Below are 57,671 nucleotides of genomic sequence, written 5' to 3' on the forward strand. Positions count from 1 at the left end.
CCCACAGTTCGTCGTCCGGCGACATCGGGCAGCCCTGAGTGGTGAGAATATGCCGGTCGTCATCGTCCAACCGGGTGTAATTCACCAGGCCTTCCGCCATGCCGAAGACCTGCTGCAACTGGCAGCCGATTTCCGCCGGAATACGCGCGGCCAGGGTCTCACTCAGCTTGGCGCCTCCCACCTGCAACAGCTTAAGGCTGGCCAAGGGTTGACCACCGCCCCACTCTTCAATCGCCTGTAGCCACAGCGTCACCGCCGGCGGCACCAGCGCCGTCACGTTAATCTGGTGCTGCTCGATCAAACGGAAGCATTGCCCAGCATCCGGATCGCTGGCGAACACCACCAGACCGGCGCCATAAAACACGCCGAGTACGCCCGGAGAACTCATCGGGTAGTTATGCGCCACCGGCAGCGCGCACAGGTAGCGGGTATGTGCATCGAAATGGCAAATTTCCACGCTGCGGCGGATGCTGTAGTAGTAATCATTGTGGGTGCGCGGGATCAGCTTTGGCGTGCCGGTGCTGCCACCGGAAAGCTGGAAGAACGCCACCTGGTCAGCCGGAGTCGGTGTCGCGATAAAATCGCCGGTATCCTCTTCCAACCAGGCGGCCAGCGACTGCTCGCCTTCCGCCTGGCTGCGCAGCCCCACTACGCGCAATGAAGGATTTTCGGCGCGAAACGTCGTGAGGAATTCGTCGTTGCCGAACAGGCCATGCTGGCGATCGGCAATCAGCAGCGCAGGTTTGATTTGTGCGGCATAAGCCTTGAGTTCGTTGCGTTGATGGCTGAACAACGCGTTCACCGGCACCACGCCAATTTTCAGCAGCGCAAAGAAGGTCACATAGAACTCGACCACGTTGCCCAACTGCACCAGAGCGGTCTCGCCACTGTGCAAGCCCCGGCGTTGCAGCGCGGCGGCCAGCCGGTCAGAAAGTTGATTGAGCCGGCGATAGCTCAGGCTGCGTTGCGGGTCGATCAGCGCCACGGCGTCATTTTTGGCCTGGCGGGCAATAATGTCGGTCAACGGCCGATCGGTCCAATAACCGCGTTCGCGATAGCGACGGGCCAACGCCTCAGGCCAGGAAGTAAAATCAATGCTCATGGGTATGCCTATCCTTGGTTCAGGCCAAACGCCCGCGAAATGGTACTGAGTTTGGTGCCGGTTTCACGCCATTCGGATTCCGGCGAAGAGTCTTGCACGATGCCTGCACCGGCAAACAACCGCACCTGATTGCCCTGCACGATGCCGCAACGAATGGTCACGACCCACTCGCCGTTGCCTTCGGCATCACACCAACCGACAATGCCGCCGAACAGGCCGCGCTCAAAGGGTTCAAGCTGTTTGATCACCTGATGCGCAAGCTGGGTTGGCGTGCCGCACAAAGCCGGAGTCGGGTGCAACAGGCAGGCCAGCGAAAGCGCATTTTCCGCCCGGCTGGCGGCTTCGCCATCAATAGGCGTAGACAGGTGCCACAGCGTGGTGGTGCTCAATAATTCAGGGGATGACGGGATGTTCAAGTGGCGGCAGCGGTCGGCCAATACCTGGCGCATGCCTTCGGTGACGAACTTGTGCTCATAAAGGTCTTTGTCCGACACCAATAGCTGTTGGCTGATTTCACGGTCCCGCTGCGGATCGGCATCGCGGCGGGCAGAGCCGGCCAGCGGATTGGAATGGAACTGCGCGCCGGATTTACGCAACAGCAATTCCGGGCTGGCGCCCACCAGCGCCCCCTGCTCAAGTGGTACGTGGAAGTGGAAACCGTTAGGATTCTGGGCGATGATGCGCGCCATCAGCGCCTGGCGATCAACAGGTTCGCGGGTTTCAATCTCCAGCAGGCGCGACAGCACCACTTTATCCAACCGGTCGCCACGGGTAGCCTGCACCGCATCGGCAACCATCTGCATGAAGGGCTGCTGGGCCGGCACTTCGGTTTGCCGGGTAATTTCCGGCAAGGTGTCCTGCGGCTGCGTTACGTCGGCCAAAAAGGCATCGCGCTCAAACCACTGAGTTTGCTGGGGAATAAACAACGCGGAAGGTTGATGAGTATCAAAAGGAATGGCGCCACAGAGTACCGGGTTCTTCACGCCGGCCAGTTTCGCTTCGGCGAAAGCGTGCCGTACTTCTCGCTGAAACTCCCCATTCACCTGGTCCCCGCCCGCAGCGGGCAGCGTGATTTTGGCGAAGCAGCCTTGCGTACTCAGGCTACGGAAAGGAGAGGTAAAGAAGAAGCCCGAGGTGGGCGAAACGCCTGCAGTATTCAGTTCGCTCTCCTTGCTTTGCGGTTTCTTTTGGCCGGCACCCTTTACAGTCACGCTCATCGGTACTCCATTTCTCTTCGTGAATGATAACAAACATAATAATGATTATCATTTATGTTTTACCGCGTTAAAGTACCCTTGGAAATTTGCCATGTCAATAATTGTAAACAGCTCCTCTCCTCTTCATCGTGGTAGAAAATCAGCAGCATAAATTATATAAATGATAAGTATTACTATTTAAAACCTAAGGACTTTCTTTATGAAGAAGAACCTGATCTTCGGCCTGGCACTGTTCGGGCTAGCGGCAATCAGCGCCGCTCACGCCGCCGATGCCGGCTGGCCGCGTAACATTGAAACCTCACGCGGCGTGATCACCCTCAATCAGCCTCCTGCCCGCATCGTTTCTACCAGCGTTACCGTCACCGGTACCCTGCTGGCCATCGACGCACCGGTCGTCGCCAGCGGGGCAACCACGCCCGGCAGCCGTCTGGCGGACAAACAGGGATTCTTCCGTCAATGGGGTGACATCGCCGCGCAGCGCGGCGTTAAACGCCTGTACATCGGCGAACCCAATGCGGAAGCCATCGCCGGTGTTGCGCCCGACCTGATTATCATCTCGGCCACCGGCGCCGATTCCGCCCTGCGCCTGTACGATCAGCTCTCTGCCATCGCCCCGGTGCTGGTGGTCAATTACGACGACAAAAGCTGGCAAGAACTGGCCGCAGAACTGGGCCAGGCCACCGGGCATGAAGCCCAGGCGCATAAGGTCATTAGCGATTTTGATTCGCGTGAAAAAGCGCTGAAACAGCGCATGACGCTGCCTGAACAGCCGGTCTCCGCGCTGGTGTTTGGTTCGGACGGCAAAACCGCCAATCTGTGGACCGCCGACTCCTCTCAGGGGCAGATGCTTAAACAGCTCGGTTTCACCCTGGCGGTACCACCCGCCAAATTGAACAACAGCCGCAGCATGGGCGTGCGTAAAGACATTATTCAGTTGAGCGGCGAGAACCTGGCGGAAGGCCTGAACGGCCAGACGCTGATGCTGTTCGCCAACAGCGACGCCGACGCGCAACGCCTGCTGGCCAATCCTTTTCTCGCTCACCTGCCGGCGGTGCAACACAAACGGGTTTACGCGCTGGGCAACGATACCTTCCGGCTGGATTATTACAGCGCCGGCAACTTGCTGACGCTGTTGGAAAAACAGTTTATTTCTCGGTAGTCTCGCTGGCGGGCTGGAGCTTTTCGCCCTGCCCGCCGCTGCCCACCTGGCGCAAACCGCGCATGGCGAAAGCCAATACCACACCCAGCACCGCTACCCCAAAACCAAAACGGGTCGACGTCATCGCCGGCAGCATAAACGCCCCCATTGCCCCCAGCAGTAACGCCCCCAGCGCATCGCCCACGACGTTTTGCGCCGTCCACAGGCCATTGATGCGCCCCAGGAATGCGTCCGGCGTCAGGTTCTGAATCAGCCCGTACTGCAACAATGAGTTCACCGCGCTCAGGTAACCAAAAATCACCAGGAAAAACAGTGCAAAACCGTACCACGGCATCAGACCGAACAGACCGATGGCGACGAACGCACCTATCGCCGTCATCAACATCATCCAGCCCGGCCGCGCTACGTGAGCGACCCGGCCGCTGGTGAAAGCGCCAATCGCCGCGCCGAGCGGGACTGCAGAATACATAAAGCCCAATTGCGCAGCGCTGACGTGCCACATGCCGGACATCGCCGGATATAACACCCGCACCGCACTGGCCATGGTCAGCAGCGCACCGATCAGCGCCACCATGCCGATTACCCGGTTGCGGAACAGGAAGCCGAAACCACCGACCAATGCGCGCAGCGGGTGTTCGCGCGGTTGTGGCGGCGGTGCCAACTGCGGCAGACGCAGCAAGGGGATCAACGTCAGTAAAGTGCCCAACGCCGCCAGGCCGTAGTTCCACATCACGCCGGAGTGAGCGATCACCAGGCCTCCTATCGCCGGCGACAGGATCGAGCCAAAACGCACCGTCAGCATACTGATGGCGCCGGCCTGGACGATGTTTTCACGCCCCACCAACGCCGGCGTGGCGGCCAGCAGCGCCGTCACCCCGACCGCACCGAAGAAACCGTCCCACACGGCCAGCAAATAAATCGCCGTTAACGAAGGGGTCGGCAAGGCGGCGTTCAGGCACAGCCCGATAAAGCCAATACCGCAGGTGGAGCGAGCAAACAGGATCAAACGGCGGCGCTCGTAGCGGTCGGCCAACACGCCCCCCATCAGCAAACCGGCAAACATACCGCTGCCCGCCAGCGTCACGGACAGCCCGACCAACAGGGTCGAACCGGTCAACGCCTGGATCTGAACCGGGATCGCAATGGCCATCAATCCCAGCGCCAGAATGGAAATAAAACGCGCGCAAAATACGGCACGAAACGCGCCATTGGTCTTAAGCAGGCCAAAATCCAGCAAAATAGAGGGCTTACTCATCAGCTTTCTCACCACAACGTAGGAAAAGGGACAGCGTCTATAGCCAAAATAATTGGAGTTGAATCAAGGCGGCAACCAAGCGCATCCCCATGAACGTACAGGAAGTACGTGATTGGGGGTAAGTGCGGGCAGCCAACACAGATACAGCTTCAAGAATGAAGGGTATGTGCTGCAATAGCGAAGGGAGTCATGGTAACATAGATGAAAGCAATCAATAATGATAATAAATATCATTTATATTCAATTAAATAACGGATTGTTATGTTACGGACTACACGCAATGGCACACCGTCCATTCCAGCCCCCAGGGATCGTCTTATTAGCGGCACTCCCCACTCATTTCGTCGCAAACTATCGGGTTTGCTGCTTGCCGTTTGCGCGCTGTTGGCCGTGATGCTGCTCAGCCTGTCGCTCGGCGCTAAATCCATCCCATTCGATACGGTTGTCCAGACGCTGAACGGTCAATGCCGTGGAGCGGATTGCACCATCATTACCGAAGCCAGATTGCCGCGCACGCTGGTGGGCGTATTGGCCGGCATTGCGCTGGGTCTGTCCGGCGTATTGATGCAAACCCTCACCCGCAACCCACTGGCCGATCCGGGCATTCTCGGCGTGAACGCCGGAGCGGGATTTGCCGTGGTACTGGGCATCACCTTCTTTGGGGCCGCCGAGGTTAGCCAATACCTGTGGTTCGCCTTTGCCGGGGCGATGTTCGCTGCACTGCTGGTCGCGTTGATCGGCGCTCTTGGCGGCAGCAGCCTGAACCCGGTCCGCCTGACGTTGGCCGGTGTCGCGCTGGCGGCGGTGCTGGAGGGAATGACCTCAGGGATTTCTCTGCTGAATCCGCTGGTGTTCGATCAACTGCGGTTTTGGCAGGCCGGTTCGCTGGATATTCAAAATATGCAGGTGGTGCGTACCGTCACCCTGCCGATCCTGCTGGGCACGCTAATCACACTGTGGATGAGCAAATCGCTTAACAGCCTGAGCATGGGCAGCGAATTGGCCACTGCGCTGGGCACCGGCATCGTCCGCACCCAATTGCTGGGCCTGCTGGCGATCACCCTGCTGTGCGGGGGCGCCACCGCCGCCGTCGGCCCGATTGCTTTCATCGGCCTGATGATGCCGCATATTGCCCGCCGGCTGGCGGGATCCGAGCTGCATTGGATGCTGCCGTGGACGCTGGTATTGACCCCCATCCTGCTGCTGAGCGCCGATCTGATTGGCCGCTTCCTGGTGGCCGGCGAACTGCGCGTTTCCATCGTGACCGCGCTGATTGGCGCACCGCTGCTGATCATGCTGGTGCGCCAACGCCATATGTTCAGGAGGCAGCGCTAATGTCGATGCTGGCTGCCCGTCTGATGACCGATCAAAAATTGCGTGCCCTGTCGCGACCGGCGCTGACCGCGTCGATACTGGCGCTTGCCTGCGGGGTACTGGCGATTTACGCCCTAGGTTCCGGTTCCCTTTCGCTTAACGCCACGCAGGTGATCGACGCTCTCCTCGGCAAAGGCCCGGCAAACCTGACGGTAATAGTCACCCAGTGGCGTCTGCCACGCGTCACTATGGCGTTGCTGTTGGGCGCCGCGCTCGGGATCAGCGGCGCTATTTTCCAGTCTCTGCTGCGCAACCCGCTCGGCAGCCCGGACGTGATTGGCTTCAATACCGGCGCCTACAGCGGCGTATTGGTAGCCATAGTGTTGTTTAACGGCGGCGTTATCGGCATCACCTCCGGGGCACTGGCCGGCGGCCTGCTGACCGCCGCGCTGGTTTATCTGCTGGCATGGCGCAACGGTGTCGAGGCTTTCCGTTTGATTATCGTCGGCATCGCCGTGCGCGCCCTGCTGGTCGCCGGTAATACCTGGCTTATCATCAGCGCCTCTCTGGAATCCGCCATGACCGCCGGGCTGTGGAGCGCAGGGTCTCTTAACGGCATAAGCTGGGCGAAAAGCCTGCCGGTGCTGGTAGTGATCGCGCTGTGTTGCCTGCTGTTGCTGACGTTGTCACGCCGCATGCGGCTGCTGGAAATGGGTGACGACACCGCCTGCGCCCTTGGCGTGCCGGTGGAACGTTCGCGCGTACTGCTGCTGCTGATCGGCGTAACGCTGACCGCTGCCGCCACCGCTGTGGCCGGGCCGATCTCCTTTATTGCGCTGGTGGCGCCGCAGATTGCCCGCCGCCTGTGCGCCAACCGCAGCGTCCTGTTGCTGACCGCCCTGACCGGCGCGTTGTTGCTGCTGATCGCCGATGTCGCCGCCCAGCGCCTGTTTATGCCTTATCAACTGCCGGTAGGCGTGTTGACCGTCAGCCTCGGCGGCATTTATCTGATTTGGCTGTTAATCCGTGAGTCACGAAAAAAATGAATGCTAAACCCCTGCTGCCCGCGCCGCTGCGCGCTGAACATCTGACGCTAAGCTATGACAAGAAAATCGTAGCGAGCGATCTTTGCGTCTCTATCCCACAGGGCGAACTGACGGTGATTATCGGGCCGAACGCCTGCGGTAAATCTACCCTGCTGCGCACCCTCAGCCGCCTGATGCAACCGCAAGCCGGAACGGTTTGGCTGAACGGCAAGCACATCAGCGAATACGCAACCAAAGAGGTGGCGCGCCAGTTAGGCCTGCTGCCGCAAAGTTCGACCGCCCCCGGCGACATCACCGTCTTTGATCTGGTGGCCCGTGGCCGCTACCCGCATCAGCGTCTGTTCAGCCGTTGGCGCGAAGAAGACCAGCAAGCGGTGGAGCAGGCAATGCGTTCCACCGGCGTGTTTGAACTGGCTGAACAGCCGGTGGATACGCTTTCCGGCGGACAGCGTCAGCGGGTCTGGATTGCGATGGTGCTGGCGCAGCAAACGCCGCTGCTGTTGCTGGATGAACCGACCACTTGGTTGGACATTAGCCATCAGATCGACCTGCTGGAGTTGATGCGTCAGTTAAACCGTGAAAACGGCCACACGCTGGTGGTAGTGCTGCACGATCTCAACCACGCCTGCCGTTACGCCACCCATCTGATCGCCATGCGCGATGGCAAAGTCGTGGCCGAAGGTGCACCTAAGGATATCGTGACGCCGGAGTTGATCGAAGAAGTGTACGGCCTGCGCTGCATGATCATTGACGATCCTGTCTCGCACACGCCGTTGGTGGTACCACTGGGGAAATCTCGGGGAAGTGATTTCTAGCAGATTTGAACGCGGCTCGCAGCGGTCCTAAAAGGACAAGGCTCATGAATGAGCCTTCAGACTGCTGACAAAGCCCGCTATTAGGGAGAGCGTGCCGAAGGGGTTGTAGCAGCTTTAGCTGCCGGAGCGCCCCTCGGTGCGCCAGGCCCGGGTATCTCGGACTCAAAGGCAACTTTGTCATAAACCTCAAGGCCCATTCATGGGCCTTGTCGTGCAAGTAACAATGCTGCGGCTTGAAAGACGACGGGTATTACAGCGCTCTTAGAATGCGGTTCAGCAAAGGCCCCAGCACCTTAAACGAGGCCGGTGAGACGATATCTACGTGCGCGCAATCCAGTTCATGAACCTGCAAGGCATCCACATATTCCGCCCAGGTTTGCTGCACATCCATCCCTTCCTGCAACGTCTGACGCGCGACAAACAGCGTCGCCTGCCCGCTGAAATTCGCCGTATGGGTCGCGGAAAGCAGACGCACCGAATCGGCATAGTTGGCTTCGATATTATCGAACATCGCCACCCGGGTTTCACCCAATGCCGGATCCAGCGTATCTTCCGATACCGCCAGGAACTGCTGGCGTTCGCGCTGCACTTCTTTCAGCACGTTGTCATCCAGCATCACGTCCCAGTTTTGCGTTTCCGGCGGATAGGTATCCAGCAGGCCAAGGAAGGCCACTTCTTCGCCCCGCGCCTGCAACCTGGCGGCGATCCCCTGCGCCAACGTACCGCCCAGCGAATAACCGATAAAGTGGTAAGGACCCTGTGGCTGAACCTGCAATACCGTCGCCAGATGCGCCTCGCAAACCTGAGCCATATTCTCGCTTAGCGCCAGCGGGCCATCCGGACGTGGCGACTGAATGCCCACCAGTGACCAATGCTGATCGATATAGCGCGGCAACACGCTGAACTGCCAGGAGAATCCGGAAGCCGGATGCAGGCAGAACAGCGTCGGGCCATCGGTGGTGCGCAGCGGCAATACGCTGTCGAAACCGGTTTGGTCGGCTTCTTCCTGCGTGCGCTCTTGCGTTAGCAGTTGCGCCAACTGTTCCACCCGGGAAGCGACCATCACCTGCCCTACCGAAACCGCCTTGCCCAACTCGCGCCGCAGCTCCGCCGCCAGCCGCATGGCCAGCAGCGAGTGGCCGCCGAGGGCGAAGAAATCATCGTCGGCAAATACGGTTTCACGTCGCAGCAAGCGCGCAAATACCGCAGCGATCGCCGTCTCCAGCCCGGGTTCAGGTTCACGACCCGCAGCCCTGACGCCGTTTTGCGGCTGCGGCAACGCTTTGCGAGCCAGCTTGCCGTTAGCGCTTAGCGGTAAAGAGTCCATCTCAACCAACGCCACCGGTACCATGTGTGGCGGCAGGCGATCGGCCAAGGCGGCACGCAGGCCGTCGAGATCCAGGCGCACGCCAGGCTGGGCCACCAGGTAGCCCACCAGTTGGCGGGCATCCCCACCGCCGGTGTCTGCCGGCGTATTGTCCAGCACCAGCGCATGGGTCACCGCCTGCTTAATGCCCGGCAGCGACAGCAATGCATGGTCGATTTCGCTCAGCTCAATGCGCTGACCACGAATTTTTAGCTGATCGTCGCTGCGGCCGAGGTATTCCACTTCGCCACCCGGCAGCCAGCGTGCAACGTCGCCGGTACGATACATCCGTCCGCCGTTGCCTTCGGGATCGGCCACAAAGCGGCTGGCGGTCAGCTCCGGTCGGCCAAGGTAGCCCTGCGCCAGCTGCACGCCGGTAAGATACAAATCGCCGGCCACGCCCGGCGGCACCAGCCGCAGACGCGTATCCAGGATGCGCAGCCCGGTATTCCACACCGGCAGGCCGATCGGCACATTGGCGCCCGTGATTGCCGCCAGCGACTCGCCCCAGGCCGGATGCCAGCTGACATCCACCGCCGCTTCGGTCGGACCGTACAGGTTATGCAAGGGTACGCCAGTGCGGCTTTGCCACAGGCGACACAGCTCAGCCGGCAGCGCTTCGCCGCTGCAAAAGACCTGCCGCAACGGCGCACAGCAGGCCACCGCCGGCGGGTTGTCCAGCGCGCCGACAAAGGCCGCCAGCATCGAAGGCACGAAATGCAGCGTGGTAACCCGATGCTGGTCAATCAACTCCAACAGCTGTTGCGGATCGCGGTGCGCTTCCGGCGGTGCCATCACCAACTGCGCACCCACCATCAACGGCCAGAAAAACTCCCACACCGAGACGTCAAAGCTGCATGGCGTTTTCTGTAGCACCACATCGTTCGCCGCCAGTGGATACTGATGCTGCATCCACAGTAAACGGTTGACGATCGCCTGATGCCCCACCAGCACGCCTTTCGGCCGCCCGGTAGAACCGGAAGTAAAGATGATGTAAGCCGGGTGATGCGGCGTTGGCCCACTGAGCGCTACCTCAGCCGCGCAGTCGGCGGCCAAAGGCGCATCAAACAGCAGGATTTCCCCCTTGCCGGTAAAACGCGCCTGCTGGGTAGGTTCGGTGATGATCAGCCGCGGTGCGGCATCTTCCAGCATCATACCGAGGCGTTCGTCAGGGTAGCCGGTGTCCAGCGGCAAGTAGGCGGCCCCCGCCTCGACAATCGCCATCAGCGCCAGCGACAAAAATACCGAGCGCGGCAGCGCAACGGCAACGATATCGCCGGGCTTTACACCCTGTGCCGTCAGTTGGCGCGCCAGCGCGGTGACCTGTTCACGGGTTTCGCGATAACTGAACCGGTATTGCGCATCCCGCAACGCCGGGGCGTCCGGGGTTTTCTGCGCCTGTTCGGCCAGCAGGCCGCTGAGGGTTTGCGCCGCCACCGGATGAGCGGTGTCGTTAACCCTGGCCAGCAGTTGGCGGTCCTGTTCGGTCAGCAACTCGGCTTCGCCAATCGGCATCTGCGGCCGGGCGGCAAACTGACGCAACAACAGCGGCAGGCGCTGTAAATGCGCCGCCAGCTCATCGCGCTGATAACGTTCGGCGTTGGCCAGCAGATCCACCTTCAGCGTACCGGTCTCGTCGAGATACAGCGCGATCTCCAGATCCCGTACCGGCCCTGAGGCCAACTCGTGAGTAATGCCTTCGATACCGCCGAAATCCAGCTGGAAGTCGAACATTTTAAAGTTGAAAACGGTGCCGTACAGCGGCTGGGCATCGCCAATCCGTCCCAAATCACGCTGGATTTGCTCCGCCTCGTAACGCTGATGACGGCGGACGGTTTTCAACTCACGGCCGATACCGCCGGCTACCTCGCACAGCGTGGACTGGGGATCGAGGTGTATTTCGATCGGCAATACGTTGATCACCGGCCCGTTGGCACATAACGCAGCAGAACCGGTGCGGCGCATAAAGATGAAACCGGCGCTGAAGCTGCCGTGGCCGCTCAGGCGAGACACCCACAACGCCACCAGCGCCAGCGCCATATCCGCCACGCTGAACTGCTGCGGGCTGGCGTTCACCAGTTGGGTAAAATCTTGACGATCGCACAGCTGCGATAACCGGTGGATGCGGATGGTTGGCGTCTGCCCGGCCAGCGGCTGCGGGCAAAGCGTTGCCGGCGCAGGCAACTGCTGCGCCTTGTTCAGCCAAAAAGCGGCATCTCGCTGGCAGGTTGCCGACTGCTGGTAGCGCTGATATTCCGCTACCACCTCGCTGAAGGAGGTAAATGGCGTCGGATCGGGCTGTTCATCGTTCAGCATGCGGCTGTAAATGTGGGCGATTCTGCGGGCAATGGCGGTAAAACTGAAGCCATCGACCAGAATATGGTGGTAGCGCTGATACCAGAACCAACGCCGGTCCGACAGGCGGATCAACATATGGCGGTACAGCGCCTTGCCGCTGCCGATGCGCAAATCACCGGACATATCCAACTGCATCACCGCCTGCGCCGCCGCCAGGGCATCGGGAGAGCCGCGCAGATCGAGATATTCCGTCGGCAGGATCGCCAGGTCGGCGTCATGCCACTGTACCGGCACCCCGTCCCGCTCTTCAAAGCGGAGCTGAAGAGTATCGACTTCGGACAACCCCTGCGCAATCGCCTGCAATAGCCGCTCTTCGTTCAGTGGGCCGCTGAGTTCGATATAGTGGGAAACCGCATAGGCATTGGCGTACGGCGATATTTGATCGGCCACCCAGATGCCAGGTTGCGCGGCGACCAGCGGTAATTCAGTGGCAGGCTGCTCTTCGGTCGGTAATAAAATAGGGTCTGACAAGGGAGTGACTCCTGTTAACGGTAATGGCGCCATCACGCCTTACGCAGCGATGCGGGCCGCATATCCTGCCAATGCTGTTCCAGCCAGCTCATACACAGCGAGCGTACCGCCGGGCCGAAAACCGGCGTCCACCCCGCCGGTACTGCGCTGAAATCAGGCCACAGGCTGTATTGCTGCTCATCGTTTTGCAGAATCAGGCAGATTTGGTGTTCATCATCGAACGGGTTCAGAGTTTCCATCACGGACTCCTTGGACTTTGAAAGTTAGCTTGGCGAATGGCGCCGCAGGCTGATCCGCCCACAACGCCTGCAGCCCGTCGATCAACCCGCCGCGCCAGCACAGAGAGTCGTGCCCGCCTTCCACCACCCGGTATTGCACCTGATGGCCGGCATCACGCAGCACATCCGCCATCCGATCATTCACCCTGCGCGCCACCTGTTCGTGGGTGCCGGCCTCCATGAACACCTTCAATCCGCCCTTGCGGCCAACGCTTCGTTCGGCCTGACGCAGCAGCCAACCGGCATCGGCCGGCACGGCAGGTTGCTGGTACATGTCGCGACGCGGCCACCAGAAAGAGCCGGACTGAGCAATCACGCCGCCAAAACGCTGCGGCCAGTGGAGACCGGCATACAGCGAAGACAGGCCGCCGAAGCTCTGGCCACACACCAGCGTGCTTGCAGGGTTGCCGCTGTGGGGTGCCCATTCAGCCAATTGCGGCAGCAGTTCCTCCTGCACCGCCAACCAAAAATCCTCATTGCAGGCTAACTCATGCGCACGCTGTTTTTGATCGATGGCATCGATCAACAGATACACCGCCTCCGGCAGTTTGCCTTCACGAGTCAGTTGCATCAGCGGATCCCAGACCGGCATGTTGCTCGACCAGAACTGGCCGTCCAGCAGCAGGGCCAACGGCCGTTGCGCCGGGTTGCTGTCGCCGGTGGTGTAAACCCAAACGCTACGGGTATTGCCCAACCGCGCGCTGTGCCAGCTGTGGCGTTGCAGCCTGGCGGGCGGAGCCGGGGTACAACGCCCGCAGGCCGACGCATAACGATCGAAATCCTGCCAGGCCGGTTGCGGCAGCGCCGCCGGCATATGCAGGCCGGACAAGACGTTGCCGTTGGCGCCGAACCAGGAGCGATGAGGATTAAGCAGATCGTGGGTGGCGCTGGCAAACACCTGATGCCACCAGTGACGGACCGAATGCATATTGGCGTGCGCATCGTTATCGCTGAGCGTCAGCGGCCGATCGTCCATGCAGGGCATAAAGCAGTAACTGCCACGCCAGTCGGCGTTCAGCTCGGTTTGCCAATACCAGACGTCGGTCCCTTCCAGCCGTTGCAAGCTCTGCGGTGGCGAGGGCTGATGATGATCGGTGAGGCAGTTGATGTGGATCCAGACGCGTTGATAGGCTGAAGTGAGCTCACATCCCTGAGGATCACGCCATAAAAATGTGACCTTCCCTCGCCCATCTCCTTGCAGCTCCACCAGCGGCGTACCGCGTTTGGCGATATTCAGCCACCATCCATGACGCCCGGCGTGCTTGCTCGATAATAATCTGCTGCTTTCTGACTCGGATTTTGTTTTCAAAACGCCTATTCACTTTTAGCTGGCAGCTTCAAGAACGCCGGCACATTCGCGGCGCGAGGCGCTGCCTAAAAACGGTAAACCGAATACTATTGATAATTATTTGCGTTTGCAATAGTGTGTTAAGGCTCGTAAACAGAGCAGGTATTCTTCAACAGGGACGGATATCGCTTTTTAGCGCCGAATCCAATGCCGTTGCGTCTCGGTCTGTTGGATTTTTATTTTCGCGATCACAAAAACTACAACCGCCCTTCTCTCTGCCGGAGGCCTGTCTTCGGCCCCGGGAAAGGCAGCAAGGTAGGAACACTCAAATGAACCGCAAACTTTCACGTTATTCTTTAGCCACACTCATCGGGTTAGGGTTAGGCGCGTCCGCCTTTGCGCACGCCGCACAGCAAACTGATACCACCGCAGAAACCGATACCGCCGCCAAAAGCAAAAAAGAAGCCGCCGAGGACACCATTGTCGTCACCGCTGCCCGACAAAACCTGCAGGCTCCGGGGGTATCCACCATCACCGCCGACGAAATCAAAAAACGCCCTCCGGCGCGCGATATCAGCGAACTGATCCGTACCATGCCCGGCGTTAACCTGACCGGCAACTCCACCAGCGGCCAGCGCGGCAACAACCGCCAGATCGATATTCGCGGCATGGGCCCGGAAAACACCCTGATTCTGATCGACGGTATTCCGGCCAGCAGCCGCAACTCGGTGCGCCAGGGGTGGCGCGGCGAACGTGACAGCCGCGGCGATACCGCCTGGGTGCCACCGGAGATGATCGAACGCATCGAAGTGCTGCGCGGTCCGGCCGCTGCACGCTATGGCAACGGCGCCGCCGGCGGCGTGGTCAATATCATCACCAAAAAGAGCACCAAAGATCTGCACGGCTCGCTGAACACTTATTTCAACGTGCCGCAGCATAAGCAGGAAGGATCTACCAAGCGCACCGACTTCAGCCTGTCCGGCCCGCTGAGCGACCAGTTGAGCTTTCGCCTGTTCGGCGGCTACAGCAAAACGCAGGCCGACGCCTGGGATATTAACGAATCGCACAAATCCGAACGCGCAGGCGCTTATGCCAGCAGCATTCCCTCCGGGCGTGAAGGGGTGGTCGACAAAAACATCGACGCCCTGCTGCACTGGGACTTCGCCCGCTTGCAGTCGCTGGAGTTTGAATATTCCTATGGCCGCCAGGGCAACCTGTACGCAGGCGATACGCAAAACACCAACACCAACGCGCTGGTGCAAAGCAACTACGGCAAAGAGACCAACCGCATCTACCGCGAAACCTTCGGCCTCAACCATCGCGGCGCCTGGGACGACGGAGTCAGCACCAACAATTACGTTCGGTTCGAGCGCACGCGTAATACGCGTCTGAACGAAGGTTTGGCCGGCGGCACCGAGGGTATTTTCGACACCAAAAATGAAGGCTTCGGCACCACCAAGCTAGACGATTTTCTGGCGCACAGCGAAGTCAGCGTGCCGTTTGAATTGGGCGTCACGCAAACCGCCACGCTGGGCACCGAGTGGAACCAGCAGCGCATGAAGGATGGCACGTCAACCAGCCAAACGCTGATGGGCGGCACCATTCCTGGCACAGAGACCGGCACCCGTAGCCCTTACGCTTCGGCGAATATCTTCTCGCTGTTCGCCGAGGACAATATCGAGCTGACCGACAGCACCATGCTGACGCCCGGCCTGCGTTACGATCACCATTCCGAGGCCGGCAATAACTGGAGCCCGGCGCTAAACCTGTCGCAAGAGTTGGGCGACAACTTCACGCTGAAAATGGGCATCGCCCGCGCCTACAAAGCGCCGACGCTGTTCCAGACCAACCAAAACTATTTGCTGTACAGCAAGGGGCAAGGTTGTGCGGCCAGCGATACCAAAAATGGCTGCTATCTGCTCGGCAACGACGATCTGAAGGCGGAAAACAGCATCAACAAAGAGATCGGGCTGGAGTTCCATCATGAAGGCTGGCTGGCCGGAGTGACCTACTTCCGCAACGATTACCGCAACAAGATCGAAGCGGGCAACAGCAAAATCGCCACCAGCAGCACAGGTACGACGGTTTATCAGTGGGAAAACGTGCCGAAAGCGGTCGTACAGGGCCTGGAAGGTACACTGAACGTACCGGTCAGCGAGACCCTTTCCTGGAGCAACAACGCCACCTACATGATCGAGAATAAGAACAAGAGCACCGGCGATTATCTGTCGGTGATCCCTAAATTCACTATCAACTCGACGCTGAGCTGGCAGGCGACCCAGGAACTGTCAATGCAATCGACCCTGACCTGGTACGGCCGCCAGAAGCCGAAGAAGTACAACTATCAGGGCAAACCGGCGACCGGCAGCGAAACCCGCGAGGTCAGCCCTTACGCCATCGTCGGCGCCAGCGCCACCTATGACGTCACCAAAAACGTCAGCGTCACCGCCGGCATCGACAACCTGTTCGACAAACGCCAGTTCCGCGCCGGCAACGCGCAAAACGTTGGCGATCCCAACACCGGCGCCATCAACATCGCCGGAGCGGGTGCTGCAACCTACAACGAACCGGGCCGCACTTATTATATGAGCCTCAATACGCATTTCTGATAGGTGTTGAGAAAGACCGGGGGCTGCCCAGACTGCTGACACAGCCCGTTATTAGGGGGGAGCGTGCCGAAGGGGTCGTAGCGGCTTGCCGCTGACCAATTTGCCGGGAGCAAATTGGAACGACTTCATGTCGGCCCGCAGGGTGGGACACACGGATGTGTCCCATAATAGCCCCTCGGTGCGCTAGGCCCGAGTATCTCGGGCTCAAAGGCAACTTTGTCATCAAACTCGGGGGCTGCCACGCAGCCCCCTTTTTATTATTTCTCCAGCGATACCTGTTTGAAGATGTGCTTGCCGAACGGGTCGATTTCGTACCCTTTCACTTCCTTGCGCACCGGCTCAAAAATGGTCGAGTGGGCAATCATCAACGCCGGCATCTGCTCATGCATCATCACCTGAGCCTGCTCATACAGCGCCACTCGCTTGGCATGATCGTTCTCTTCACGCGCCTGCAGGATCAGCTTATCAAAAGGCGGGTAGCACCATTTGGCCGAGTTTGAACCGCCGTTGGCCGAAACACAGGTAAACAACGGACCGAAGAAGTTATCCGGATCGCCATTGGCGGTAGTCCACCCCACCAACGCGGTCTGGTGTTCGCCATTTTTGAGCCGCTGCAGATATTCGCCCCACTCGAAAGTGACAATTTTAGCCTTCACGCCAATCTTCGCCCAATCGGACTGGATCATCTCCGCCATGCGTTTGGCGTTCGGGTTGTAGGGCCGCTGCACCGGCATCGCCCACAGATCCATCGCAAAACCCTGGCCCAAACCGGCGTCCTTCAGCAGTTGCCTGGCTTTCTCCGGCGCGTACGGGTAATCCTCAATCTTGTCGTTGCTGCCCCACTGGGTCGGCGGCAGCAGGTTCTTCGCCTGCTGCCCCGCGCCGTGAAACACCGCTTCGATGATCGCCGGTTTATTCACCGCCATCGCCAGCGCCTGGCGTACCTTGACGTTATCCAGCGGTTTTTTCTGGGTATTAAACGCCAGGAAACCGATATTCAAACCGGATTTCTCCATCACCTGAATGTTCGGGTCCTGGCGCATCCGCGCTAAATCCGCCGGGTTGGGGAATGGCATCACCTGGCATTCATTTTTTTGCAGTTTGGCATAGCGCACCGCGGCGTCCGGGGTTATCGAGAACACCAGACGGTCAATCTTCGGTTTGCCCTCCCAATAGTGGTCGAACGCTTTGTAGAGGATCTTCGCGTCTTTCTGATACTGCACCAGTTGGAACGGCCCGGTGCCTATCGGGTCGTTATCGACCCGTTGCGGCGTGCCGGCCTTCAGCATCGCATCGGCATATTCCGCCGATAAAATGGTGGCGAAATACATGCCGAGGTCGGCCACGAACGGCGCTTCGGCGCGCGAAAGCTCAAAGCGCACCGTGCTGTCGTCCACTTTGACAATCTTGTCGATCAGCGTGCCGAATTCCATGGATTCAAAATTGGTGTAAGCGCCGTTGGAGACTTTGTGATACGGATGATTGGCGTCTTTTTGCCGCATGAAGGAGAAGATCACATCGTCGGCGTTGAAGTCGCGGGTTGGGGTAAAGAACTTGTTACTCTGGAATTTCACGCCCTTGCGCAGATGGAAAGTGTACTGCTTGCCGTCCTCGCTCACTTCCCAACTTTCCGCCAGGCTGGGTTGCAGCTCGACGGTGCCGGTTTTGAAATCCACCAGCCGGTTGTAGATCGTCGCAGAACTGGCGTCTACGGTGGGGCCCGAGGTGAACAGCTGCGGGTTGAACCCTTCCGGCGAGCTTTCGGAACAATAAACCAGCGTGCTGGCATGTGCGCCGCCCATCATCGCCAGAGCCAACAATCCCAGCGTCATTGTGCGTGTTTTATTTTTCATCCTGCCATCCCCAGTGGTTAGAAAACGAACCCGACGGATACCAATAAATCATGCAGTTAGGGTTGTAAAGCACAAATTTCGAGCATAAAAAACGGGGTGCGCCGCAAAGGCCGCTCCCCGTGGTTAACCGACATAATGAAATTAAATCATCTGGCTGAAGTTCATCTGCGCCATCAGTTTGTAGTTGTCGGCATAGTCGACCGGGATCGCCACCACCACCGGCCCCTGAATGTCCATCGCTTTGCGCAGCATCGGCCGCAGGTCATCTACCGACTGCACGGCAAACCCTACCGCACCGCAGGATTCCGCATAGGCTTTAAAATCGATCGGGCCAAATTCCACACCGGACTTGCGTCGGTATTTACTCACCTCCTGCATTTCCACCATGTTGTAGGCGTTATCCACCCAAATCACGTGCACGATGTTATTTTTCAGCCGCACCGCGGTTTCCAGCTCCATGCTCGACTGCATAAAGCCGCCGTCGCCGGAGATTGACACCACTTTGTCCCCCGGGCGCACCAGCGCTGCGCCAATCGCCCACGGCAACGCCACCCCCATAGTCTGCTGGCCGTTGGAGATCAGCAGTTGTCTTGCGCGGAAGCTATAGAGATAGCGCGCGATCCAGATGTGAAAACTGCCCATATCCACGCACAGCGTCACGTCGTCGCTGACAATATCCTGCAGCTCTTTCACGATACGCAGCGGATGGATCGGCATGCCGCCACGGCGTGCGGCGCGTTCTGCCAACTCGGTACGCTGCCGCCCCAGATCGCTGAGGATCAGTTCAACCTCTGCCGGCACGCTCACCACGGCGCTGAAGGCTTCGGTCATCATATCGAGGGTCGCGCTGATATTGCCCACCAGCTCCACGTCCGGGCGGTAACAGGTATCGATATCCGCCGGCAGCACGTCGATATGCACCAGCTTCAATTTGCCCTGGCTGTTCCACATGCAGGGATCGTATTCGATCGGGCCGTAGCCGACGCTGACCACCAGATCGGCTTTCTGCAACAGTTGATCGGCCGGCTGGTTGTTGAACAACCCGACGCGGCCGGCAAACCTGGCGAAATGATTAACGTCGATCACTCCCGCCGCCTGATAGGTGCCCACCACCGGCATATGGGTGCGGTGCAGCAGATGACGCACCGCCTCGCTGTTTTCCGGGCGGCTGGCCTGCAGACCCAACAGCATCACCGGACACTTCGCCTGCTGGATCAATTTTACCGCCGTGCGAATGTCATCGGCGGCGGCGGCCCCCATGCGTGGCAGGCGGCACCCCGCCAGCACCGGCGCGCTGACCGGCTCATTCACAATGTCCATCGGCAAGCTGATGAACGACGCACCCGGACGGCCAAACTCGGCATGGCGGAAAGCATTGGCGATCACTTCGGAAATCGCCACGCCGGCATGCACTTCGGCGCAATATTTGGTCACCGGCCGGAACATGCTGACGGTATCCATGCTCTGGTGGGTCTGTTTGAGGTTATCGGCGCGCTTCACCGCACCGCCGATCGCCACCACCGCATCCCCTTCCGAGGTGGCGGTCGCCAGCCCGGTGATCAGATTGGAACTGCCAGGCCCGGAGGTGACCAGCGCCACCCCCGCCTTACCGGTCAACCGCCCGACCGCAGCCGCCATAAACGCCGCATTGGCCTCGTGTCGGACCACCACCGTTTCTATCGACGGCGCGTCCTCCAGCGAATCGAATACCCGGTCGATTTTTGCCCCCGGAATACCGAACACGTATTTGACGCCCTGCGCTTCCAGATTTTTCACCACTAAATCTGCGCCACACGCCCAGTTATTGTCTGTTTTTGCCTTGTTCATGGAACACACCTCCTGAAAATATACCCACGGCTGTCGCGGAATTAACCCTCGGCAGAACGAATCGCGCGGTCCAAATCCTCCGGACAGAGGTCGGCGCGCAGAAAATCCGCATCATGCGGCAATTGAAGATTGAGACGGGTGATCACCCCAAATTGCAGGCGACCGTGGTCGAGCTGGTAATCCAACACGTGGCCGCCGCCGCTGCGATCATCGGTAACGAAGTGCTCGTGATAGCCGGCTACGCCGACTCCCTGCATGTAGTCCGGCGAACGGAAGCCAACCAGAGTTCCCTGCCGCTTGAGAAAGGCAAAGGTCGGTTGCTCCTCGATTGCCTCCAGCATCGGGCGGTAGGGACGTTCCTGACGCGGCACGGTGCGGGTTTCCACATGGCTGAATACACCGTCGACGCGCACCGCGCAGAACAGGTTCGGCGAAGCCACCTGCTCATCAATGCACTGGTGCAGCTGCGCTTTGGTGATAGGACGATCGAAGCTTTGGGTAACGCTTGGTTGGAAAAAGGTGACAACGGCAAAGGGGGTTTTCTGATCATTCCTGGCCGGTCGCGCGCTGCCGTCGGCGCGCAGTTGGTGAATTTCATCATCAAAGGCGATCAATTCGCCATCAAGGTGGTTGAAGGTGCCCAGGCCAAAGTTGCCGTGCCGAAGCAATTCGGCAATGGTCACTTCCCCTTCGTAAACGCCGCTGATTAACGCGCTCATCAGCGAGATTTGATAGATTTCACCCTCCCCGGCAATCACTGACTGCCTGGCGAAACCCTGCACCAAATGGTGCGCACAGGAACAACCCTGCTTTTCGTTCATTACGTACTCCTCCACCAGCGCAGTGCGAAGTGCCCCCACGCGTTCAAAAATGCTCACCTGAAAGGTAAGCAAAGATGTCGCCGACGACGCGTTCAGGTGGAACGATTCAGCCAGCGGCGACAAAAAAACCGGCACGGCAGGCCGGCGACGCTCAACCTCAACAACGATTTAGATTCACTAATCATTGTTGGCTGGCACAGCGTCAAATTGAACGTTTACTCTGGTATTGAAGCAGCAATCACTGTCGCAGGCGCATGGCGGCGCCTGGGAGAATGGCGTTGTTTTAAGTTTAAAAACCGCTTGATTTATACATTCAGTCTGCTGGCAAAGCCCGTTATTAGGGAGAGCGTGCCGAAGGGGTCGTAACGGCCTTGGCCGTCGGAGCGCCCCTCGGTGCGCTAGGCCCGGGTATCTCGGTCGTAAAAACGCCGTTGTCATCAAACTCGTTTATCTATTTTTCTCTTTGCGGCGGGATCCCGGTTCGCTCTTACCGTCCGTAAGCCCCAGAAAAAGAGTAACCGCAATGCGGTGGGCAGAGAACCCGGTATTCATAAGAAACGCTTTTGCATATAATGCAAAGATGAATGACGCCCGCTATGTTGAACATCTGCCGATATTTCTCGAAGTGGCCCTGTTGGGCAGCTTCTCCGCTGCCGCCCGTAAACTGGGTATGGTGCCCTCTTCGCTGGTTCGCCACATCGACGCGCTGGAAAGCGCCCTGGGCGCCACGCTGTTTATCCGCTCGACGCGCGGCCTGATGCTGACGGATGCCGGGGAAATGCTGAAGGCGCGGGCGGCGGCGCTGCTGTCGGACATCACCGATATCCGCGCAGAACTGGCCTCGCTAAGTGATGTGCCGCAGGGAACGTTGCGCATCAGTTGCCTGCCGACCTTTGGCAAGACCTACATCCTGCCGCTGTTGCCGACGCTGGCTGAACGCTACCCGCAGCTGTTTGTTGACCTGGATCTGACCGAACGCCAGACCGATCCGACGCAGGAATTGCTGGACGCAGCCATCCGCATCGGCGAACAGAAAGACAGTGGGCTGTACGCCAGCCGAATAGCCACTCAGCGCTGGGTCATGTGTGCCAGCCCCGACTATATCGCCCGCTATGGCTGCCCAGAGGACCTGAACGCGCTACCGGAACATCGGCTGATTGCCCGTTATAACAAACAGCAACCGGCCTGCTGGACGCAAATCCTCAGCGGTCAGCTACTGAACCGTTGCAGTATGGTACTGCGCTGCAACGACTTTACCGCCCAGCGCCAGGCGGCGCTGCTTGGACTGGGGATCACCTTTTTACCCAACTGGGTGGTTGGCCCGGATATCCAGGCCGGCCGCTTGCAACCCGTGCTGGAGGATCCGCGCCAGGAACAACAGGGCATCTACCTGCTGCGGCCGGTGGCCAAGATCTCCGCCCGGTTAAACGCATTCACCACCCTGCTGCAGCAAAGTATCGGTCAGCCCCCCAGTTGGGAATGAAGCGGCGAGACCCGGCCATACAACGCCGGGTTATCGCTTTCATCTTTCAGTTCAATCCCGGTCAGACCCCGCTGGAACGCCTGTTCCAGCAGCCACGCCAGCTTGAACGCCGCCTGCGGGTAATCCAGCCCTTCCGGGCGAACGTTGGAGATACAGTTACGCTCCGACTCGCGCCGCCGGGTGTTCGGCCCCCAGGTAAGGTAAATTCCCAGGCTGTCCGGCGAGGACAGACCCGGCCGCTCGCCAATCAATATCGCCACCGCTTTTGCCCGCAGACACTCGCCGATATCATCCCCCAACGCCACTCGCGACTGATGCGCCAGCACCACGGGCGCTACGGAGAGCCCCAACAGATCGAGATAAGGCCGCAGCGCCTGCAACAAGGGTAACGCCTGACGGTGCACCGCCTTGGAGGACAGACCGTCCGCCACCACCAGCAGCAAATCGGCCGCCTTGTCCGGCAGGCCCAGCAGCAGACTGCGGCTGTCCGCCGCCAACCGCCGCCCCAGATCCGGCCGGCTCAGGTAGGCGGTGCGGTCAGCGGCCTGACTGTGCACCGTCAGCGTCTGCCAGCCACTTTCCTGCAATGCTCCGGCCAGCGTATCGCTGTCGAACGGCTGATGTACCGCATCGCGCGCCTGCGCATGCGCCAGGCCGAATTTAAGCAGCTCGCCGGTGGGCAGGCTGGCGCCGGTGCGCCCCAACGCGATACGCGCATCGGTAAAGGCGCGCAGCGCATCCCAGCTGTTGACGTGAACCGGTTTATTCATCAACTCTCTCCCTGCAACGCCAGCAACAACGGATGGTTGGAGGCCGTATCGCGCAGCCGCCCCAGTTCGTCGGTGATATGCATTTTCACCAACCAGTCGGCAAACTCCGGTGCATGTTTGAGCCCCAGCAGTTCGCGGATATACAACGCGTCGTGGAAAGAAGTGCTCTGATAATTGAGCATGATGTCGTCCGCTCCCGGCACGCCAATCAAAAAGGTTAATCCGGCGGTGGCCAACAGCGTCAGCAACGTGTCCATGTCATCCTGATCCGCCTCCGCATGATTGGTGTAGCACACGTCGCACCCCAGCGGCAGACCGAGCAGCTTGCCGCAGAAGTGATCCTCCAGCCCGGCGCGAATAATCTGTTTACCGTCATACAGATATTCCGGGCCGATAAACCCGACCACGGTATTGATCAACAACGGAGAGAAATGGCGCGCCACCGCATAGGCACGCGCCTCGCAGGTTTGCTGATCAACGCCGTGATGCGCATTGGCCGACAGGCAACTGCCCTGCCCGGTTTCGAAATACATCACGTTATTGCCCAGCGTACCGCGATTGAGACTCAGCGCCGCCTGCTGCGCCTCCGCCAGCAGCGCCAGATTAATGCCGAAGCCGGTGTTGGCGGCCTCTGTGCCGGCGATCGACTGGAACACCAAATCCACCGGCGCGCCGCGTTCCATCAGCCGCAGCGTGTTGGTGACGTGCGTCAGCACGCAAGACTGTGTGGGAATGGCGAAACGCTGGATCACGTCATCCAGCATGTAATTGAGCTTTTCCAGCAGCGGCAGGCTGTCGCTGGCCGGGTTGATGCCGACCACCGCGTCGCCGCTGCCGTACAACAGGCCGTCGAGCATGCTGGCGGCGATGCCCTGCAGGCTGTCGGTCGGATGATTAGGCTGCAACCGCACGCTGATGCGGCCTGGCAAGCCGAGAGTATTGCGAAATCGCGTCACCACCCGGCACTTCTTCGCCACCAGGATCAGATCCTGATTGCGCATAAGCTTGCTCACCGCCGCCGCCATTTCAGGTGTAATCCCGGCGGCGACCTGCGCCAGCATTGCGCTGTCCGCCTGCTCGCTCAGTAACCAATCGCGGAAATCCCCCACCGTCAGGTGGGAGATCGGCGCGAAGGCCACGGCATCATGGCTGTCGATAATCAGCCGCGTGACCTCGTCCTCTTCGTAAGGCACCAGCAACTGCTGCAAAAACGTTTTCAGCGGTACCTCCGCCAGCGCAATGCGCGCCGCCATGCGTTCCTCCGCGCTCTCCGCCGCCACCTCCGCCAGATAGTCGCCGGAACGGGCCGGTGACGCCTTTGCCATCAGTTGGCGTAAATCATTGAAACGGTAGCTGCGCCGGCTAAGCGTTGCCTGATACATAGCGCTCCCCTGTTCTGCCCGGAATGATCACCGGAAGTTGCAAACCCTGTACCAAGTGTAGTCAGTCGACAGATGAATTTATTTTTTACCGGAAATCATGCGGTTAATGCCGTTTACCGCCAGGCTTCGGGCAGCCTGAGCCTGCACTAAAATCATGCATTGCATTCCGCCGGCGAGCGCTTCGGGTTACAGTAGCTGCAACAAAGGAGAGGTAATGAACCGGCAGCAGCAAATTATCCAGTGGTTACAGCAAGATAACGAAAGAATGGCGGTATTGCGCACCGTACGGCGGCTCGGCCTGAATGACTGGTGCCTGGGTGCCGGATTTGTACGCAATCTGGTGTGGGACCGGCTCCACGGTTATGCCTCCCCGACACCGCTCAACGACATCGACGTGATTCATTTTGATCCGCAACGGGCGGAAGCGGAGCGCGATCGGATGCTGGAGGCGCGGCTGCAACAGTGGTTGCCTCAGCCGTGGTCGGTGAAAAATCAGGCTCGCATGCACCTGCGCAGCGGGCGGACGCCCTACCTCAACAGCGAGGATGCCATCAGCTTTTGGACCGAGTTTGAAACGGCGGTTGGCGTGCGTCTGAACGCCGATGACAACATCCAACTGGTGGCGCCTTTCGGCCTCGAGCGACTGTTCGACGACACCATTACCTTCAATGCCAAAAACGGCGATATCCACACATTCAACCAACGGGTGGCCGACAAAGGCTGGCTGCAGCGCTGGCCGCGGCTGCGGCAAGTTCGCGGGTAAAGTTTTACCCGCCGCTGCCGATACCTTGAGCAGAAACATCAAGACTCAGGGAGAGCATCATGTCCACCAGCATTACCATGATCGTGCCGGTAAAAAACACCGTGCCCGGCGTCAGCAACGTCTTCAGCGCCCCCGGCAAACAGGGCCAGGTGCTGATGGCCAAGCCTGTCAACCAGCAGCCCGAAGGCGGTAAACCCAAAGAAACCGAAGGCGCCGGCAGCGGTGAACAGGTCAATATCTCCGACAGCAGCGCCTCGGCACGGATCAAGGCGCTGAATAAACAGATCCAGGATTTGCAACAAAAACTGGTGGATCTCAAAGACTCGGGCGGCGATGCCCAACAGATCGAAAAACAGAAACAGCTGATCCAGGCGCAGATCAAAATGCTGCAGGCCGAAATCGAACGTATTCAGAAAGAAGAAATGGAAAAGCAACAGCAGGAACAGATGGCGAAAGCCGCCTCCGGCAGCGCCCCGGTCAAAGGCGATGGCGTCAATCGCCCCACCGCGCTGAATGCCGTGGACGTGTATATCTGATTCAATAATCCACCTGTTGACGGCGTTGCTGTTGCAGCAACGCCGCCTGCTGCCCAACGACCTGCCAAATCACCTCCGCAGCCGGCGTCAACGAGCGGTTTTTGCGCCGCACCAGCATCAGCGCACGATTAATTTCCGGCACCAGCCGACACACTTTCAATTGCCCGCCTTCCGGTAACGGTAACGCCAGCGCCGGGAAAATGCTGATGCCGATACCCGCCGCCACCATGGGAAACAGCGTCGCCGGGTGACCGATTTCCTGCACAACCGGCGCTTCCACTCCCTGCTGACGCAGAGCGCTGTCAATCAGTGGCCGACTGCCGGAAGCATAATCCTGCAACACCAAACGGCTGCCGTTCAATGCCGACCAGTGCACCTCGGGCAGTGCGGCGAACGGGTGATCGCGGCGGCACAACAGCAGGAAGGGTTCATGCAGAATCGGTTCGCAGTCCAGATCCACCGCCTGGATCGGATCCACCACGATGCCAAAATCCACCTCGGCGTTACGAATGCTGTGCAGCACCTGCTGTTGCGCCTGGTCACGCAGCATGATGCGAATATCCGGATACTGCTGCTCCCCGGCGGCGATGCATTGCGGCATCAGGTGGGCGGAGATAGTCTGGCTGGAAGCCACGCGCACCGTACCGCTGCGCTGCACGCCAAAGCTGCGTGCATCCAGCAACGAGGTTTGCAATTCATCCAGCAGCCGTTCAACGCGATTGGCCAACCGCTGCCCGGCGTCGGTCAGCACCACTTCGCGCGTGGTACGGTCCAGCAGGCGCACGCCAATCTCCGCTTCCAGTTCTTTCACGCTGTGGCTGACCGCCGACTGGGTCAGGCCAATGGCCTCACCGGCCCGGCTGAAGCTGCGGTGCCGGGCAATGGCGACAAACACTCTGAGCTGCTTGATGGAATAATTCATGTATTTTTTTCATAAATAAATTAAATAAATCAATTTAATTATTATATCCCGCAGCACCACAATAAGCGCATCATTTTTATTCGAGTACGCCACCATGAGATTCCTGCCCGACCGCTTTACCCTGACGCTGCTCGCCACCGTATTGCTGGCGTCGTTCCTGCCTGCGCGGGGCGAATTTGTCGGCTGGCTAAACGTGCTGACCATCGCCGCCATCGCCCTGCTGTTCTTTATGCACGGCGCCAAGCTGTCGCGCGAAGCCATTCTGGCCGGCAGCAACAACTGGCGGCTGCATCTGTGGGTGATGTTCAGCACCTTTATCATTTTTCCGGCGCTCGGCGTGCTGTTTAAATGGTGGTCGCCGATCGACGTCAGCCCCGAGCTGTATTCCGGCTTTATCTACCTGTGTATTCTGCCCGCCACCGTGCAATCGGCCATCGCCTTTACTTCGCTGGCGGGGGGCAACGTCGCCGCCGCCGTGTGCAGCGCGTCGGCCTCTAGCCTGCTGGGGATCTTCGTCTCACCGCTGTTGGTCGGGCTGCTGATGAACGTCCACGGTGAAACCGGCAGCCTGCAACAGGTCGGCTCGATTGTGCTGCAACTGTTGGTGCCGTTCGTTGCCGGCCATTTGTCACGGCCGCTGATCGGCAAGTGGATCGAACGCAACCGCAAGCTTATCGGTAAAACCGACCAGACATCGATTCTGCTGGTGGTCTACGCCGCGTTCAGCGAGGCGGTCACGCACGGTATCTGGCATCAGGTGGGCATGGGTTCGCTGGTGTTTATCGTGGCGGGCAGCATCGTCCTGCTGACGATCGTGCTGGTGGTGAACACTTACATGGCGCGCTGGATGGGCTTTAGCAAAGCCGACGAAATCACCATCGTGTTCTGCGGCTCTAAGAAAAGCCTGGCGAACGGCATCCCGATGGCCAATATCCTGTTCCCGGCTTCAACCGTGGGGATTATGGTTTTGCCGCTGATGGTGTTCCATCAGGTGCAATTAATGACCTGTGCAGTGTTGGCGAGACGTTATCAGAAGAAACAGCAGGAAAAACAAAGGGCGCTTAACGCAGAGATATCGCGCGGATAAACAAAACGGGCTTTCGCCCGTCTGCCCGTTCAACCCTTTTTTAACGGCTTGACCAGGTGGTCAAGCCCTTCGATTTTAATCGCCAGCGTCATTTCCATCAGCATGCCGAGTTTACCGTTGGGGAACTCGCCTTTGCGGGCGAACCACAGCAGATACTCTTCAGGCAGGTCAATCAGCGCCCGCCCTTGGTACTTGCCAAACGGCATCAGCGTATTGGCGATCTCGATCAGGTTCTCTTTTTCCATCAGACACCCAGCAGGCGGATCATTTCCGCTTCGTCGATCACTGCAATGCCCAATTCCTGCGCCTTCACCAGCTTGGAGCCGGCCGCTTCGCCGGCAATCACCAAATCAGTCTTTTTCGAGACGCTGCCGCTGACCTTGGCGCCCAGTGCCGTCAGACGATCTTTAGCCTCATCGCGTGAAAGTTGGCTCAACGAACCGGTCAACACCACGGTTTTACCGGCAAACGGGCTGTCGATCTCTTCCGCCGCTACCACCACCACTTCCGGCCAGTTGATGCCAATCTCGGCGCCAATCAGTTCGTCGATCACCTTCTGGTTAAGCTCTTCGTCGAGGAAATGACGCACATGCTTCGCCACCACCTCACCGACGTCCGGGACTTGTTTCAACGCGTCGATATCGGCGTCGTACAGCTTTTGCAGTTCGCCGAAGTGCGCCGCCAGGTTAGCCGCCGTGGCCTCGCCCACTTCGCGGATGCCGAGCGCATACAGGAAACGGGCAAAGGTGGTCCGCTTGGATTTCTCCAGCGCGTTGACCAGGTTCTGCGCCGACTTCGGCCCCATGCGATCCAACCCGGTCAGAATACCGGCGGACAAGCGGAATAAATCGGCCGGATTCTTCACATATTCTTTTTCTACCAGTTGCTCGATGATCTTGTCGCCCATGCCGTCGACGTCCATCGCGCGCCGGGAAACGAAGTGCTTCAGCGCTTCTTTACGCTGCGCGGCGCAAATCAGCCCACCGGTGCAACGCGTTACCGCCTCGCCTTCAACCCGCTCCACATCGGAACCACAGACCGGGCAATGCAGTGGGAACACGATTTCACGTGCGTCCTGCGGGCGGCGATCCTCAATCACCCCGACCACCTTCGGGATCACGTCACCGGCACGGCGCACGATCACCGTATCGCCGATACGCAGGCCCAAACGTTCGATCTCGTCGGCATTGTGCAGCGTGGCGTTGCTGACGATCACGCCGGCAACCTGCACCGGTTCCAGTCTCGCCACCGGCGTTATCGCCCCGGTACGCCCAACCTGGAATTCCACTTCGCGCACCACGGTAATTTGTTCCTGCGCCGGGAACTTGAATGCCGTCGCCCAACGTGGCGCCCGCGCCACAAAGCCAAGCGTTTCCTGCAGATCGATATCATCAATTTTGACCACCACGCCGTCGATATCGAACCCGAGCTGCGCGCGGTCCTGCTCCACCTGGCGGTAGAAAGCCAATACTTCGTCGCTGCCGGTGCAGCATTTGGCGCGATCGCTGACCGGTAAGCCCCAGTTTTTAAACTGCATCAGGCGCTGCCAGTGACTGCGCGGCAGCTCGCCGCCTTCCAGCAAGCCAACGCCATAGCAGAAAAAGGTCAGTGGGCGTTTGGCGGTAATACGCGGATCGAGCTGACGGATAGAACCGGCGGCGGCGTTGCGCGGGTTGGCAAATATCTTGCCGTCCTTGCGACGCGCCTCATCGTTCATCTGTTCAAAGCCGGCCTGCGGCATAAACACTTCGCCGCGCACTTCCAGCCGACGCGGGATATTGTCGCCGCTCAGACGCAGCGGAATGGCGCGGATGGTACGCACGTTGGAGGTAATGTTCTCGCCGGTGGTGCCATCGCCGCGCGTGGCTGCACGCACCAGTTCGCCGTCTTCGTACAGCAGGCTGACCGCCAGACCGTCCAGCTTCAGCTCACAACAGAAAGTGAGCGGATCGCTGCTCTTCAGGCGATCCTGCACGCGTTTGTAGAACGCCAGAAAGCTTTCTTCGTCGAATACGTTATCCAGCGACAGCATCGGCACTTCATGCCGCACCTGATCGAACGCCGCCAGCGGAGCAGCGCCCACGCGCTGGGTCGGCGAATCGGCGGTGATCAGCTCCGGGTGCGCGTTTTCCAGTTCACGCAACTCATGCATCAGACGATCATATTCCGCATCCGGTACTTCCGGCGCATCAAGCACATGATATTGGTATTCGTGATGGCGCAGTGAGGTTCGTAGTTGATTGATTTTTTGGATTATCGATTCCATGGCTCACCATCAAAGATAAAAAACCCCCGGCAAGCGGGGGCTTTGTTGTTACGGATGTTCAGTGCGCGTCGCTACCGATCAGGCGTTGCTTTCCAACACTTCACGGATGCGCGCTTTGTAGGTTTCCAGCTTCTGCGGGGTCATCATGCGGCGCTCATCGTCCAGCACCACACCGCCCACGTCGTCGGCGATCCGCTGTGCCGACTGCAGCATCAGCTTGAAGTTCTGATTAGCGTCGCCATAAGACGGCACCATCATGAACATCGACACGCCCGGCGTGGAGAAATCGGACATCATGTCAGGATCAAAAGATCCCGGCTTGACCATATTCGCCAGGCTGAACAGCACAGGACCACTGCCTGCCGGGCTGATATGGCGATGGAAAATCCCCATTGCGCCAAACTGGAAGCCCGCTTGCAGCACGCTCTGCAGCAGAACTTCGCCGCCGATCACGCCACCCTGATGTGCGGTAACGTGCAGCACCAGTACGGTTTCTTTCAGTTTTGCCGGTTTAATGGCTGCAGGAGCAGGCTGAGGTTCCACCGCCGCGGGTTTCACTTCCGGCTGCGGCTGATGCGCAGGTTCGGCGCGGAACGCCGGCTCTGCTGCAGTCGCCACAGGCGGCAGATCGTCAACGCGCGGTTCACGGCGCAGCGCAGGCTGCTGCGGCTCGTCGTCGTCTGCATCCCGCGCGTAGTTGTCCAGCAGGATGTCATCATAATCCGGCCGCTGAGACAGCGGTGGCGGAGACTGATGAGCAGCCGGTTGAACGGCACGTGGCGTTGACTCGGCCGCCGGAGCAGGCTTCGGCGCAACCACGGGTTCTTCGCGTGCGGCATCAAAATGACCAAACGACGGCTCATCGTGCGGGTTGACGGCGCGTACACGCACCTCTCCCACGCCTTCATCGAGATCATCGATCGGGGATTGTTCACGTTCTTTTTTAGAACGCTTGGCTGGGCGATCGCGGAAAAGCGATGAGCGTTCTTTGCGACTGGTCCACAGACCGTGCAATAACAACGCTATTATGGCGATCGCGCCAACAACGATTAATATCAGACGCAAATCCTGCATCATTGCTATCTCTGTTGTTCCAATACATTGCCACCGCGGCAAACATTCACTCTTTAACTCTATTTGCCCGAGCACACAAGTGCAAGTCCGTGCTGAACTTTATGCCAATAAAGATGATTATACTGCCTTTTTTTGCTGTTTTTTCAGCCAATGACACCCTAGCCAGTAGAAAATCATCCCGATATGATAGCGATGCCTGTTCAGACAACGAGATAACTTAAGATATGTCCTATACGCAGTCACCTTCTCACTCCACCAGCGGCTTTCATTATTTTGCCGAAGGTTGGCGCCTGATTTCGCGCCCGGGGATTAAACGCTATGTCGTCCTGCCGTTGCTGGTCAACGTGCTGCTGATGGGTTCCGCTTTCTGGTGGCTGTTCACCCAGTTGGGCGATTGGATCCCCAGCATGATGAGCCACGTGCCCAACTGGCTGCAGTGGCTGAGCTATCTGTTGTGGCCGCTGACGGTCATTTCCGTCCTGCTGGTATTCAGCTATTTGTTCAGCACGCTCACCAACCTGATTGCCGCGCCGTTCTGCGGCCTGCTGGCCGAACATCTGGAGGGCAGCCTGACCGGCAAGCCGCTGCCGGACACCGGCATCTTCGGCATTGTGAAGGACCTGCCGCGCATCATGGCACGTGAATGGCGCAAACTGGCGTACTACCTGCCACGTGCTCTGCTGTTGCTGATACTCTATTTCATTCCGGGGATTGGCCAAACGGTGGCGCCGGTGCTGTGGTTTATGTTCAGCGCCTGGATGCTGGCGATCCAGTATTGCGACTACCCGTTCGATAACCATAAGGTGAGCTTTGCCGATATGCGTCGTGCGCTGCGTCAGCATAAAACCGACAACCTGCAGTTTGGCGCGATGGTCAGCCTGTTCACCATGATCCCCATCCTTAATCTGGTGATCCTGCCGGTCGCGGTTTGCGGCGCCACCGCCATGTGGGTCGACCGCTATCGTACACAATTCGTTCGTTACTGAGCCGTTTCATTCCCCGCATTACGATTAATTCTTCGACAGGGCGCGCAATTTGCGCCCTTATCGTTGTGCTTAAAACTTATTTCCTAATAACATATCGATATACCAATTCTTTACTTCCCTGCCGGTACTGTTAGCGTATGCTTTCGATGTTCCCCACATTTTCATAGAGTTAAAGGACGGGCTATGAGCAAGATATACGAAGACAACTCATTAACGATCGGCCATACGCCGCTGGTTCGTCTGAACCGTATCGGCAACGGACGCATTCTGGCCAAGGTTGAATCACGCAACCCAAGCTTCAGCGTTAAATGCCGCATCGGTGCCAATATGATTTGGGACGCAGAAAAACGCGGCATCCTAGTCGCCGGCAAAGAACTGGTAGAACCGACCAGCGGCAACACCGGCATCGCTCTGGCCTTCGTCGCCGCCGCACGCGGCTACAAACTGACGCTGACCATGCCGGAAACCATGAGCATCGAGCGTCGCAAACTGCTTAAAGCGCTGGGGGCCAACCTGGTGTTGACCGAAGGCGCAAAAGGCATGAAAGGCGCCATCGCCAAGGCGGAAGAAATTGTCGCTACCGATCCGGAGCGTTACCTCATTCTGCAGCAGTTCAGCAACCCGGCTAACCCAGCCATTCATGAGAAAACCACCGGCCCGGAAATCTGGGAAGACACCGATGGCGAGGTCGACGTTTTCATCTCAGGCGTCGGCACCGGCGGTACGCTGACCGGCGTCAGCCGCTATATCAAGAACACCAAGGGCAAAGCAATTACCACCGTGGCGGTAGAGCCTACCGATTCCCCGGTGATCACACAGGCGTTGGCCGGTGAAGAAATCAAACCGGGCCCGCACAAGATTCAAGGCATCGGCGCCGGCTTTATCCCCGGTAACCTGGATCTCGATCTCGTTGACCGCGTAGAACAAATCACCAACGACGAAGCCATCAGCATGGCGCGCCGTCTGATGGACGAAGAAGGCATTCTGGCGGGCATTTCCTCTGGTGCGGCCGTGGCGGCGGCGGTGAAAATCGCTGAAGAAGCCGACTTCGCCGACAAAACCATCGTTGTGATTCTGCCGTCCTCCGGTGAACGCTACCTGAGCACTGCATTGTTTGCCGATTTGTTCACCGAGCAAGAATTGCAACAGTAGTGCCAGCTGTGCACAAATAGCTAAAAAAGCACCTTTCGGGGTGCTTTTTTGTGGACTGGATCAAAGTTTATAGCAGTTGAAGATTGATTTTACCCGCCAGCTTTAGTATTTAACGGTGCATTATTTCGATGCACAAAATTAATCACCCTCCGTCCCATGTTTTAAGCTGAATCGATTTACTCGTTTGTCGCAGCTGCGTTAAACACGGCATAATGGAGAGCTGATTGAAACGACGGCAGAAGCCAATTTTTTTTGATCTGAAGGGCCAAATTCGTCGTTTTCTGTTGCATCAATACTCGCCCCTGTACCATAGTCAGGCGCTAACCAGACAAGCTAAAGTAATACCCTTGGGCTAAACTTTAGCTCCACAACACACCAATAAGTTGGGGAAACATCAATGTTCCAGCAAGAAGTTACTATTACCGCTCCGAATGGTCTGCACACTCGCCCTGCCGCTCAGTTCGTTAAAGAAGCCAAAGGCTTCACGTCTGACATCACCGTGACTTCCAACGGTAAAAGCGCCAGCGCCAAGAGCCTGTTCAAACTGCAAACTCTGGGGCTGACTCAAGGGACCGTAGTGACCATCTCTGCTGAAGGTGAAGACGACCAGAAAGCCGTTGAGCACTTGGTAAAACTGATGGCAGAGCTTGAGTAATCGGCCCGTCTTTTTAGTTAAAACCAGTCAAGAGTAAGGTAGGGTTATGATTTCAGGCATTTTAGTATCACCGGGTATCGCTTTTGGTAAGGCTCTCCTACTGAAAGAAGATGAAATTGTCATCAACCGGAAGAAAATCTCTGCAGACCATGTAGAGCAGGAAGTCTCGCGTTTTCTGGCTGGCCGCGCGAAAGCGTCCGAACAGCTGGAAGCGATCAAGACCAAAGCTGGCGAAACCTTCGGCGAAGAAAAAGAAGCCATCTTCGAAGGCCACATCATGCTGCTGGAAGACGAAGAGCTTGAGCAGGAAATCATAGCCCTTATCAAAGACGATCTGGCTTCTGCCGATGCGGCAGCCTACACCATCATCGAAGGCCAGGCGAAAGCGCTGGAAGAGCTGGACGATGAATACCTGAAAGAACGTGCGGCCGACGTACGCGACATCGGTAAACGCCTGCTGCAGAACATTCTGGGCCTGGCTATCGTCGATTTGAGCGCCATCCAGGACGAAGTGATCCTGGTTGCAACCGATTTGACCCCGTCCGAGACCGCGCAGTTGAACCTGGACAAAGTGCTGGGCTTCATCACCGATCTCGGCGGCCGTACCTCGCACACCTCTATCATGGCTCGCTCCCTGGAACTGCCGGCAATCGTAGGCACCAGCGACGTAACCAAGCAGGTGAAGAACGACGACTACCTGATTCTGGACGCGGTTAACAATAAAATTTACGTTAACCCAACTGCTGACGTTATCGATCAGCTGAAAGCCGCACAGATCCAGTACGTTACCGAGAAAAACGATCTGGCCAAGCTGAAAGATCTGCCGGCGATTACGCTGGACGGTCATCAGGTTGAAGTCTGCGCCAACATCGGCACCGTCCGCGACGTCGCGGGTGCAGAGCGCAACGGCGCTGAAGGTGTCGGCCTGTATCGTACCGAATTCCTGTTCATGGACCGCGACTCGCTGCCAACCGAAGACGAGCAGTTCCAGGCCTATAAAGCCGTTGCGGAAGCCGTAGGCGCACAAGCCGTGATCGTCCGCACCATGGACATCGGCGGCGACAAAGACCTGCCGTACATGAACCTGCCGAAAGAAGAGAACCCGTTCCTCGGCTGGCGCGCCATTCGTATCGCCATGGATCGCAGAGAAATCCTGCACGCCCAGCTGCGCGCCATTTTGCGCGCCTCCGCGTTCGGCAAGCTGCGCATCATGTTCCCGATGATCATTTCCGTGGAAGAAGTGCGCGATCTGAAAGGCGAACTCGAAACGCTGAAAGCGCAGCTGCGTGAAGAAGGCAAGGCGTTCGACGAAACAATTGAAGTGGGCGTAATGGTGGAAACACCGGCTGCGGCGGTGATTGCTCACCATCTGGCGAAAGAAGTCGACTTCTTTAGTATTGGGACAAACGATCTAACCCAGTATACTCTGGCGGTAGATCGCGGCAATGAGCTGATTTCTCATCTCTATAACCCGATGTCCCCATCAGTGCTTGGCCTGATCAAACAGGTCATTGATGCATCTCACGCAGAAGGCAAGTGGACCGGCATGTGCGGTGAACTGGCTGGCGATGAGCGTGCTACACTGTTGTTATTGGGCATGGGGCTGGATGAGTTCAGCATGAGTGCGATTTCAATCCCGCGCATCAAGAAAATTATTCGTAATACGAATTTCGAAGATGTGAAGGCGTTGGCAGCGCAAGCCTTGGCACAGCCAACGGCGCAAGACCTGATGAATTGCGTGAATAAATTCATCGAAGAAAAAACGCTCTGCTAAACTTCCACGACACTGGAACGCCGCCCAATTTAATGCTTAGGAGAAGATCATGGGTTTGTTCGATAAACTGAAATCTCTGGTTTCTGATGACAAGAAAGACACGGGCACTATCGAGATCGTAGCTCCACTTTCTGGCGAAATCGTTAACATCGAAGATGTACCTGACGTAGTTTTCGCTGAAAAAATCGTTGGCGACGGTATTGCCATCAAACCGACAGGCAACAAAATGGTTGCCCCGGTTGACGGTACTATCGGTAAAATTTTCGAAACCAACCATGCTTTCTCTATCGAATCCGACAGCGGCATCGAGCTGTTTGTCCACTTCGGTATCGACACCGTTGAACTGAAAGGCGAAGGCTTCAAACGCATCGCTGAAGAAGGCCAGCGCGTCAAGAAAGGCGACGTGGTTATCGAGTTCAACCTGGCACTGCTGGAAGAGAAAGCCAAGTCTATCCTGACGCCGGTTGTTATCTCCAACATGGACGAGATCAAAGAACTGATCAAACTGTCCGGTACCGTAATCGTTGGTGAAACCCCGATCATCCGCATCAAGAAGTAATTGCGAATGTGAAAGATAAACGGCGCCCAGTGCGCCGTTTTTTTTATGTCATTCTTGCCGCGAAAAATCACTCCTCGCGGGCTTGCCAACCACCATTGATCAACCAATGCGCGCAGGCTTCACCAAGCTCATGATTCGCTTTCGCCTCATAGTCGGCGCATTCCTGTGCGGACAGCACCTCTGCCCAACGCTTATTTACACCTTTGTTGAAAAATGTATTGCCGCCGCCCTGCCACAAACTCCCGTTCATTGGTGCAACCTTTTCCCCATTCTGTTTCATCCAGTCAAACGAGCAATGCAGTACAATGTCATGCCAATGCGTGTCTTGAATAGGGATCTCTAAAAACCTGGCGATTCGTCTGATGGTACCGGGCGTATCTTGCTTAATATCGTTAAAATGCAACAACAGTAAATTGGGCAGATGACGAATCGACCACCAACTTTTGATGTTCTGCCAAAATGCCTCACCCTCCAGGTTTAACCACTGCTGCCAGTATTGTTTAACGTCCGCAGCCGCTTGTGGCGGAGCCTTGGCGATCTGCCCTTCGGCATTATCGAGCCCTTGACGAAATTGTTCGCTAAGGTTTAATTCCACATTATGCCGACTCCAGGCGCAATCGCGCCCGTCACGAGCGACATAGATATATTTGGCCTTCGGCGAATACACCAATGCATCGACCGGAAGATGCGTTTTTATGATCCTCCGATGTTGCTGTTGCGCATATAACTCAAGCAGGATTTGTCGACCTGGAAGACGAAAATCCAACCAAGGTGAAATATCGGCAATAGCTACGTTCTCATCACCATTAAACACCAGTTGGGCCACAATTTGTTGTGTCAACGTCGTACCCGCTTTAGGTGATGAAGCGATAATGATGTCGTCACCACGAAAAACAAACTCATTCCAAATGCTCGAGTCAGAAAGGTAGCACTGCTGTTCGCGCTGTTTTACTGGCCAAATCGTTGGGTTCATGTTGTCTCCGCTAAGCTGTGATCACATCAACTCATAACGACATCATTATCACGCTAAGTTAAACCAAAAAAACACCATATTCCAAGTTTTTATATCGCATTAACCAATCATAGCAAAGTATAATTCCAAATCAACATAATCACCCACAATCTGCATGGCTTTACTCCCAGCGCGGGATCCGGAGGGTAATGATTAACCCCTCTTGCTCACCGTTGCGCGCATCAACCTGGCCGCCGTGCGCCAGCACCACCTTGCGGGTGATCGCCAGCCCCAGCCCATAGCCCTTGCCCGACATCGCCGATTTCACCCGAACGAACGGATCAAAAATACTGGAAAGCTTTGCCTCTTCCACCCCAGGCCCCTGATCGCTGACCTCGATCTGAAACAGTTGGTCGATACGCGTCAGCACCACAGTTACCCGCTGCCCGTGGCTGGAGAAACGCAATGCGTTACGCACGATGTTGTCCACCGCACGCCGCATCAGTTCGGCATTGCCTTTGACGGTGTACTCCACGTCAGAACTGGCCTGCAACACGATCTCTACCCCCGGGATCTGCGCTTCGTAGCGTGCGTCGTTGACCACCGCATCCACCAACCCGTAAAGATCGAAATACTCCTCGTCCGGCAGGTTGTTGCTCTCGGCGCGCGACAGCGCAAGCAACTCGCCAATCATCTTGTCCAACCGCCCCGCTTCGTGCTCTATACGCTGCAACGAGTTCTCTACGTTGCCGTCATTCTGCCGCGCCAACCCGATGGCTAACTGCAGCCGGGCAAGCGGTGAGCGCAGTTCGTGCGAAACATCGTGCAGTAACTGCTCACGAGCGCTGACCAGCAGTTCCAGCCTTTCGGCCATGGTGTCGAAATCGCGCGCCACTTCAGAAATTTCATCGTGCCGCCGGCGCATCGCCGGGAACAGACGCACAGACAAATCCCCCTGCGCCACGCGATCAAAACCAGCGCTCAGTTTGCGCATCGGCCGGGTCAGGTTCCAGGCCAGCACGGCGCTGAACAACAGCCCGCCCACTCCGCCAACCCACAGCATCGGCGCGGGAATGTTGAAGAAATGCGAACGCTTATTGGGGCGGTATTGTTCGCGCAGGGTGCGCACGTCATAATTCAACAGGTAGCCGCTGTTGTCTCCGGTTTGCACCCATGCCGTGATATTTTCCGGCATGCGACGAACCTCGAAAGGCCCCTCCACCGTCGCAGGCGGATGCGCCATCGGGGTTACCGACAAAAAGCGCCGGTCATCGTCCGACCAGTCTTGCATCATGGCTTCCAGGGCGGGCTCGCCGCCGCTGCGCAGCAAAGTGCCGGCCGTTGCCAACTGCAAATTGATAAGCCGCCGGGTCATGGCATTTTCCGGGGGTTCATAGCGATCGCCATACAGGGAAAAAGCGACCCACAACGCCTGGGTCATGATGATAAACGTGAGCCAGAAGCCCAGCAGAATTTTCCAGAATAGTCTTCCGCGCATGGGCATTACCTGATGCGGTAGCCGATGCTGCGCACCGTCTCAATACTGAGCACGTTGTCCGTCAGCGCGCCCAGCTTCTGGCGGATGTTACTGATATGAACGTCAACGCTGCGGTCATAGGCTTCACGTGGGCGCCCCAATCCTTTTTCCGACAGCTCGTCCTTGGACACCACACGCTCCGGCGCGCGCAACAACAGTTCCAGCAGGTTGAACTCCGAAGCGGTCAGATCAAACGCCTTGCCGCGCCATTCGCTGCTGCGGGTAGAGGGGTTAAGCGTCAATTCACCGAAGCTGATGGCAATCTCGTCATCCACTTCTTCCGGACGCTCGTCGAAACGGCGCAACACTGCGCGCAAGCGCGCCACCAGTTCACGCGGATAGCACGGCTTGGGCATATAGTCATCGGCGCCCATCTCCAGGCCGATAACACGATCGATATTGTCGCCTTTGGCCGTCAACATGATGATCGGCATACGGCTTTTTTTACGCACGTCGCGCAGCACATCAATACCACTCATATCCGGCAGCATGATGTCGAGGATCATCGCGGTATACTCACCCGATAGCGCGCCTTCCACCCCCGCCTTGCCGGTCAGCACCAACGTGGCGTTAAACCCTTCGCCGGTCAGGTATTCGCTCAGCATGGTGCCGAGCTCCAGGTCGTCATCGACCAATAATATTTTCATGCCTTGCTCCTTCGCGGATTTTCGTCATTTTTACGCCTATTTGCCTGCTTCGCAGCCGGTTTTACTCAATCCTTACACATTCCTGAACGCCACTTAACCGCAGCCTGGCCGACGGCGCGCTAAATTAGTGCAAATAGATTTTTGCCGCGCTTTTATGCCAGGGAACCTCTTCGTCATGCCATCGTTTCAACGCTCAAAACGCTATCTGTTGCCCACTGTCATTGTGGCTGCTATCGCCTTATTTCTCTACTTCAGAGCGCAAGGCACCGCCGAAACGCCCCGTTATATCACTGCGGTAGCGCAAACGCGCGATCTGGAACAAACCGTGCTGGCCGATGGCACCATTGAAGCGCAAAAACAGGTCAGCGTCGGCGCGCAGGTCTCCGGCCAGATAAAGGCCCTGCGCGTGGCGTTGGGCGATAAGGTGCATAAAGGGCAACTGGTGGCCGAGATCGACGATTTAACCCAGCAGAACTCGCTGAGGGACGCAGAAGCGGCATTGAAGAACGTACAGGCGCAGCGCGCCTCAAAACTGGCGGCGCTGCGCAACAATCAGCTCGCCTATCAGCGCCAACAGACCCTAGTGGCGCGCGGCGTCGGCGTGCAGGCGGATTTTGACAGCACCAGAGCCACGCTGGATGCCACCCGCGCCGACATCAACGCACTGGACGCGCAGATCGTGCAAGCGCAGATCGCGGTGAATACTGCGCAGGTCAACCTCGGCTATACCAAAATCACCTCCCCGATCGACGGCACCATCGTCGCGCTGCCGGTTGAAGAAGGCCAGACGGTGAATGCGGTGCAAAGCGCCCCGACCCTCGTCAAAGTCGCCCGGCTGGACACCATGACCATCGAAGCGCAGATTTCCGAGGCCGACGTGGTGAAGGTGAAAACCGGCATGTCGGTCTATTTCACCATTCTCGGCGAACCGGGCAAACGCTACCGCGCCACGCTGCGAGCGATAGAGCCCGCACCCGACTCGATCAATGATGAGACCACCACGTCGAGCTCCAGCAACACCAGTTCCAGCAGTTCTTCCACCTCCAGCACCGCGATTTACTATAACGGCCTGTTCGACGTGGCAAACCCCGACGGCGCGCTGCGCATTTCCATGACCGCGCAGGTGTATATCGTGCTGGCCAAGGCGAAAGGTGCGGTGGTGATCCCCGCCACCGCGTTACAGGGCGACTGGGTGCAGGTGGTGGACGAACAAGGCAATATCGCCCGCCGCCCGGTGAAGGTCGGCATCAATAACAACGTCGACGCGCAGATCATCAGCGGCGTGCTGGCCGGCGAAAAAGTGATTGTCAGCCAGGTCAGCGCGGCGACGCAAAGCGACACGCGGCGCATGGGCCCGCCGCCGATGGGGATGTGACTGATGAACCCACCTCCTCTGTTGCAACTGCGCAACATCAGCCGCCATTTTCAGGCCGGCGAACAACGCGTGACGGTGCTGAACAATATCAATCTCACCATCGGCCAGGGTGAAATGGTGGCGATCGTCGGCGCTTCCGGCTCCGGTAAATCGACGCTGATGAACCTTCTTGGTTGCCTGGATCGCCCCAGCGAAGGGGATTACCAGGTTGCCGAACGCAGCACCGGGCGGTTGGATCGCGACAGCCTGGCCGAACTGCGCCGCGAGCATTTCGGTTTTATCTTCCAGCGCTATCACCTGCTGGCGGAACTCACCGCGCAAGACAACGTCGAGGTGCCGGCGGTCTACGCCGGGCGTCAGCGCGCCGCACGCCGCCAGCGTGCCGCAGATCTGTTGCAGCGGCTTGGGCTGGCGGACCGTCTGAACTACCGGCCCAGCCAGCTCTCCGGCGGCCAGCAGCAACGCGTCAGCATCGCGCGCGCGCTGATGAACGGCGGTGAAGTGATCCTGGCGGACGAACCGACAGGCGCGCTGGACAGCCACAGCGGACAAGAAGTGCTGAGCATTCTGAAAGACCTGCACGCACGCGGCCATACGGTGGTGATCGTCACCCATGACATGCAGATCGCCGAACATGCCCAGCGCATCATTGAGCTGCGCGACGGCGAAGTTGTCGCCGATCGGCAAAAAACCGCCCAGACCAACGCGCTGCTGCCGAAGGTGCCGGAAAGTCCCGGCAGCCGCTGGCAATCGCAGCGCGACCGCTTTTACGAAGCCTTCAAAATGGCGGTGTTGGCGATGACGTCACAGCGTCTGCGTACTCTATTGACCATGCTCGGCATTATCATCGGCATCGCTTCGGTGGTGTCGGTGGTGGCGCTGGGCAAAGGTTCGCAGCAGCAGGTGCTGGCGAACATCAATGCCATGGGCACCAGCACGCTGGAAATCTACCCGGGCAAGGATTTCGGCGATATGCGCTCTGCGGCGATCCAGACGCTGCGCGCCACCGACGCCGACGCGCTGGCGCAACAAGGATACGTCCACAGCGTGACGCCGACGCTGTCCAGCAGCACCACTTTTCGCTATGGCAATCAGTCGGTCAGCGGTACGGTCAATGGCGTAGGCGAGCAATATTTTCTGGTGCGCGGCTACAGCATCGACAGCGGTATGGCGTTCAACCGCCACAGCGTCGACAACCTGATGCAGGAAGCGGTGATCGACGAGAATACCCGCAATAAGCTGTTCCCCAACGGGGCCAATCCGCTCGGCGAAGTGATCCTGCTCGGTTCGCTGCCGTGCCGGATTATCGGCGTAGCCGCCAAAAAGCAGAGCGGCTTCGGCAGCGATGAAAACCTGAACGTCTGGATCCCCTACACCACCGTCATGAAACGCATGCTGGGCCAAAGTTACCTGAAGAGCATCACCGTGCGGGTCAACGACGATATCGACCTCGGCAGCGCCGAAGACGGCGTAACCCGTTTGCTGAGCCAGCGCCACGGCACCAAGGATTTCTTCGTCATGAACACCGACAGCATCCGCCAAACCATTGAGAAAACCACAGCCACCCTGACGCTGTTGGTGTCGATGATCGCGTTGATCTCGCTGGTGGTGGGCGGTATTGGGGTGATGAATATCATGCTGGTGTCGGTCACCGAGCGCACACGCGAAATCGGCGTGCGCATGGCAGTAGGCGCTCGCACCGGGGATATCATGCAACAGTTTTTAATCGAGGCGGTGCTGGTGTGCTTGCTGGGCGGCGCTTTGGGGGTGCTGCTGTCACTGGGGATCGGCGTGCTGTTCAGCCAATTCAGCAGTAACTTCACCATGATCTATTCCGGGGCCTCGATCGTCGCCGCATTTGTCTGTTCGACGCTGATCGGGGTGATTTTCGGCTTTTTCCCGGCGAAACATGCCGCCGGGATGGATCCGATACATGCGTTGGAAAGGGAATAGCCTTCAGTCAAAAACGCCGGTGGAGAGATAACGATCGCCGCGATCGCAGATAATCGCCACAATCACGCTGCCTGGGTTCGCCGCAGCAATGCGTAATGCGCCGGCTACCGCGCCACCGGAGCTGACGCCGCAGAAAATGCCTTCGCGCTGAGCCAACTGGCGCATGGTCTGCTCGGCGTCGGTTTGCTGGATATCCAGAACCTGATCCACCAGCTCCGGGCGGAATATGCCCGGCAGATAGGCCGGTGACCAACGGCGGATGCCGGGAATGCTGCTGCCTTCCGCCGGCTGCAGGCCAATGATTTGCACCTGCGGGTTTTGGCTCTTGAGGTAACCGCCCACGCCGGTAATGGTGCCGGTGGTGCCCATGCTGGAGACGAAGTGTGTAATGCGCTGGTGGGTCTGTTGCCAGATTTCCGGGCCGGTGGTGGTGAAGTGGGCGTAAGGGTTATCCAGATTATTGAATTGATCCAGCACTTTGCCCTGCCCTTCACGCTGCATTTCCAGCGCCAGATCGCGCGCGCCTTCCATCCCCAGTTCACGGCTGACCAGAATCAGCTCTGCACCATAGGCGCGCATCGCCGCCTGGCGTTCCTGGCTCATGTTTTCCGGCATCAGCAGCTTAAGGGAATAGCCTTTCAGCGCCGCGATCATGGCCAGCGCAATGCCGGTGTTACCGCTGGTGGCTTCGATCAGCTTGTCGCCGGGTTTTATTTCACCGCGCAGTTCCGCCTGTTGGATCATCGCCAGCGCGGCGCGATCCTTTACCGAGCCCGCCGGGTTGTTGCCTTCCAGTTTGAGCCAGACCTCGCTGCCCAGTCCTGCGGCCAGACGTTGTACTTTTACCAGCGGGGTATTGCCGATGCATTGTTCGAGCGTTGTCACGATCTTTGCCTGTCTGTTGGAGTGCGGAATGTAAAAAGGCAACCCTGGGGTTGCCTTTAAAATAATATTGGCCGCTAAAAACTATCAGGCGCTTTTAGCTAACGCAACAGGTTGTAGCAGTTGATCGCCGGCGTACAGACGCGCATTCAGGCTGCCAACATAGTAACGGCCGCCGCGCACCGGGGGTGGGTTGCCCTCTGGCAACACCACGCTTATCGGTTCCTGATGCCAGCCGATCGGTTGTACGATCAACTGCCAGAAGTGGCCGCGCGGGCTGGCTTCCAGCACCTGCACCGGCAACGGGCAGCGCTCGCTGCTCTCGGTTCCCACTTCCATTTCCCACGGTCGCAGGAACAGATCGACGCTGCCCTGATGCATCGGCTGGAACGACAGCGGCCACTGGTGCGCGCCGACAAACAGCTGCGAACCGCGGATTTCGCCACTCAGACGGTTCACTTCGCCCATAAACTCCAGCACGAAACGGCTGGCCGGTTCACGCATGATTTCGATCGGTGATCCAACCTGTTCAATGTTGCCTTGGCTCATCACCACGATGCGGTCGGCCACTTCCATCGCCTCTTCCTGATCGTGGGTCACGAACACGCTGGTGAATTTCAGCTCTTCATGCAGCTGACGCAGCCAGCGGCGCAGTTCTTTGCGCACCTGTGCGTCCAGCGCGCCGAAGGGTTCGTCCAGCAGCAGGATTTGCGGCTCTACCGCCAGCGCGCGCGCCAACGCCACACGCTGCTTCTGGCCGCCGGAAAGCTGCGACGGGTAACGGTTCGCCAAATGACCAAGCTGCACCATTTCCAGCAGTTGGGTCACTTTCTGTTTAATCGCCGCAGCGCTCGGGCGCTCACGGCGCGGCAGCACGCTCAGACCAAAAGCGATATTGTCGAACACTGTCATATGGCGGAATAGCGCGTAATGCTGGAACACGAAGCCCACGCGGCGATCGCGTGCATGTACGTGGCTGACGTCGGTGCCGTGGAAGCCCAGCTTGCCGCCGCTCTGGCTTTCCAGCCCGGCGATAATGCGCAGCAGCGTGGTTTTCCCGGAGCCGGACGGCCCCAGCAGCGCCACCATCTCACCGGAGGAAATATCGAGCGAGATATCGTTCAATACCTTGGTACGACCGAAAAATTTGTTGATACCGCTAATCTCAATGCTCATGATTTTCCTCCCGCTCGAGGCGCGCATTTTGACGTTCCAGACGCCATTGCAGGCCACTCTTCAAAAATAAGGTAATTATCGCCATCAGGGTCAACAGCCCGGCGGCGGTAAAGGAGCCGACGGTGTTGTAATCTTGTTGCAGTAACTCCACCTGCAGTGGCAGGCTGAAGGTTTCGCCGCGAATAGAGCCGGACACTACAGATACCGCACCGAACTCGCCGATGGCGCGCGCGTTGGTCAGCACCACGCCGTACAACAACGCCCAGCGGATGTTAGGCAGCGTGACGCGGCGGAACATCTGCCAACCGGACGCACCCAGCAAAATGGCAGCCTCGTCTTCCTGGCTGCCCTGGCTGAGCATCATCGGCACCAGCTCACGCACCACGAACGGGCAGGTCACGAAAATGGTCACCAGCACCATGCCCGGCCAGGAGAACATCACCTGGATATTGTGCGTATCCAGCCAACCGCCCAGCAGGCCATTGCTGCCGTAAAACAGCAGATAAATCAGCCCCGCCACCACCGGTGAAACGGCGAACGGAATGTCGACCAACGTCAGCAGCAGCTGGCGGCCCGGGAAGGTGAAACGCGTCACCAGCCACGCCAGCAGCGTGCCGAAAATCAGGTTGAAGGGTACAGTGATCAACGCGATCAACACCGTCAGCCAGATGGCGTGCAGCATGTCGCGATCGATCAGGTTGTTCCACATCGAACCAACGCCGTTAGAAAAGGCCTCGGCGAAAATCGACATTATCGGCACCACCAGCAGCAGCACCGAGAACAGCACGCCGATGCCGATCAGCGTCCATTTTCCCCAGTTGACGCGTGGGCGTTCGACGCCATTGAACTCAGAGATATCAGCCATCAGTGCCCCCCGATGCGTCGGCCGAAGCGGCTCTGCAGAACGTTAATGCTAAACAGCAGCAGCAGCGACGCCGCCAGGATCACCGAAGCAATCGCGCTGGCCGCCGGATAGTCGAACTCCTGCAAACGCATAAAGATCATCAGCGACGTCACTTCGGTCTTCCAGGCGATATTGCCGGCGATAAAAATCACCGCGCCAAACTCACCCAGGCTACGGGTAAAGGAAATCGCCGTGCCGGCCAGCAGCGCCGGTGCAAGCTCAGGGATCACCACGCGGCGGAAACTCTGCCAGCGGGTTGCGCCCAGGGTTTCGGCCGCTTCTTCATATTCCGGCCCTAACTCTTCCAGCACCGGTTGAACGGTGCGCACCACGAACGGCAGGCTGGTAAACGCCATCGCCACCGCGATCCCAAGCCAGGTGAAGGTCACCTTGATGTCGAAATATGCCAACCATTGACCATACCAGCCGGTGGTGGAGAACAGCCCCGCCAGCGTCAGGCCGGCTACCGCCGTCGGCAGCGCGAACGGCAGATCGATCAGGCCGTCCAACAGCGTACGGCCGGGAAAACGGTAGCGGGTCAGGATCCAGGCCATCAGCATGCCGAACACCGCGTTAAACAGGCTGGCGACGCCCGCCGACAGCAGCGTCACCTTATAAGCCGCCACCACCTGCGGATTGGAAATCACTTCCCAGTATTGCGCCAGGCTCATCTGCGCCAATTGCATTACCAGCGCGCTGAGCGGCAGCAGCAAAATCAGGCAGGTGTAAAACAGACTGCTCCCCAGGCTGAGGCCGAATCCGGGCAAAACCCGTTTACTGGACAACGACAACATTACTTATGCCCTGCTGCTAACAGTTGATCCAACTCGCCGCCGGTGGAGAAATGCGTTTTCATCACCTGCGGCCAGCCGCCAAACTGATCTTCCACCCGGAACAACTTGGTGTCCGGGAACTGGCCCTTCGCCGCTGCCATCGCCTTTTTGTCGTAAACGCGATAGTAGAAGCTGGTGATCACCTGTTGGGCCGCCGGGCTGTAGAGATAATTGAGGTAGTCTTTGGCTGCCTGTTCGGTGCCGTTCTTCTCCACGTTTTTGTCCACCCAGGCCACCGGGAACTCCGCCAGAATATCGACCGGCGGCACGATGACCTGGTATTTGTCTTCCCCGTACTGCTTGCGGATGTTGTTGACTTCCGACTCAAAGCTGATCAGCACGTCGCCCAGGCCACGTTCCGCAAAGGAGGTGGTCGCGCCACGGCCGCCGGTGTCAAACACCAGCACGTTTTTCAGGAAACGGGTCATGAAGGCGCGGGTTTTGGCCTGATCGTTGCCGTCAGCCTGGCTGGCGACGCCCCAGGCGGCCAAATAGGTGTAACGGCCATTGCCGGAAGTTTTCGGATTCGGGAACACCAGCTTCACGTCGTCACGGACCAGATCGTTCCAGCTGTGGATGCCCTTTGGGTTGTCCTTGCGCACCAGGAAAGCCATGGTGGAATAGAAGGGTGAGCTGTTGTTCGGTAAACGGGCCTGCCAGTCGGCCGGAATCAGTTGGCCGCGTTCATGCAGGATTTGTACGTCGGTCACCTGGTTGTAAGTCACCACGTCGGCGCGTAGCCCTTGCAGGATCGCCAGCGCCTGTTTGGAAGAACCGGCGTGAGACTGCTTGATGGTCAGCTTGTCGCCCGGATGCTGCTGGTTCCACTGCTGTTCAAAACCAGGGTTCAGTGCAGAAAACAATTCACGGGAAACGTCATAAGAGCTGTTCAGCAATTCCGTTGCCGAGACGGTGCCGCTGGCTAACAGAGCCGCTGCCAACCCTCCTTTCAGCACGATATTTTTAACCCGGATTTGTTTCATTCTGCACCTTAGCTCACTGAGTCAATCTTTCAGGCTTTCGCCTTATTGATGACCAGTGTATTTATAACTAGGCGCGGAGCTGTAACGCTTTTATATACCGTTTAGTGATTTTCAAGCATCAAACGCTATAAGGCAGGAGCGGAGCGGTTTCGCTGGGGCGGGAAAAGCGCACCGGGGCCGACATGGCCGACCCCGGTGAGGGCATCAAAGTGACAACAGGCGCGTCAGCGAAGGGGCAAAGTAATAACTGCCGGTCACCGCACGGCTAAAACGCAGCATCGCATCGCGTTTGCCGTCCAGATCGCCAAACATACTCAACAGCTGTTTTTCGATATTATGCAGACGCGCGCAGTAGGCGATAAAATAGAGCCCATGCTTGCCGCTGGCGGTGCCGTAAGGCAGGCTCTGGCGCAGAATTTTCAGGCCCTTGCCGTCTTCTTTCAGATCAACCCGGCTGACGTGCGACGTCTCTGGCCGCTGATCCGACGGCAGCTCTTCGCTGTCGTGCTTGGTGCGACCGATAATCTGTTCTTGCTGCTCGGTGGTAAAGCGCTGCCACTGACGCAGATTGTGTTCGTAACGCTGTACCAGCACGTAGCTGCCGCCTGCGTCTTCTTCGCCTTCGGCAATCACCGCCACTTCCGGGCGTTGGTCGCCCTGCGGGTTTTCGGTACCGTCGATAAAGCCGCTCAGATCGCGCTCTTCCACCCAACGGAAGCCATGGGTTTCCTCTTCAATCTTGATGGCGTTGCCGAACGCTGCCAGCGCCGCCTGCGCCAGCGAGAAGTTAACGTCATGACGCAGGGATTGGATATGGATCAACAAATCGCGCTGGGTGGCCGCCGCCAGCCCTTTGCCCAGTGGGGTAAACGGCTTCAGCTCCTTTGCCCCCTGGCCGCTGGACAGATCGTGCCAGACGTCGTAGCCAAAGGCGATGACCGCCCCCAGATGCGCATCCGGGAACTGCTGCTGCAGCTCAATAAGCCGCTGGCAAAATTGCTTGCAGCCCTGACGCAAATCAGCGAATTCGCCCTGTACGGTAGCTTCCATAAAAATGGCGAAACGGCAGTGCTCCAGCAAAATGCCGCTCTGAACCTGTGTCATGTCGTTATCCTCAGTATCGCAATCGGGTAACAGGCTTGGGTTTCCTGTTACAAACGCGCGGTATAATAACGCATGCGTGCAAGATTGCCTTAACGGAACGCAAAGAAAATAGGGTTACTCGTCGCTTTGCAAGCTACGGCGTTGTTGGCTGCGCCCCTACAATAAGCGGGCGCCCGAAAACGGCAGGTTTACTGCGGTTTGGCGTGCCAGATGATCTTGCTGACCGTCCAGCTTTTCAGCGTGTCGTCCGGCGGGATGATGTCCTGCGGGCCGGCCCACTTGCCGCTGAAGATGTAGGTGACGTACTTGCTCTGCTCCGCCACGCACTCCACCTTGCCCGCGTCGTCGCCGTCGGCCGGTTTGCAAGCGCCAAACGCCTTGCCGTACATGTCGCTGAACGGCGTGCCGAGCTTATTGCCCCACTCGGTGGCCACTTTGCTGTCCATCACGGCCACACGCTGTACGTTGCCCTTGGGCTCGCCGGTGATCACCAGCTTCACGTCATTGCCGTCCATTGCCTGATAGTAAGAAACAATCTGGCCCTTATCGGTGGCCATGCCGCCGCGCAGACGATAATCGCCGTGCAGCCCGTCGTTGATCGCGCTTTCCGACATCGGGGTGCCGGCGTTGATATCGCCAACGCCCTTGGCGCTGACCTCAAGGCTGCTGCCAAACCAGTTAAACGGAGACAGGCTCGACCAGGAGAAGTTGGACATCGTCGAACAGCCGGTCAGTAACAGCGGGAGCCCTAACAACAGTGGGCGAATATTCATTTATAGCTCCTTAACATCAAAGGCATGGCTCAGTCAGGCCGTGTGCCAGCCTCTCACAACTGCCCGCGCTACGCCATGGGTTGCGAGATTGGAGTGCGGAAAATGAGAAAAGTGCCGCAGCGTGCGGCATTTAAGCGGCCTCTTCCTGTGCAGTGAAACAGGCCTTCAGCCGCGCGTTCAACAGCAAGTAGGCCAGCGCCAAAGCATCGAGCAGCGCTAAAACCCCATCCAGCGCCGGCAGATTGCCGTCTTGCTGCCACAGGCTGAACAGGGAGCCACCCAGCGCCGCCAGCACCGAGGCGCTGAGCACCCAACGCCAGGCTCGCCACAACCGTGGCCACAAATGCCTGCGCGGGGCAATCAAAAATGCCAGTGCGGCCGGCAACCCCAGCAGGATGCCGTACCAGAACCTTTGGGTATCCGGGTAAAACAGTTGCAGCAGCCCTTCCCCCTGTTGCTGCGAAACGCCGGCCATCACAAACAGGAGCCAGGTGCGGGCCTGCAAAACCAGGACGCCCCAAAACCACAGCGGCAGACGCAGCACGCCGTGATGATCGTAATCGTCGGGGGAAAATCGATGTGGGTGTGGCTTCAACGTCGGTTCCTTGCCTGTTTTATCATTCCTTCTTCAAATGGGAGCCGTAATGATTGTTTTCAATGCGCCCGCTTAAGAAGCTCTTAAGATCTTTATGTTTTACTTACCTCATCACCCCAGCAGTCCTGATTGGCAGGGCTTTGATTCTCGATTGAGATAAGGAAGCTTCAAATGAAAAAATATACCCTGGCTGCTTTGATTGCCCTGTGCAGCGCACCGGTTCTGGCACAACAAGGCGGGTTCCTGGACCCTTCCGCTCCGCAGACGCAAACCGCTCCGCAGGGCGGCTTCTCCGGCCCCAGCGCCGCACTGACCACTGTGGATAAGGTAAAATCGATGAGCGACGACGCCTGGGTGATGCTGCAGGGCAACATCGAGCAGCGCGTCGGCGACGATACCTATACCTTCCGCGACGCCAGCGGCACCCTGACGGTGGAGATCGACAAAAAGCGCTGGAACGGCCAGACCATCACCCCGAAAGATAAAGTGCAGTTGGAAGGAAAAGTGGATAAAGACTGGAGCAGCGTGGAAGTCGATGTGAAAAACATCAAAAAGCTGCCGTAACGGGTGGTGAAGCTTCACGTTATCAGACCGCTGACAAAGCCTGTTATTAGGGAGAGCGTGCCGAAGGGGTCGTAGCGGCTTGCCCGCCGGAGCGCCCCTCGGTGCGCTAGGCCCGGGTATCTCGGGCTTAAAGGCAACTTTGTCAGCAACGGGCGGTGAAGGCTCACCGCCTTATTGACTCAATATTCCTGGTCTTCGATCAGCCGCTTGCCCAGGCTGGTGATGTTCTGGATCTCGTAACCGAGTTTTTCGTACATTTCGATCACCGTGTCGTTGTCTTCACGCACCATCAGTTGGATCTTCGGGCAACCGCGCGCGACCAACTTTTTCTCCAGACGGCTAATCAACGCATTGGCGATGCCGCGCCCGCGATAATCCGGGTGCACGCCCAGGTAATACGCCGAACCACGGTGGCCGTCATAGCCGCCCATCACCGAGCCGACCACTTCTCCGCCCACTTCCGCGACCAGAAACAGGTCCGGATCGTGATTCAGTTTGCGCTCAATATCCATCTCGGGATCGTTCCACGGCCGCAGCAGATCGCAGCGCTCCCACAGGGTAATGACTTCTTCAAAGTCGTCTTGTCGAAATACGCGAATTTCCATCGATGTTCGCCGCTGTTAATTAAGATGTTTATCTGATTATCGCGGGATTATTCACTTAAGCAATATCAAACTGCGATTTCCCGCGTCAAACAGGCAGAAAACTGCGGTAACTGGCGTAATAAATGGACATAGTTAACCGTTCGATTAATGATTATCAATACGATATAACGTCGCAAAATAGAATTTATCGATGGAGCGTCGCGTTATGAAAAAGCAGGTTAAACAATTCCTCAATTTTAAACCGCTCTCCGCCTCCGCCACGCGACGTCAATTACTGCTCTCCGGCCTGGCGATGGCACTGATCGGCTGCAAAAGCCAACCAGCCAAAGCGGAGTCCGGCGGCATGCTGCGCAATCAACACGCCAAACCGACACCGAAACCGACCGGCAGCAAACGGCTGGTGATGATCGATCCCGGCCATGGCGGCATCGATTCCGGCGCGGTCGGCAGCGAAGGTTCGCAAGAGAAACACGTGGTGCTGGAGATCGCCAACCACGTACGCCGCATGCTGCGTGAACACGATCACGTCGAAGCCCGTCTGACGCGGGAAGAAGACGAATTTATCCCCCTGTTCCAGCGGGTTGAGATTGCCCACCAGCATCAGGCCGACCTGTTTATTTCGATTCACGCCGACGGTTTTACCAGCCCCGACGCCTCAGGCGCCTCGGTATTCGCCCTGTCCAACCGCGGCGCCAGCAGCGCCATGGCGCGCTATCTCTCCAACCGCGAGAACGCCGCCGATGACGTGGCCGGCGGCAAATATAAAAATCAGGATAACTATCTGCAGCAGGTGTTGTTCGATCTGGTGCAGACCGATACCATCAACAACAGCCTGACGCTCGGCCGCCACGTGCTCGGCCAGATCCGCCCGGTGCATCACCTGCACAGCGACAGCACAGAGCAGGCGGCGTTTGCGGTACTCAAATCCCCGTCCATTCCCTCGGTGCTGGTAGAAACCTCATTCATCACCAACCCGGCGGAAGAACGCCTGCTCGGCACCACCGCGTTTCGCGAGAAAATCGCCCGCGCCATCGCCGACGGCGTGATCAGTTTCTTCAGCTACTACGACGCGCACCAACGAAAAACCGGCTGATAAGCGGCAGCGAATACGGGTATACTTTGCGCCTTGTTTCGTCAGACGCGTAAATTATCCGTATGAGCTTACCGACCATCGCAGAAGTAAAATCCTTCCTGCTGTCGCTGCAGGACAGTATCTGCGCGCAACTGGCCCAGGCCGACGGCGGTGCCGTTTTCAACGAGGACCGCTGGACGCGCGAAGAAGGTGGCGGTGGCCGCAGCCGCGTATTGACTCAGGGTTCGGTGTTTGAACAGGCGGGGGTAAACTTCTCGCACGTCTCCGGTGCTACCCTGCCCGCTTCCGCGACCGCACACCGCCCCGAGCTGGCCGGCCGCAGCTTCCAGGCGATGGGCGTGTCACTGGTGATCCACCCGCACAGCCCTTATATCCCCACCAGCCACGCCAACGTGCGTTTTTTCATTGCGGAAAAACCGGGCGAAGAGCCTGTATGGTGGTTTGGCGGCGGCTTTGATCTGACGCCGTTTTACGGTTTCGAAGAAGACGCCGTTCACTGGCACCGCACCGCCGAGCGGCTGTGCGCGCCCTTCGGTGACGAGATCTACCCCAAATACAAAAAGTGGTGCGACGACTACTTCTTTATCAAACACCGCAACGAGGCGCGCGGCATCGGCGGCCTGTTCTTTGACGATCTCAACACGCCGGGCTTTGACAGCAGCTTCGCTTTCACCCGCGCGGTGGGCGAAGGTTTCCTCGATGCCTACCTGCCGATCGTGGAAAAACGCAAAGCGCTGAGCTGGGGCGACAACGAACGCCAGTTCCAGCTCTATCGCCGCGGCCGCTATGTCGAATTCAACCTGGTGTGGGATCGGGGCACGCTGTTCGGCCTGCAAACCGGTGGCCGCACTGAATCCATCCTGATGTCGATGCCGCCGCTGGTGCGCTGGGAATACAACTATCAACCGGCAGAGGGCAGCCCGGAGGCGGCGTTGTACCGTGATTTCCTGCCGGTGCGCGACTGGCTGAAGGAGCCTGAGTAATGGAGATTTGGGTCGATGCGGACGCCTGTCCGAACGTGATCAAAGACGTGCTGTTCCGCGCCGCCGAGCGCACCGCCATGTCGGTGACGCTGGTGGCCAACCAACCGCTGAGAACGCCGCCGTCAAAACACATCCACACCCTGCAGGTGGCGGCCGGTTTTGACGTGGCGGATAACGAAATCGTCCGCCGCTGCGAAAAAGGCGATCTGGTGATCACCGCCGATATTCCGCTGGCGGCCGAAGTGATAGAAAAAGGCGCGGTGGCGCTCAACCCGCGCGGTGAACGCTACACGCCGGACACCATTCGCGAGCGTCTGAACATGCGCGATTTTATGGATACCCTGCGCTCCAGCGGTATCCAGACCGGCGGCCCGAATACCCTGAACCAACGCGACCGCCAGCAGTTCGCCAACGAGTTGGACAAGTGGCTGCAACAGGCGAAGCGGGCGCAGTAACGGCACCGCTTTCCCTTGGCACGCCGTCATTTTACCGGCGGCGTGACCCACAGGTAATCCGCCATCTGGCCATCAACCTGCGCGCCCTGCTCCGCCAGCATCAACACCGTCGGCTGCGCGCCCGGTTGCAGATCCCGCACATGCAGCGGCACACCCACCCATTTTGAGGCATGATAACCACCGGCAATCAACAGCGTCGGCGTTGGGGCAGCCAGCAGGCGCTCGGCCATACGCCGATCGCGCTGTTGTTGGATTGCCAGCATCGCGTGCAGTTGTTGGGGTTCGATTTTTCCGCCGTGCGAAGTGCGGATAGTGTCTTCCAGCGCCTTCTGCACTGCCGTGCTTACCGACAATTTCCCCTTCGGAAACACAGGCTGCCGGTAAAACGCCATGATTTCATCGCGATCCAGATTGGCTGACCAAAGCGGATACGGTGCCCGCATCGTCGCCATCACCACCTCGCCGTACAGCGACCATTTCCAGCCTTTCTGCCAGTCAATCAACTGCACCACGCGCTCATCACGCATGGCAGAATTGCCCCGCAGTGCCTGCTTGACCTTATCCACGTTGTCCTGCTGATTCGGGGTGATCATCTCCATCAGAACGCTGCCCTGCGGCCGCCGCTGCGGCAGATGTTGCACCAGCCACAGTTCGATCCGATGATGATAGGGATTGTCGTGCTTTTCCCCGACTATCACTCTTGGCTCGGTGGCCAGACGGGCAAGCAGCTGTTCAGGCAACAGGGTTTCGCCACTGCGTAAATCGGTAATTTTCCCCAGGCCGTCAAGGGTGTTTTTCGGTACGGAAATCGGGGGTTGGCTACAGGCACCGAGCGCCAGCGCGGCCAGAAAAATCAGAAATCTCATGCTGTCCCCTGCAGTAAAAAGTGATGGCATTATAGATAATAATTATCATTTGCATATATGTGTCCGCTGCCCTGGGACGTCGCTCACTATTTTTTACTTTGTGACTTCGGGTCTTACATTGATTTCATCAAGTATTACGGGTATAACCAATAGCCATTTAGCTGCTTAGACGTCTATACGGATGAAATATCATGCACTCACCTGAACCCGCCGAAGGGCACTTCAAACGCACCATGAAAGCCCGGCATCTGGTGATGCTGTCGCTGGGTGGCGTGATCGGTACCGGGCTGTTCTTCAACACCGGCTATATCATTTCTACTACCGGCGCACTGGGCACCCTGCTGGCCTATCTGATTGGCGCATTGGTGGTTTATCTGGTGATGCTGTGCCTGGGTGAACTCGCCGTCGCGATGCCGGAAACCGGCGCCTTCCACGTCTATGCCTCACGTTATCTTGGCCCGGCTACCGGCTATACCGTCGCCTGGCTGTATTGGCTGACCTGGACGGTGGCGCTGGGCTCCAGCCTGACTGCCGCCGGTTTTTGCATGCAGTATTGGTTCCCGCAGTCGCCGGTGTGGCTGTGGTGTTTGATCTTCTGCGCGGCGATTTTCCTGCTCAACGTGATCACTACCCGCTTCTTTGCCGAAAGCGAATTCTGGTTCTCGCTGATCAAGGTCGTCACCATTCTGGCCTTTATCATTCTGGGCGGCGCCGCGATGTTCGGCCTGCTGCCGATGAAAGACGGCACACCTGCGCCGTTCCTGCATAACCTGACCGCCTCCGGCTGGCTGCCGAACGGAACGCTGCCGATCCTGATGACCATGGTGGCGGTGAACTTCGCTTTCTCCGGCACCGAGCTTATCGGCATTGCCGCCGGTGAAACCGAAAACCCGGAAAAAGTGGTGCCCTGGGCGATACGCACCACGGTGATCCGCCTGATGCTGTTCTTTATCGGCACGGTATTTATTCTGGCGGCGCTGATCCCGATGGATCAGGCCGGGATTGTGAAAAGCCCGTTCGTGCTGGTGTTTGAACGCATTGGCATACCTTATGCCGCCGATATCTTTAACTTCGTGATCCTGACCGCCATCTTGTCGGCCGCCAATTCCGGTCTGTACGCCTCGGGGCGCATGTTGTGGTCGCTGGCCAATCAGCGCACCCTGCCGGCCTATTTTTCGCGCGTGAATAAACGCGGCATCCCGGTCAATGCATTGACCTTCAGCATGCTCGGCGGCGTACTGGCGCTGCTGACCAGCGTTATCGCGCCGGACACGGTGTTTGTCGCCCTGTCTGCCATTTCCGGCTTTGCGGTGGTGGCGGTCTGGCTGAGCATCTGCGCGGCGCATTACGCCTTCCGCCGCCATTATCTGCGCAGCGGTCAGCCGATCGAGGGCCTGAAATACCGTGCGCCGGGTTACCCCTTGACGCCGATCCTCGGCTTCGCCCTGTGCCTGCTGGCCTGCGTAGGACTGGCTTTCGATCCGGCACAGCGCATCGCGCTTTATTGCGGGCTGCCGTTTGTCGCACTGTGCTACGCCGCCTATTATCTGACCCGCCGCGCCGGGCAAAAATCTTCGTTGGGAGAGAATCATGTCCGTTAACAATACCGTCGCCGCCTTATTGGCCGCTAACCGCACGCTGATTTTAGACGGTGCGCTGGCCACCGAACTGGAGGCACGCGGCTGCGACCTCAGCGATCCGCTGTGGTCGGCAAAAGTGCTGATTGAAAATCCCGAGCTGATTTATCAGGTTCACCTCGACTATTTCAACGCCGGGGCGCAATGCGCCATCACCGCCAGTTACCAGGCCACGCCGCTGGGCTTCCTGCGCCGTGGTCTGAACCAACAGCAATCGCTGGCGCTGATCGCCAAAAGCGTGCAACTGGCGCAACAGGCGCGCAGCGACTATCTGGCGCAGCATCCGCAGGCCGCACCGCTGTTGATCGCAGGCTCTGTGGGGCCGTATGGCGCCTATCTCGCCGACGGTTCCGAATACCGCGGCGATTACTCGCTGCCGCAAGAAGAGATGATCGCTTTCCATCGTCCGCGCATTGCCGCGCTGGCCGAGGCCGGGGTCGATCTGCTGGCCTGTGAGACGCTGCCGTCGTTCAGCGAGCTACAGGCGTTACTGACATTGTTGCAGGAGTTCCCGACGCTCGGCGCCTGGTTCGCCTTTACCCTGCGCGACAGCCAACATCTCAGCGACGGCACGCCGCTGACGCAGGTGCTGGCAGCACTGCACGGCAATCCGCAGGTGTTGGCGATGGGCATCAACTGCATTGCGCTGGAAAACGTCACCCCGGCGTTGCGGCAGTTGGCCACACTGACCGACAAACCGCTGCTGGTCTATCCGAACTCCGGCGAGCATTACGACGCGGTAACCAAAACCTGGCATGCCTGCGGGGGCGAGAATGGCAGCCTGATCGACCAGATTGGGGAATGGCAAAACATCGGCGCCCGGCTGATTGGCGGCTGCTGCCGCACTACGCCGCAGGATATCCGCCAGATCGCCGCACGCTGCAAGGCATAAAAAAAGCCCCCTGCGCCAGACGCAGGGGGCTTGTCGTCACTCAAGATTTATAGCGGTTCGGTCTGCGCTTCCACCACCGCCAACGCCACCATGTTGACGATGCGGCGCACCGAGGCGATTGGCGTCAGGATGTGTACCGGTTTCGATACCCCCATCAGCACCGGCCCCACGGTTACCCCTTCAGAAGAGGATACGCGCAGCAGGTTGTAGCTGATGCGCGCCGCTTCCATATTCGGCATGATCAACACGTTGGCTGCGCCTTTCAGCGGGCTGTCCGGCATCAGATCGTGGCGGATACTTTCAACCAGAGCGGCGTCGCCGTGCATCTCGCCGTCAATCTCCAGTTCTGGCGCCATCTGGTTCACCAGCTCCAGCGTTTTGCGCATTTTGCGCGCCGCCGGGCAGTCAGAGGAACCGAAGCTGGAGTGGGACAGCAGCGCGACTTTCGGCTCAATGCCGAAGCGGCGCACGGTTTCCGCCGCCATCAGGGTGATTTCCGCCAGCTGTTCCGGCGTCGGATCGTCGTTGACATAGGTGTCGGCAATAAAGGTGTTGCCGCTTGGCAGCAACAACGCATTCATCGCCCCGGCGACGTGCGCGCCTTCGCGGAAACCGAACACGTTTTTCACGACGTCGTAGTGCTCATGGTAGCTGCCGATGGTGCCGCAGATCAT

52 protein-coding genes (2 of these 52 running past the window's edge) are annotated in these 57,671 nt (G+C 58.3%); 23 read left to right on the forward strand and 29 right to left on the reverse strand.

Annotation, left to right across the window (positions count from 1 at the left end; all coding sequences use genetic code 11):
* Together JEM67_RS19820 and JEM67_RS19825 are read right to left on the reverse strand one after the other, a co-directional pair.
* Positions 1–1,102, reverse strand: partial view of a (2,3-dihydroxybenzoyl)adenylate synthase gene (locus JEM67_RS19820; protein ID WP_199636143.1) — the 5' portion only. The gene continues 527 nt to the left of window position 1, outside the view; 1,102 of the gene's 1,629 nt are visible here — the first part of the coding sequence; its start codon is at positions 1,100–1,102; the stop codon falls past the left edge of the window.
* Positions 1,103–1,110: 8 nt separating this feature from the next.
* Complete coding sequence (locus JEM67_RS19825) at positions 1,111–2,319, reverse strand: isochorismate synthase (protein ID WP_199636142.1); 1,209 nt, start codon at positions 2,317–2,319, stop codon at positions 1,111–1,113.
* Between the two features lie 199 nt (positions 2,320–2,518).
* On the opposite strand from JEM67_RS19825, the gene fepB reads away from it, so the two are divergent.
* Positions 2,519–3,478 (forward strand): Fe2+-enterobactin ABC transporter substrate-binding protein, encoded by a 960-nt coding sequence (gene fepB, locus JEM67_RS19830; RefSeq protein WP_199636141.1) that lies wholly within the window; start codon positions 2,519–2,521, stop codon positions 3,476–3,478.
* Here the strand turns inward: fepB and entS are convergent.
* A complete protein-coding gene (entS, locus tag JEM67_RS19835) occupies positions 3,465–4,733 on the reverse strand; it encodes an enterobactin transporter EntS (protein ID WP_199636140.1) in 1,269 nt (422 codons plus the stop codon). The genes fepB and entS overlap by 14 nt on opposite strands.
* A 261-nt stretch (positions 4,734–4,994) precedes the next feature.
* Between entS and fepD the strand changes: the two genes are divergently transcribed.
* From fepD to JEM67_RS19850, 3 genes are read left to right on the forward strand one after another with little or no spacing between them, the layout of a single operon-like run.
* On the forward strand, positions 4,995–6,068 hold the full coding sequence (gene fepD, locus JEM67_RS19840; RefSeq protein WP_199636139.1) for a Fe(3+)-siderophore ABC transporter permease: 1,074 nt from the start codon (positions 4,995–4,997) through the stop codon (positions 6,066–6,068).
* Positions 6,068–7,093, forward strand: coding sequence for an iron-enterobactin ABC transporter permease (gene fepG / locus JEM67_RS19845; protein WP_199636138.1), 1,026 nt, complete (start codon positions 6,068–6,070; stop codon positions 7,091–7,093). Before fepD ends, fepG begins: the two co-directional genes overlap by 1 nt.
* Positions 7,090–7,908, forward strand: a complete 819-nt coding sequence (locus tag JEM67_RS19850) for an ATP-binding cassette domain-containing protein (RefSeq protein ID WP_199636137.1) — start codon at positions 7,090–7,092, stop codon at positions 7,906–7,908. The genes fepG and JEM67_RS19850 overlap by 4 nt, the downstream gene beginning before the upstream one ends.
* A gap of 250 nt (positions 7,909–8,158) precedes the next feature.
* Here the strand turns inward: JEM67_RS19850 and JEM67_RS19855 are convergent, their stop codons facing one another.
* Genes JEM67_RS19855 through fes form a run of 3 tightly spaced genes read right to left on the reverse strand, consistent with a single transcriptional unit; the run spans position 8,159 to position 13,690 of the window.
* Positions 8,159–12,103 carry an enterobactin synthase subunit F gene (locus JEM67_RS19855; protein WP_199636136.1) on the reverse strand — a complete coding sequence of 1,315 codons (3,945 nt, stop codon included), beginning with the start codon at positions 12,101–12,103 and terminating at the stop codon, positions 8,159–8,161.
* Between the two features lie 32 nt (positions 12,104–12,135).
* The gene (locus JEM67_RS19860; RefSeq protein ID WP_199636135.1) at positions 12,136–12,342 is read right to left on the reverse strand and encodes an MbtH family protein; all 207 of its coding nucleotides are present in this window, start codon (positions 12,340–12,342) and stop codon (positions 12,136–12,138) included.
* Positions 12,317–13,690: an enterochelin esterase gene (fes, locus tag JEM67_RS19865; RefSeq protein ID WP_199636134.1), complete on the reverse strand. Its 1,374-nt coding sequence runs from the start codon at positions 13,688–13,690 to the stop codon at positions 12,317–12,319. Before fes ends, JEM67_RS19860 begins: the two co-directional genes overlap by 26 nt.
* Positions 13,691–13,998: 308 nt before the next feature.
* Here fes and JEM67_RS19870 point away from each other — a divergent pair, with 308 nt between their 5' ends.
* Positions 13,999–16,278: a TonB-dependent siderophore receptor gene (locus tag JEM67_RS19870; protein WP_199636133.1), complete on the forward strand. Its 2,280-nt coding sequence runs from the start codon at positions 13,999–14,001 to the stop codon at positions 16,276–16,278.
* Positions 16,279–16,535: 257 nt separating this feature from the next.
* On the opposite strand, the gene JEM67_RS19875 is transcribed toward JEM67_RS19870, so the two are convergent.
* From JEM67_RS19875 to budA, 3 genes are all read right to left on the reverse strand, one after another.
* Positions 16,536–18,110, reverse strand: coding sequence for an ABC transporter substrate-binding protein (locus JEM67_RS19875; RefSeq protein ID WP_233527711.1), 1,575 nt, complete (start codon positions 18,108–18,110; stop codon positions 16,536–16,538).
* 162 nt (positions 18,111–18,272) lie between these two features.
* On the reverse strand, positions 18,273–19,958 hold the full coding sequence (gene alsS, locus JEM67_RS19880) for an acetolactate synthase AlsS (protein WP_004947648.1): 1,686 nt from the start codon (positions 19,956–19,958) through the stop codon (positions 18,273–18,275).
* Positions 19,959–19,999: 41 nt separating this feature from the next.
* Positions 20,000–20,779: an acetolactate decarboxylase gene (budA, locus tag JEM67_RS19885; RefSeq protein WP_199636131.1), complete on the reverse strand. Its 780-nt coding sequence runs from the start codon at positions 20,777–20,779 to the stop codon at positions 20,000–20,002.
* A gap of 96 nt (positions 20,780–20,875) precedes the next feature.
* On the opposite strand from budA, the gene JEM67_RS19890 reads away from it, so the two are divergent.
* Positions 20,876–21,145, forward strand: coding sequence for a hypothetical protein (locus tag JEM67_RS19890; protein ID WP_199636130.1), 270 nt, complete (start codon positions 20,876–20,878; stop codon positions 21,143–21,145).
* A gap of 157 nt (positions 21,146–21,302) precedes the next feature.
* The gene (locus JEM67_RS19895) at positions 21,303–22,262 is read left to right on the forward strand and encodes a LysR family transcriptional regulator (RefSeq protein ID WP_013813996.1); all 960 of its coding nucleotides are present in this window, start codon (positions 21,303–21,305) and stop codon (positions 22,260–22,262) included.
* On the opposite strand, the gene eutC is transcribed toward JEM67_RS19895, so the two are convergent.
* Positions 22,241–23,032 (reverse strand): ethanolamine ammonia-lyase subunit EutC, encoded by a 792-nt coding sequence (gene eutC, locus JEM67_RS19900; RefSeq protein ID WP_013813997.1) that lies wholly within the window; start codon positions 23,030–23,032, stop codon positions 22,241–22,243. The two genes, JEM67_RS19895 and eutC, sit on opposite strands and share 22 nt — an antisense overlap.
* Positions 23,032–24,414, reverse strand: coding sequence for an ethanolamine ammonia-lyase subunit EutB (locus tag JEM67_RS19905; RefSeq protein WP_199636129.1), 1,383 nt, complete (start codon positions 24,412–24,414; stop codon positions 23,032–23,034). Before JEM67_RS19905 ends, eutC begins: the two co-directional genes overlap by 1 nt.
* Positions 24,415–24,628: 214 nt before the next feature.
* Here JEM67_RS19905 and JEM67_RS19910 point away from each other — a divergent pair, with 214 nt between their 5' ends.
* Together JEM67_RS19910 and JEM67_RS19915 are read left to right on the forward strand one after the other, a co-directional pair.
* Entirely contained in the window at positions 24,629–25,177 is a 549-nt protein-coding gene (locus tag JEM67_RS19910; protein ID WP_199636128.1) for a nucleotidyltransferase family protein, read from the forward strand.
* A 59-nt stretch (positions 25,178–25,236) separates the two neighbouring features.
* Complete coding sequence (locus JEM67_RS19915; RefSeq protein ID WP_013814000.1) at positions 25,237–25,713, forward strand: FlxA-like family protein; 477 nt, start codon at positions 25,237–25,239, stop codon at positions 25,711–25,713.
* A 1-nt stretch (position 25,714) separates the two neighbouring features.
* On the opposite strand, the gene JEM67_RS19920 is transcribed toward JEM67_RS19915, so the two are convergent.
* A complete protein-coding gene (locus tag JEM67_RS19920; protein WP_199636127.1) occupies positions 25,715–26,635 on the reverse strand; it encodes a LysR family transcriptional regulator in 921 nt (306 codons plus the stop codon).
* Between the two features lie 94 nt (positions 26,636–26,729).
* On the opposite strand from JEM67_RS19920, the gene JEM67_RS19925 reads away from it, so the two are divergent.
* A complete protein-coding gene (locus tag JEM67_RS19925) occupies positions 26,730–27,722 on the forward strand; it encodes a bile acid:sodium symporter family protein (protein WP_199636126.1) in 993 nt (330 codons plus the stop codon).
* A 29-nt stretch (positions 27,723–27,751) separates the two neighbouring features.
* Here the strand turns inward: JEM67_RS19925 and JEM67_RS19930 are convergent, their stop codons facing one another.
* From JEM67_RS19930 to zipA, 3 genes are all read right to left on the reverse strand, one after another.
* Positions 27,752–27,967, reverse strand: coding sequence for a DUF3820 family protein (locus JEM67_RS19930; RefSeq protein ID WP_199636125.1), 216 nt, complete (start codon positions 27,965–27,967; stop codon positions 27,752–27,754).
* Positions 27,967–29,988, reverse strand: coding sequence for an NAD-dependent DNA ligase LigA (ligA, locus tag JEM67_RS19935; protein WP_199636124.1), 2,022 nt, complete (start codon positions 29,986–29,988; stop codon positions 27,967–27,969). The genes JEM67_RS19930 and ligA overlap by 1 nt, the downstream gene beginning before the upstream one ends.
* A 78-nt stretch (positions 29,989–30,066) precedes the next feature.
* The gene (zipA, locus tag JEM67_RS19940) at positions 30,067–31,065 is read right to left on the reverse strand and encodes a cell division protein ZipA (protein ID WP_199636123.1); all 999 of its coding nucleotides are present in this window, start codon (positions 31,063–31,065) and stop codon (positions 30,067–30,069) included.
* Positions 31,066–31,286: 221 nt separating this feature from the next.
* Between zipA and cysZ the strand changes: the two genes are divergently transcribed.
* The 5 genes from cysZ (at position 31,287) to crr (ending at position 36,188) form a co-directional block, all read left to right on the forward strand.
* Positions 31,287–32,048: a sulfate transporter CysZ gene (cysZ, locus tag JEM67_RS19945; RefSeq protein WP_199636122.1), complete on the forward strand. Its 762-nt coding sequence runs from the start codon at positions 31,287–31,289 to the stop codon at positions 32,046–32,048.
* Between the two features lie 183 nt (positions 32,049–32,231).
* Positions 32,232–33,200, forward strand: coding sequence for a cysteine synthase A (gene cysK / locus JEM67_RS19950; RefSeq protein WP_004947678.1), 969 nt, complete (start codon positions 32,232–32,234; stop codon positions 33,198–33,200).
* A 397-nt stretch (positions 33,201–33,597) separates the two neighbouring features.
* Positions 33,598–33,855 (forward strand): phosphocarrier protein Hpr, encoded by a 258-nt coding sequence (ptsH, locus tag JEM67_RS19955; protein WP_004947679.1) that lies wholly within the window; start codon positions 33,598–33,600, stop codon positions 33,853–33,855.
* 46 nt (positions 33,856–33,901) lie between these two features.
* The gene (ptsI, locus tag JEM67_RS19960) at positions 33,902–35,629 is read left to right on the forward strand and encodes a phosphoenolpyruvate-protein phosphotransferase PtsI (protein ID WP_013814006.1); all 1,728 of its coding nucleotides are present in this window, start codon (positions 33,902–33,904) and stop codon (positions 35,627–35,629) included.
* A 49-nt stretch (positions 35,630–35,678) separates the two neighbouring features.
* A complete protein-coding gene (gene crr, locus JEM67_RS19965; RefSeq protein WP_004947686.1) occupies positions 35,679–36,188 on the forward strand; it encodes a PTS glucose transporter subunit IIA in 510 nt (169 codons plus the stop codon).
* Between the two features lie 67 nt (positions 36,189–36,255).
* On the opposite strand, the gene JEM67_RS19970 is transcribed toward crr, so the two are convergent.
* From JEM67_RS19970 to JEM67_RS19980, 3 genes are all read right to left on the reverse strand, one after another.
* The gene (locus JEM67_RS19970) at positions 36,256–37,161 is read right to left on the reverse strand and encodes a sulfotransferase domain-containing protein (RefSeq protein WP_013814007.1); all 906 of its coding nucleotides are present in this window, start codon (positions 37,159–37,161) and stop codon (positions 36,256–36,258) included.
* A 160-nt stretch (positions 37,162–37,321) separates the two neighbouring features.
* Positions 37,322–38,638: an ATP-binding protein gene (locus tag JEM67_RS19975; protein ID WP_199636121.1), complete on the reverse strand. Its 1,317-nt coding sequence runs from the start codon at positions 38,636–38,638 to the stop codon at positions 37,322–37,324.
* Positions 38,639–38,643: 5 nt separating this feature from the next.
* Complete coding sequence (locus tag JEM67_RS19980) at positions 38,644–39,324, reverse strand: response regulator transcription factor (protein WP_013814009.1); 681 nt, start codon at positions 39,322–39,324, stop codon at positions 38,644–38,646.
* A gap of 175 nt (positions 39,325–39,499) precedes the next feature.
* Between JEM67_RS19980 and JEM67_RS19985 the strand changes: the two genes are divergently transcribed.
* The gene (locus JEM67_RS19985; RefSeq protein ID WP_199636120.1) at positions 39,500–40,699 is read left to right on the forward strand and encodes an efflux RND transporter periplasmic adaptor subunit; all 1,200 of its coding nucleotides are present in this window, start codon (positions 39,500–39,502) and stop codon (positions 40,697–40,699) included.
* A 3-nt stretch (positions 40,700–40,702) separates the two neighbouring features.
* On the forward strand, positions 40,703–42,652 hold the full coding sequence (locus JEM67_RS19990; protein ID WP_199636119.1) for a MacB family efflux pump subunit: 1,950 nt from the start codon (positions 40,703–40,705) through the stop codon (positions 42,650–42,652).
* A gap of 3 nt (positions 42,653–42,655) precedes the next feature.
* Here the strand turns inward: JEM67_RS19990 and cysM are convergent, their stop codons facing one another.
* The 8 genes from cysM to JEM67_RS20030 form a co-directional block, all read right to left on the reverse strand.
* A complete protein-coding gene (gene cysM, locus JEM67_RS19995) occupies positions 42,656–43,537 on the reverse strand; it encodes a cysteine synthase CysM (protein ID WP_006317176.1) in 882 nt (293 codons plus the stop codon).
* Positions 43,538–43,621: 84 nt separating this feature from the next.
* Positions 43,622–44,710, reverse strand: a complete 1,089-nt coding sequence (cysA, locus tag JEM67_RS20000; protein ID WP_013814013.1) for a sulfate/thiosulfate ABC transporter ATP-binding protein CysA — start codon at positions 44,708–44,710, stop codon at positions 43,622–43,624.
* On the reverse strand, positions 44,700–45,575 hold the full coding sequence (gene cysW / locus JEM67_RS20005; RefSeq protein ID WP_199636118.1) for a sulfate/thiosulfate ABC transporter permease CysW: 876 nt from the start codon (positions 45,573–45,575) through the stop codon (positions 44,700–44,702). The genes cysA and cysW overlap by 11 nt, the downstream gene beginning before the upstream one ends.
* Entirely contained in the window at positions 45,575–46,408 is an 834-nt protein-coding gene (gene cysT, locus JEM67_RS20010) for a sulfate/thiosulfate ABC transporter permease CysT (RefSeq protein WP_013814015.1), read from the reverse strand. The genes cysW and cysT overlap by 1 nt, the downstream gene beginning before the upstream one ends.
* A complete protein-coding gene (locus tag JEM67_RS20015) occupies positions 46,408–47,430 on the reverse strand; it encodes a sulfate ABC transporter substrate-binding protein (RefSeq protein WP_199636117.1) in 1,023 nt (340 codons plus the stop codon). Before JEM67_RS20015 ends, cysT begins: the two co-directional genes overlap by 1 nt.
* Positions 47,431–47,634: 204 nt before the next feature.
* Positions 47,635–48,534, reverse strand: a complete 900-nt coding sequence (locus JEM67_RS20020; protein ID WP_199636116.1) for a Dyp-type peroxidase — start codon at positions 48,532–48,534, stop codon at positions 47,635–47,637.
* Between the two features lie 188 nt (positions 48,535–48,722).
* Entirely contained in the window at positions 48,723–49,307 is a 585-nt protein-coding gene (locus tag JEM67_RS20025; RefSeq protein WP_199636115.1) for an RpoE-regulated lipoprotein, read from the reverse strand.
* Positions 49,308–49,437: 130 nt separating this feature from the next.
* Positions 49,438–49,902 (reverse strand): DUF2919 domain-containing protein, encoded by a 465-nt coding sequence (locus JEM67_RS20030; protein WP_013814018.1) that lies wholly within the window; start codon positions 49,900–49,902, stop codon positions 49,438–49,440.
* A 171-nt stretch (positions 49,903–50,073) separates the two neighbouring features.
* Here JEM67_RS20030 and JEM67_RS20035 point away from each other — a divergent pair, with 171 nt between their 5' ends.
* Entirely contained in the window at positions 50,074–50,466 is a 393-nt protein-coding gene (locus tag JEM67_RS20035; RefSeq protein ID WP_006317164.1) for a YgiW/YdeI family stress tolerance OB fold protein, read from the forward strand.
* A 179-nt stretch (positions 50,467–50,645) separates the two neighbouring features.
* On the opposite strand, the gene JEM67_RS20040 is transcribed toward JEM67_RS20035, so the two are convergent.
* Complete coding sequence (locus tag JEM67_RS20040; RefSeq protein WP_004947724.1) at positions 50,646–51,071, reverse strand: GNAT family acetyltransferase; 426 nt, start codon at positions 51,069–51,071, stop codon at positions 50,646–50,648.
* 205 nt (positions 51,072–51,276) lie between these two features.
* Here JEM67_RS20040 and amiA point away from each other — a divergent pair, with 205 nt between their 5' ends.
* The 3 genes from amiA (at position 51,277) to JEM67_RS20055 (ending at position 53,602) form a co-directional block, all read left to right on the forward strand.
* A complete protein-coding gene (gene amiA, locus JEM67_RS20045; RefSeq protein WP_199636114.1) occupies positions 51,277–52,164 on the forward strand; it encodes an N-acetylmuramoyl-L-alanine amidase AmiA in 888 nt (295 codons plus the stop codon).
* A 62-nt stretch (positions 52,165–52,226) separates the two neighbouring features.
* Positions 52,227–53,147, forward strand: coding sequence for an oxygen-dependent coproporphyrinogen oxidase (gene hemF, locus JEM67_RS20050; protein ID WP_013814020.1), 921 nt, complete (start codon positions 52,227–52,229; stop codon positions 53,145–53,147).
* On the forward strand, positions 53,147–53,602 hold the full coding sequence (locus tag JEM67_RS20055; RefSeq protein ID WP_199636113.1) for a YaiI/YqxD family protein: 456 nt from the start codon (positions 53,147–53,149) through the stop codon (positions 53,600–53,602). The genes hemF and JEM67_RS20055 overlap by 1 nt, the downstream gene beginning before the upstream one ends.
* Positions 53,603–53,628: 26 nt before the next feature.
* Here the strand turns inward: JEM67_RS20055 and JEM67_RS20060 are convergent, their stop codons facing one another.
* Positions 53,629–54,468, reverse strand: a complete 840-nt coding sequence (locus tag JEM67_RS20060; protein ID WP_199636112.1) for a ChaN family lipoprotein — start codon at positions 54,466–54,468, stop codon at positions 53,629–53,631.
* 191 nt (positions 54,469–54,659) lie between these two features.
* Between JEM67_RS20060 and mmuP the strand changes: the two genes are divergently transcribed.
* The gene (gene mmuP, locus JEM67_RS20065; RefSeq protein WP_199636111.1) at positions 54,660–56,069 is read left to right on the forward strand and encodes an S-methylmethionine permease; all 1,410 of its coding nucleotides are present in this window, start codon (positions 54,660–54,662) and stop codon (positions 56,067–56,069) included.
* The gene (gene mmuM / locus JEM67_RS20070) at positions 56,059–56,997 is read left to right on the forward strand and encodes a homocysteine S-methyltransferase (protein ID WP_013814024.1); all 939 of its coding nucleotides are present in this window, start codon (positions 56,059–56,061) and stop codon (positions 56,995–56,997) included. Before mmuP ends, mmuM begins: the two co-directional genes overlap by 11 nt.
* A gap of 47 nt (positions 56,998–57,044) precedes the next feature.
* Here the strand turns inward: mmuM and maeB are convergent, their stop codons facing one another.
* Positions 57,045–57,671, reverse strand: the 3' end of a protein-coding gene (maeB, locus tag JEM67_RS20075; RefSeq protein WP_006327110.1) for an NADP-dependent oxaloacetate-decarboxylating malate dehydrogenase. The gene runs 1,653 nt beyond the window's last position; only the last 627 of its 2,280 coding nucleotides appear in the window; the start codon falls outside the window, past its right edge — the gene reads right to left on this strand; its stop codon occupies positions 57,045–57,047.

This window comes from Serratia sp. PAMC26656 (genome assembly GCF_016469055.2).
Taxonomy (GTDB): domain Bacteria; phylum Pseudomonadota; class Gammaproteobacteria; order Enterobacterales; family Enterobacteriaceae; genus Serratia; species Serratia plymuthica.

Excerpts from the sequence above, each read along its gene's own strand:
- cysW (WP_199636118.1), bottom strand. The coding sequence starts at position 45,575 with ATGGCTGATATCTCTGAGTTCAATGGCGTCGAACGCCCACGCGTCAAC.
- crr (WP_004947686.1), top strand. The coding sequence starts at position 35,679 with ATGGGTTTGTTCGATAAACTGAAATCTCTGGTTTCTGATGACAAGAAA.
- fepB (WP_199636141.1), top strand. The coding sequence starts at position 2,519 with ATGAAGAAGAACCTGATCTTCGGCCTGGCACTGTTCGGGCTAGCGGCA.
- JEM67_RS20035 (WP_006317164.1), top strand. The coding sequence starts at position 50,074 with ATGAAAAAATATACCCTGGCTGCTTTGATTGCCCTGTGCAGCGCACCG.
- cysA (WP_013814013.1), bottom strand. The coding sequence starts at position 44,710 with ATGAGCATTGAGATTAGCGGTATCAACAAATTTTTCGGTCGTACCAAG.
- JEM67_RS20015 (WP_199636117.1), bottom strand. The coding sequence starts at position 47,430 with ATGAAACAAATCCGGGTTAAAAATATCGTGCTGAAAGGAGGGTTGGCA.
- JEM67_RS19875 (WP_233527711.1), bottom strand. The coding sequence starts at position 18,110 with ATGACGCTGGGATTGTTGGCTCTGGCGATGATGGGCGGCGCACATGCC.
- entS (WP_199636140.1), bottom strand. The coding sequence starts at position 4,733 with ATGAGTAAGCCCTCTATTTTGCTGGATTTTGGCCTGCTTAAGACCAAT.
- JEM67_RS19860 (WP_199636135.1), bottom strand. The coding sequence starts at position 12,342 with ATGGAAACTCTGAACCCGTTCGATGATGAACACCAAATCTGCCTGATT.
- ligA (WP_199636124.1), bottom strand. The coding sequence starts at position 29,988 with ATGGAATCGATAATCCAAAAAATCAATCAACTACGAACCTCACTGCGC.
- JEM67_RS19970 (WP_013814007.1), bottom strand. The coding sequence starts at position 37,161 with ATGAACCCAACGATTTGGCCAGTAAAACAGCGCGAACAGCAGTGCTAC.
- amiA (WP_199636114.1), top strand. The coding sequence starts at position 51,277 with ATGAAAAAGCAGGTTAAACAATTCCTCAATTTTAAACCGCTCTCCGCC.
- alsS (WP_004947648.1), bottom strand. The coding sequence starts at position 19,958 with ATGAACAAGGCAAAAACAGACAATAACTGGGCGTGTGGCGCAGATTTA.
- JEM67_RS19925 (WP_199636126.1), top strand. The coding sequence starts at position 26,730 with ATGAGATTCCTGCCCGACCGCTTTACCCTGACGCTGCTCGCCACCGTA.
- mmuM (WP_013814024.1), top strand. The coding sequence starts at position 56,059 with ATGTCCGTTAACAATACCGTCGCCGCCTTATTGGCCGCTAACCGCACG.
- JEM67_RS19985 (WP_199636120.1), top strand. The coding sequence starts at position 39,500 with ATGCCATCGTTTCAACGCTCAAAACGCTATCTGTTGCCCACTGTCATT.
- JEM67_RS20060 (WP_199636112.1), bottom strand. The coding sequence starts at position 54,468 with ATGAGATTTCTGATTTTTCTGGCCGCGCTGGCGCTCGGTGCCTGTAGC.
- cysT (WP_013814015.1), bottom strand. The coding sequence starts at position 46,408 with ATGTTGTCGTTGTCCAGTAAACGGGTTTTGCCCGGATTCGGCCTCAGC.
- JEM67_RS19825 (WP_199636142.1), bottom strand. The coding sequence starts at position 2,319 with ATGAGCGTGACTGTAAAGGGTGCCGGCCAAAAGAAACCGCAAAGCAAG.
- fepG (WP_199636138.1), top strand. The coding sequence starts at position 6,068 with ATGTCGATGCTGGCTGCCCGTCTGATGACCGATCAAAAATTGCGTGCC.
- JEM67_RS19930 (WP_199636125.1), bottom strand. The coding sequence starts at position 27,967 with ATGGAAAAAGAGAACCTGATCGAGATCGCCAATACGCTGATGCCGTTT.
- hemF (WP_013814020.1), top strand. The coding sequence starts at position 52,227 with ATGAGCTTACCGACCATCGCAGAAGTAAAATCCTTCCTGCTGTCGCTG.
- cysZ (WP_199636122.1), top strand. The coding sequence starts at position 31,287 with ATGTCCTATACGCAGTCACCTTCTCACTCCACCAGCGGCTTTCATTAT.
- JEM67_RS20055 (WP_199636113.1), top strand. The coding sequence starts at position 53,147 with ATGGAGATTTGGGTCGATGCGGACGCCTGTCCGAACGTGATCAAAGAC.
- JEM67_RS19980 (WP_013814009.1), bottom strand. The coding sequence starts at position 39,324 with ATGAAAATATTATTGGTCGATGACGACCTGGAGCTCGGCACCATGCTG.
- JEM67_RS19920 (WP_199636127.1), bottom strand. The coding sequence starts at position 26,635 with ATGAATTATTCCATCAAGCAGCTCAGAGTGTTTGTCGCCATTGCCCGG.
- eutC (WP_013813997.1), bottom strand. The coding sequence starts at position 23,032 with ATGAATAAACCGGTTCACGTCAACAGCTGGGATGCGCTGCGCGCCTTT.
- mmuP (WP_199636111.1), top strand. The coding sequence starts at position 54,660 with ATGCACTCACCTGAACCCGCCGAAGGGCACTTCAAACGCACCATGAAA.
- JEM67_RS20040 (WP_004947724.1), bottom strand. The coding sequence starts at position 51,071 with ATGGAAATTCGCGTATTTCGACAAGACGACTTTGAAGAAGTCATTACC.
- JEM67_RS20025 (WP_199636115.1), bottom strand. The coding sequence starts at position 49,307 with ATGAATATTCGCCCACTGTTGTTAGGGCTCCCGCTGTTACTGACCGGC.
- fepD (WP_199636139.1), top strand. The coding sequence starts at position 4,995 with ATGTTACGGACTACACGCAATGGCACACCGTCCATTCCAGCCCCCAGG.
- JEM67_RS19850 (WP_199636137.1), top strand. The coding sequence starts at position 7,090 with ATGAATGCTAAACCCCTGCTGCCCGCGCCGCTGCGCGCTGAACATCTG.
- zipA (WP_199636123.1), bottom strand. The coding sequence starts at position 31,065 with ATGATGCAGGATTTGCGTCTGATATTAATCGTTGTTGGCGCGATCGCC.
- JEM67_RS19895 (WP_013813996.1), top strand. The coding sequence starts at position 21,303 with ATGCGGTGGGCAGAGAACCCGGTATTCATAAGAAACGCTTTTGCATAT.
- budA (WP_199636131.1), bottom strand. The coding sequence starts at position 20,779 with ATGAACGAAAAGCAGGGTTGTTCCTGTGCGCACCATTTGGTGCAGGGT.
- JEM67_RS19870 (WP_199636133.1), top strand. The coding sequence starts at position 13,999 with ATGAACCGCAAACTTTCACGTTATTCTTTAGCCACACTCATCGGGTTA.
- JEM67_RS19975 (WP_199636121.1), bottom strand. The coding sequence starts at position 38,638 with ATGCGCGGAAGACTATTCTGGAAAATTCTGCTGGGCTTCTGGCTCACG.
- JEM67_RS19910 (WP_199636128.1), top strand. The coding sequence starts at position 24,629 with ATGAACCGGCAGCAGCAAATTATCCAGTGGTTACAGCAAGATAACGAA.
- JEM67_RS19990 (WP_199636119.1), top strand. The coding sequence starts at position 40,703 with ATGAACCCACCTCCTCTGTTGCAACTGCGCAACATCAGCCGCCATTTT.
- JEM67_RS19905 (WP_199636129.1), bottom strand. The coding sequence starts at position 24,414 with ATGTATCAGGCAACGCTTAGCCGGCGCAGCTACCGTTTCAATGATTTA.
- JEM67_RS20020 (WP_199636116.1), bottom strand. The coding sequence starts at position 48,534 with ATGACACAGGTTCAGAGCGGCATTTTGCTGGAGCACTGCCGTTTCGCC.
- cysK (WP_004947678.1), top strand. The coding sequence starts at position 32,232 with ATGAGCAAGATATACGAAGACAACTCATTAACGATCGGCCATACGCCG.
- JEM67_RS19915 (WP_013814000.1), top strand. The coding sequence starts at position 25,237 with ATGTCCACCAGCATTACCATGATCGTGCCGGTAAAAAACACCGTGCCC.
- ptsI (WP_013814006.1), top strand. The coding sequence starts at position 33,902 with ATGATTTCAGGCATTTTAGTATCACCGGGTATCGCTTTTGGTAAGGCT.
- ptsH (WP_004947679.1), top strand. The coding sequence starts at position 33,598 with ATGTTCCAGCAAGAAGTTACTATTACCGCTCCGAATGGTCTGCACACT.